The sequence below is a fragment of the Paenibacillus silvae genome (assembly GCF_014639235.1).
Taxonomy (GTDB): Bacteria; Bacillota; Bacilli; order Paenibacillales; family Paenibacillaceae; genus Paenibacillus; species Paenibacillus silvae.
Genome location: NZ_BMFU01000001.1, coordinates 1,264,900 through 1,322,570 on the forward strand (window position 1 = coordinate 1,264,900; position 57,671 = coordinate 1,322,570).

At 48.5% G+C, this 57,671-nt stretch carries 50 protein-coding genes and 2 pseudogenes (2 of these 52 only partly in view); 11 read left to right on the forward strand and 41 right to left on the reverse strand.

Features of this window, described 5'->3' with window-relative positions; genetic code table 11:
• Positions 1 to 6 carry the final stretch of an aminomethyl-transferring glycine dehydrogenase subunit GcvPA gene (gene gcvPA / locus IEW26_RS05675; RefSeq protein ID WP_188591580.1) on the forward strand. The gene continues 1,353 nt to the left of window position 1, outside the view, so 6 of the gene's 1,359 nt are visible here — the last part of the coding sequence; the start codon falls outside the window, past its left edge; it ends in the stop codon at positions 4 to 6.
• Between the two features lie 8 nt (positions 7 to 14).
• Complete coding sequence (gcvPB, locus tag IEW26_RS05680) at positions 15 to 1,619, forward strand: aminomethyl-transferring glycine dehydrogenase subunit GcvPB (protein WP_229729698.1); 1,605 nt, start codon at positions 15 to 17, stop codon at positions 1,617 to 1,619.
• A 258-nt stretch (positions 1,620 to 1,877) separates the two neighbouring features.
• On the opposite strand, the gene ptsP is transcribed toward gcvPB, so the two are convergent.
• From ptsP to IEW26_RS05735, 11 genes are all read right to left on the reverse strand, one after another.
• Complete coding sequence (gene ptsP, locus IEW26_RS05685) at positions 1,878 to 3,590, reverse strand: phosphoenolpyruvate--protein phosphotransferase (RefSeq protein ID WP_188591581.1); 1,713 nt, start codon at positions 3,588 to 3,590, stop codon at positions 1,878 to 1,880.
• Positions 3,583 to 3,858 carry an HPr family phosphocarrier protein gene (locus IEW26_RS05690; protein ID WP_036617010.1) on the reverse strand — a complete coding sequence of 92 codons (276 nt, stop codon included), beginning with the start codon at positions 3,856 to 3,858 and terminating at the stop codon, positions 3,583 to 3,585. Before IEW26_RS05690 ends, ptsP begins: the two co-directional genes overlap by 8 nt.
• 77 nt (positions 3,859 to 3,935) lie before the next feature.
• Positions 3,936 to 5,993, reverse strand: coding sequence for a glucose-specific PTS transporter subunit IIBC (gene ptsG, locus IEW26_RS05695; protein WP_188591582.1), 2,058 nt, complete (start codon positions 5,991 to 5,993; stop codon positions 3,936 to 3,938).
• A 287-nt stretch (positions 5,994 to 6,280) separates the two neighbouring features.
• Positions 6,281 to 7,135 (reverse strand): glucose PTS transporter transcription antiterminator GlcT, encoded by an 855-nt coding sequence (gene glcT / locus IEW26_RS05700; RefSeq protein ID WP_188591583.1) that lies wholly within the window; start codon positions 7,133 to 7,135, stop codon positions 6,281 to 6,283.
• 163 nt (positions 7,136 to 7,298) lie between these two features.
• On the reverse strand, positions 7,299 to 8,855 hold the full coding sequence (floT, locus tag IEW26_RS05705; RefSeq protein WP_188591584.1) for a flotillin lipid rafts scaffold protein FloT: 1,557 nt from the start codon (positions 8,853 to 8,855) through the stop codon (positions 7,299 to 7,301).
• Between the two features lie 86 nt (positions 8,856 to 8,941).
• Positions 8,942 to 9,478 carry an NfeD family membrane protein gene (locus tag IEW26_RS05710; protein WP_145406097.1) on the reverse strand — a complete coding sequence of 179 codons (537 nt, stop codon included), beginning with the start codon at positions 9,476 to 9,478 and terminating at the stop codon, positions 8,942 to 8,944.
• A 287-nt stretch (positions 9,479 to 9,765) separates the two neighbouring features.
• Positions 9,766 to 10,929, reverse strand: a complete 1,164-nt coding sequence (locus IEW26_RS05715) for an iron-containing alcohol dehydrogenase (protein WP_145406096.1) — start codon at positions 10,927 to 10,929, stop codon at positions 9,766 to 9,768.
• 92 nt (positions 10,930 to 11,021) lie between these two features.
• Positions 11,022 to 11,609 carry an MSMEG_1061 family FMN-dependent PPOX-type flavoprotein gene (locus tag IEW26_RS05720; protein ID WP_188591585.1) on the reverse strand — a complete coding sequence of 196 codons (588 nt, stop codon included), beginning with the start codon at positions 11,607 to 11,609 and terminating at the stop codon, positions 11,022 to 11,024.
• Between the two features lie 181 nt (positions 11,610 to 11,790).
• Positions 11,791 to 13,389, reverse strand: a complete 1,599-nt coding sequence (locus IEW26_RS05725) for a UDP-glucose--hexose-1-phosphate uridylyltransferase (protein WP_188591586.1) — start codon at positions 13,387 to 13,389, stop codon at positions 11,791 to 11,793.
• Positions 13,390 to 13,403: 14 nt separating this feature from the next.
• Positions 13,404 to 14,393 carry a UDP-glucose 4-epimerase GalE gene (gene galE, locus IEW26_RS05730; RefSeq protein WP_110896284.1) on the reverse strand — a complete coding sequence of 330 codons (990 nt, stop codon included), beginning with the start codon at positions 14,391 to 14,393 and terminating at the stop codon, positions 13,404 to 13,406.
• 1 nt (position 14,394) lies between these two features.
• Complete coding sequence (locus IEW26_RS05735; protein WP_188591587.1) at positions 14,395 to 15,576, reverse strand: galactokinase; 1,182 nt, start codon at positions 15,574 to 15,576, stop codon at positions 14,395 to 14,397.
• 166 nt (positions 15,577 to 15,742) lie between these two features.
• Between IEW26_RS05735 and IEW26_RS05740 the strand changes: the two genes are divergently transcribed.
• The gene (locus IEW26_RS05740; RefSeq protein WP_229729671.1) at positions 15,743 to 16,744 is read left to right on the forward strand and encodes an AraC family transcriptional regulator; all 1,002 of its coding nucleotides are present in this window, start codon (positions 15,743 to 15,745) and stop codon (positions 16,742 to 16,744) included.
• 146 nt (positions 16,745 to 16,890) lie between these two features.
• Here the strand turns inward: IEW26_RS05740 and mgrA are convergent, their stop codons facing one another.
• From mgrA to IEW26_RS05770, 6 genes are all read right to left on the reverse strand, one after another.
• Complete coding sequence (mgrA, locus tag IEW26_RS05745) at positions 16,891 to 17,907, reverse strand: L-glyceraldehyde 3-phosphate reductase (RefSeq protein ID WP_111270124.1); 1,017 nt, start codon at positions 17,905 to 17,907, stop codon at positions 16,891 to 16,893.
• 35 nt (positions 17,908 to 17,942) lie between these two features.
• Complete coding sequence (locus tag IEW26_RS05750; protein WP_188591588.1) at positions 17,943 to 18,683, reverse strand: NAD-dependent protein deacylase; 741 nt, start codon at positions 18,681 to 18,683, stop codon at positions 17,943 to 17,945.
• Positions 18,680 to 19,462 (reverse strand): HAD family hydrolase, encoded by a 783-nt coding sequence (locus tag IEW26_RS05755; protein WP_188591589.1) that lies wholly within the window; start codon positions 19,460 to 19,462, stop codon positions 18,680 to 18,682. The genes IEW26_RS05750 and IEW26_RS05755 overlap by 4 nt, the downstream gene beginning before the upstream one ends.
• Before the next feature lie 27 nt (positions 19,463 to 19,489).
• Entirely contained in the window at positions 19,490 to 20,254 is a 765-nt protein-coding gene (locus IEW26_RS05760; protein ID WP_184185780.1) for an alpha/beta fold hydrolase, read from the reverse strand.
• Positions 20,255 to 20,342: 88 nt separating this feature from the next.
• Positions 20,343 to 21,008 carry a bifunctional 2-keto-4-hydroxyglutarate aldolase/2-keto-3-deoxy-6-phosphogluconate aldolase gene (locus tag IEW26_RS05765; protein WP_145406089.1) on the reverse strand — a complete coding sequence of 222 codons (666 nt, stop codon included), beginning with the start codon at positions 21,006 to 21,008 and terminating at the stop codon, positions 20,343 to 20,345.
• Between the two features lie 89 nt (positions 21,009 to 21,097).
• Positions 21,098 to 22,063, reverse strand: coding sequence for a sugar kinase (locus IEW26_RS05770; RefSeq protein WP_188591590.1), 966 nt, complete (start codon positions 22,061 to 22,063; stop codon positions 21,098 to 21,100).
• A 218-nt stretch (positions 22,064 to 22,281) separates the two neighbouring features.
• Between IEW26_RS05770 and IEW26_RS05775 the strand changes: the two genes are divergently transcribed.
• From IEW26_RS05775 to ilvD, 3 genes and pseudogenes are all read left to right on the forward strand, one after another.
• Positions 22,282 to 23,322: an acyltransferase family protein gene (locus IEW26_RS05775; RefSeq protein WP_188591591.1), complete on the forward strand. Its 1,041-nt coding sequence runs from the start codon at positions 22,282 to 22,284 to the stop codon at positions 23,320 to 23,322.
• A 143-nt stretch (positions 23,323 to 23,465) separates the two neighbouring features.
• Positions 23,466 to 23,714 (forward strand): annotated as a pseudogene (locus IEW26_RS05780) (KGG domain-containing protein); the annotation flags it as partial.
• A 322-nt stretch (positions 23,715 to 24,036) separates the two neighbouring features.
• On the forward strand, positions 24,037 to 25,722 hold the full coding sequence (gene ilvD / locus IEW26_RS05785; RefSeq protein ID WP_111270131.1) for a dihydroxy-acid dehydratase: 1,686 nt from the start codon (positions 24,037 to 24,039) through the stop codon (positions 25,720 to 25,722).
• Positions 25,723 to 25,873: 151 nt separating this feature from the next.
• On the opposite strand, the gene IEW26_RS30715 is transcribed toward ilvD, so the two are convergent.
• Positions 25,874 to 26,740, reverse strand: a complete 867-nt coding sequence (locus IEW26_RS30715) for a YkoP family protein (RefSeq protein WP_373288433.1) — start codon at positions 26,738 to 26,740, stop codon at positions 25,874 to 25,876.
• Between the two features lie 114 nt (positions 26,741 to 26,854).
• Positions 26,855 to 27,277, reverse strand: a pseudogene (locus tag IEW26_RS30720) (polysaccharide deacetylase family protein); the annotation flags it as partial.
• Between the two features lie 172 nt (positions 27,278 to 27,449).
• Between IEW26_RS30720 and IEW26_RS05795 the strand changes: the two are divergent.
• A complete protein-coding gene (locus IEW26_RS05795) occupies positions 27,450 to 28,598 on the forward strand; it encodes an AI-2E family transporter (RefSeq protein ID WP_188591593.1) in 1,149 nt (382 codons plus the stop codon).
• Between the two features lie 21 nt (positions 28,599 to 28,619).
• Here IEW26_RS05795 and IEW26_RS05800 read toward each other — a convergent pair whose 3' ends face one another.
• The 15 genes from IEW26_RS05800 to IEW26_RS05870 all read right to left on the reverse strand — a co-directional run bounded on the left by IEW26_RS05800 (position 28,620) and on the right by IEW26_RS05870 (position 45,530).
• Positions 28,620 to 30,443 carry a peptidoglycan D,D-transpeptidase FtsI family protein gene (locus tag IEW26_RS05800; protein ID WP_308423444.1) on the reverse strand — a complete coding sequence of 608 codons (1,824 nt, stop codon included), beginning with the start codon at positions 30,441 to 30,443 and terminating at the stop codon, positions 28,620 to 28,622.
• 110 nt (positions 30,444 to 30,553) lie between these two features.
• On the reverse strand, positions 30,554 to 32,842 hold the full coding sequence (locus IEW26_RS05805) for a methyl-accepting chemotaxis protein (RefSeq protein ID WP_373288422.1): 2,289 nt from the start codon (positions 32,840 to 32,842) through the stop codon (positions 30,554 to 30,556).
• A gap of 322 nt (positions 32,843 to 33,164) precedes the next feature.
• Positions 33,165 to 33,836 carry a pentapeptide repeat-containing protein gene (locus tag IEW26_RS05810; RefSeq protein WP_188591705.1) on the reverse strand — a complete coding sequence of 224 codons (672 nt, stop codon included), beginning with the start codon at positions 33,834 to 33,836 and terminating at the stop codon, positions 33,165 to 33,167.
• 192 nt (positions 33,837 to 34,028) lie between these two features.
• On the reverse strand, positions 34,029 to 35,357 hold the full coding sequence (locus IEW26_RS05815; protein ID WP_111270135.1) for a peptidase U32 family protein: 1,329 nt from the start codon (positions 35,355 to 35,357) through the stop codon (positions 34,029 to 34,031).
• Positions 35,358 to 35,374: 17 nt separating this feature from the next.
• Positions 35,375 to 36,304, reverse strand: a complete 930-nt coding sequence (locus IEW26_RS05820) for a peptidase U32 family protein (protein ID WP_111270136.1) — start codon at positions 36,302 to 36,304, stop codon at positions 35,375 to 35,377.
• Between the two features lie 14 nt (positions 36,305 to 36,318).
• On the reverse strand, positions 36,319 to 37,359 hold the full coding sequence (gene mltG / locus IEW26_RS05825) for an endolytic transglycosylase MltG (RefSeq protein WP_229729672.1): 1,041 nt from the start codon (positions 37,357 to 37,359) through the stop codon (positions 36,319 to 36,321).
• 75 nt (positions 37,360 to 37,434) lie between these two features.
• Positions 37,435 to 37,749 carry a DUF1292 domain-containing protein gene (locus tag IEW26_RS05830; RefSeq protein ID WP_090915530.1) on the reverse strand — a complete coding sequence of 105 codons (315 nt, stop codon included), beginning with the start codon at positions 37,747 to 37,749 and terminating at the stop codon, positions 37,435 to 37,437.
• Positions 37,750 to 38,049, reverse strand: a complete 300-nt coding sequence (locus IEW26_RS05835) for a DUF1292 domain-containing protein (RefSeq protein WP_090915532.1) — start codon at positions 38,047 to 38,049, stop codon at positions 37,750 to 37,752.
• A gap of 12 nt (positions 38,050 to 38,061) precedes the next feature.
• The gene (gene ruvX, locus IEW26_RS05840; RefSeq protein WP_188591707.1) at positions 38,062 to 38,478 is read right to left on the reverse strand and encodes a Holliday junction resolvase RuvX; all 417 of its coding nucleotides are present in this window, start codon (positions 38,476 to 38,478) and stop codon (positions 38,062 to 38,064) included.
• A gap of 125 nt (positions 38,479 to 38,603) precedes the next feature.
• Complete coding sequence (locus IEW26_RS05845) at positions 38,604 to 38,864, reverse strand: IreB family regulatory phosphoprotein (protein ID WP_090915537.1); 261 nt, start codon at positions 38,862 to 38,864, stop codon at positions 38,604 to 38,606.
• A 129-nt stretch (positions 38,865 to 38,993) separates the two neighbouring features.
• Entirely contained in the window at positions 38,994 to 41,615 is a 2,622-nt protein-coding gene (gene alaS / locus IEW26_RS05850; protein WP_188591595.1) for an alanine--tRNA ligase, read from the reverse strand.
• A gap of 470 nt (positions 41,616 to 42,085) precedes the next feature.
• Entirely contained in the window at positions 42,086 to 43,153 is a 1,068-nt protein-coding gene (locus IEW26_RS05855) for an AI-2E family transporter (protein WP_111270138.1), read from the reverse strand.
• 319 nt (positions 43,154 to 43,472) lie between these two features.
• Positions 43,473 to 43,682, reverse strand: a complete 210-nt coding sequence (locus IEW26_RS05860; protein WP_090915543.1) for a YrzR-like zinc ribbon domain — start codon at positions 43,680 to 43,682, stop codon at positions 43,473 to 43,475.
• A 10-nt stretch (positions 43,683 to 43,692) separates the two neighbouring features.
• Complete coding sequence (locus IEW26_RS05865) at positions 43,693 to 44,214, reverse strand: PRC-barrel domain-containing protein (protein WP_111270139.1); 522 nt, start codon at positions 44,212 to 44,214, stop codon at positions 43,693 to 43,695.
• A gap of 164 nt (positions 44,215 to 44,378) precedes the next feature.
• Positions 44,379 to 45,530, reverse strand: coding sequence for a cysteine desulfurase family protein (locus tag IEW26_RS05870; RefSeq protein WP_188591596.1), 1,152 nt, complete (start codon positions 45,528 to 45,530; stop codon positions 44,379 to 44,381).
• Between the two features lie 147 nt (positions 45,531 to 45,677).
• On the opposite strand from IEW26_RS05870, the gene IEW26_RS05875 reads away from it, so the two are divergent.
• Positions 45,678 to 46,073, forward strand: coding sequence for a hypothetical protein (locus tag IEW26_RS05875; RefSeq protein ID WP_188591597.1), 396 nt, complete (start codon positions 45,678 to 45,680; stop codon positions 46,071 to 46,073).
• Between the two features lie 245 nt (positions 46,074 to 46,318).
• On the opposite strand, the gene cymR is transcribed toward IEW26_RS05875, so the two are convergent.
• Positions 46,319 to 46,738: a cysteine metabolism transcriptional regulator CymR gene (gene cymR / locus IEW26_RS05880; protein ID WP_111270142.1), complete on the reverse strand. Its 420-nt coding sequence runs from the start codon at positions 46,736 to 46,738 to the stop codon at positions 46,319 to 46,321.
• A 283-nt stretch (positions 46,739 to 47,021) separates the two neighbouring features.
• Between cymR and mnmA the strand changes: the two genes are divergently transcribed.
• Entirely contained in the window at positions 47,022 to 48,146 is a 1,125-nt protein-coding gene (gene mnmA / locus IEW26_RS05885) for a tRNA 2-thiouridine(34) synthase MnmA (RefSeq protein WP_188591598.1), read from the forward strand.
• Between the two features lie 156 nt (positions 48,147 to 48,302).
• Here mnmA and crcB (IEW26_RS05890) read toward each other — a convergent pair whose 3' ends face one another.
• The 4 genes from crcB (IEW26_RS05890) to IEW26_RS05905 all read right to left on the reverse strand — a co-directional run bounded on the left by crcB (IEW26_RS05890) (position 48,303) and on the right by IEW26_RS05905 (position 51,672).
• A complete protein-coding gene (crcB, locus tag IEW26_RS05890; protein WP_188591599.1) occupies positions 48,303 to 48,662 on the reverse strand; it encodes a fluoride efflux transporter CrcB in 360 nt (119 codons plus the stop codon).
• On the reverse strand, positions 48,659 to 49,060 hold the full coding sequence (gene crcB / locus IEW26_RS05895) for a fluoride efflux transporter CrcB (RefSeq protein ID WP_145406077.1): 402 nt from the start codon (positions 49,058 to 49,060) through the stop codon (positions 48,659 to 48,661). Before crcB (IEW26_RS05895) ends, crcB (IEW26_RS05890) begins: the two co-directional genes overlap by 4 nt.
• 139 nt (positions 49,061 to 49,199) lie before the next feature.
• Positions 49,200 to 50,507: a replication-associated recombination protein A gene (locus IEW26_RS05900; RefSeq protein WP_188591600.1), complete on the reverse strand. Its 1,308-nt coding sequence runs from the start codon at positions 50,505 to 50,507 to the stop codon at positions 49,200 to 49,202.
• Between the two features lie 271 nt (positions 50,508 to 50,778).
• Positions 50,779 to 51,672: a LysR family transcriptional regulator gene (locus IEW26_RS05905; RefSeq protein ID WP_188591601.1), complete on the reverse strand. Its 894-nt coding sequence runs from the start codon at positions 51,670 to 51,672 to the stop codon at positions 50,779 to 50,781.
• Between the two features lie 109 nt (positions 51,673 to 51,781).
• Between IEW26_RS05905 and IEW26_RS05910 the strand changes: the two genes are divergently transcribed.
• Together IEW26_RS05910 and IEW26_RS05915 are read left to right on the forward strand one after the other, a co-directional pair.
• Complete coding sequence (locus IEW26_RS05910) at positions 51,782 to 52,525, forward strand: SDR family NAD(P)-dependent oxidoreductase (protein ID WP_188591602.1); 744 nt, start codon at positions 51,782 to 51,784, stop codon at positions 52,523 to 52,525.
• Positions 52,522 to 53,430, forward strand: coding sequence for a DMT family transporter (locus IEW26_RS05915; RefSeq protein ID WP_188591603.1), 909 nt, complete (start codon positions 52,522 to 52,524; stop codon positions 53,428 to 53,430). Before IEW26_RS05910 ends, IEW26_RS05915 begins: the two co-directional genes overlap by 4 nt.
• Positions 53,431 to 53,535: 105 nt before the next feature.
• On the opposite strand, the gene IEW26_RS05920 is transcribed toward IEW26_RS05915, so the two are convergent.
• Entirely contained in the window at positions 53,536 to 55,722 is a 2,187-nt protein-coding gene (locus IEW26_RS05920) for a HelD family protein (protein WP_188591604.1), read from the reverse strand.
• 246 nt (positions 55,723 to 55,968) lie between these two features.
• On the reverse strand, positions 55,969 to 57,671 hold the 3' portion of the coding sequence (locus tag IEW26_RS05925; protein WP_188591605.1) for an ABC transporter ATP-binding protein. The gene runs 82 nt beyond the window's last position; only the last 1,703 of its 1,785 coding nucleotides appear in the window; its start codon lies off the right edge, out of view — the gene reads right to left on this strand; the stop codon is at positions 55,969 to 55,971.

A 57,671-nucleotide genomic window follows, 5' to 3' on the forward strand; every position in this document is an offset into this window, starting at 1 on the left:
CTGTGACTCAGGAAATGACAACAAAAGCGACCGCTTCAAGAGCATCATCGGAAGGTCAGACAAATTCACATTCTGATACAACTGGTGCGGTTCAACCTGCGAATCAGCAGTCCGAGACTGATGTGCAATCCGCAGCTGCCAATCTGCAAACTTCATCATCGGCTGCTCCCGAGCAAACATTGATCTTTGAATTGAGCAGCCCGGGCCGCGTAGCTTATTCCCTGCCGGAGTGTGATGTGCCCCGTCTGGAGGCCGATACGTTGATTCCCCGGGAAATGCTGCGCTCAGAAGCTGCAGCCTTGCCGGAAGTATTTGAAGTGGATGTCATTCGCCACTATACGGCATTATCCCGCCGCAACTTCGGGGTAGATAACGGATTTTACCCGCTTGGCTCCTGTACGATGAAATACAATCCGAAGATTAACGAGGATGTTGCCCGGTATAACGGGTTTGCCAAAATCCATCCTTACCAGCATGAATCAAGCCTTCAAGGTGCGCTGGAACTGCTGTATACGTTACAACAGGATCTGGCCGGGCTGACTGGCATGGATGCCGTAACCCTGCAGCCGGCTGCAGGTGCACATGGCGAATGGACCGGACTGATGATGATTCGCGCTTATCACGAAAGTCGCGGCGAGCTTCGTACCAAAGTTATCGTGCCCGACTCCTCTCACGGCACGAACCCGGCCAGCGCAACGGTGGCTGGATTCGAAACGGTCACTATTCCTTCCCGTACAGACGGTCTTGTTGATCTGGAGGCGCTGCGTGCGGCGGTTGGAACGGATACCGCTGCATTGATGCTGACAAATCCGAATACACTCGGCTTGTTTGAGAAGCACATTCAAGAGATTGCGGCGATCGTACACGAGGCTGGCGGCCTCCTTTATTACGACGGAGCCAATTCCAATGCCATCATGGGTATTACACGGCCAGGGGATATGGGCTTTGATGTGGTGCATCTGAACTTGCACAAAACGATGAGCACTCCGCATGGCGGCGGCGGCCCGGGTGCAGGTCCGGTCGGTGTGAAAAGCCGTCTGATCCCGTTCCTGCCCAAACCGATGGTTGTTCAGAATGATCAGGGTGTTTATGCACTGGATTATGAAGGAGATCAATCCATCGGCCGGGTAAAAGCCTACTATGGCAACTTTGGCATCCTGGTTCGTGCCTATGCTTACATTCGTACCTATGGCCCGGAAGGCCTGCGCCGTGTATCCGAATGTGCCGTGCTGAACGCCAACTATATGATGGCTCGTCTCGCACCTCACTATGAGATTCCTTATCCGGGTGTATGCAAGCATGAATTTGTGATGTCAGGACGCGGACTGAAGCAGTACGGTGTACGCACACTGGATGTGGCGAAGCGTCTGCTGGACTTTGGATATCACCCGCCAACGATCTACTTTCCGCTTAATGTTGAGGAATGTATCATGATTGAGCCAACCGAGACCGAAAGCAAAGAAACGCTCGACGGGTTTATTGATACGATGATTCGCATCGCCAAAGAGGCGGAAGAAACACCTGAAGTGGTGCTGAACGCACCCTATGGTACACCCGTCACGCGACTGGATGAAACGACCGCGGCACGTAAACCTGTATTGAATTGTGCCTGCAGCTGAGCATCGATTTATAACCGTTAATTTACTTGCTGCTGATTGACTGCATGTCATCCCCTTGTGCGGGTGGAGGTATTCCCTCGACTGTGCAAGGGGATTTTTTGGATTTATTTGTAGCGTGCATTGCGACTAATATTTCCAACGTGAAAACAAAAAAAGCCGGCACCCACTTGATTCGTGGACACCGGCGATATTGCTGCCCAAGGCAGCCCTTTAATTCGGAAAAAGAAAACCTCAAATCCGGAGGAAACTCCGGCAAAATTACGCTTGAATGCTTTGAACGAGTTCAACCACTTGTTCAGCGGTTTGCATTTCCAACGCTTTGGCTGCCAGTTCCTGCATGTCCGCACGGGACAGCTTGGTAATCTGGCTGCGAGCTGGCAGAATGGAAGTTGCGCTCATGCTGAACTCATCCAGTCCGAGACCCAGCAGCAATGGAATTGCTGTTTCGTCTCCTGCCATCTCACCGCACATGCCAGCCCATTTGCCTTCACGATGCGCTGCATCGATAACCATTTTAACCAAACGCAAAATGGCCGGGTTGTAAGGCTGGTACAGATAAGATACACGCTCGTTCATCCGGTCAGCAGCCATTGTGTACTGGATCAGATCGTTTGTACCGATACTGAAGAAGTCCACTTCTTTGGCGAATTGATCCGCCATTACAGCTGTTGATGGAATTTCGACCATGATACCGAGTTGAATGCTGTCGGAAACAGCAATCCCTTCAGCGACCAGCTTTTCCTTCTCTTCGAGCAGGACAGCTTTTGCTTCACGGAATTCACCCAGTGTTGCGATCATCGGGAACATGATACGCAGGTTTCCGTGTACACTTGCACGCAGCAACGCACGCAATTGTGTACGGAAGATATCCAGACGGTCCAGACACAGACGAACTGCGCGGAAGCCGAGGAATGGATTCATTTCTTTTGGCAGATCCAGATAAGGAAGCTCTTTGTCCCCACCGATGTCGAGTGTACGAACAACGACCGGTTTACCTTCCATTTTTTCAAGTACCGCTTTGTAAGCATTGTACTGAATGTCTTCGGAAGGAAGCTTGTCTCTGCCCATATACAAGAACTCGGTACGGTACAAACCTACGGCTTCGCCACCGTTCTCCAATACACCTGTTACATCATTCGGTGTACCGATGTTTGCAGCAAGCTCCACATGAACGTTGTCCACGGTAACTGTCGGTTCGTCACGCAGTTTTCTCCACTCCGCACGCTGTGCATCATACTGCTCCTGTTTGGCACGGTATTCAGCAACTACGTCGTCTGTAGGGTTAACCAGAACGTGGCCGTCCAGACCGTCAACAATGATCAGGTCGCCTTGTTTCGCTTGAGACAAAATGTCCTTCGTTCCGACTACAGCCGGAATTTCGAGCGAACGAGCCATGATTGCAGAGTGAGAAGTCCGTCCACCGATGTTCGTCGCAAAACCTTTAACATACTGGCGGTTCAATTGAGCTGTATCGGAAGGGGTCAAGTCCTCCGCTAGCACAATCACTTCTTCACTGATCTCAGCCGGGCTCATGAAGTCGATGCCAAGCAAGTGATTTAGCACACGCTTTGTCACGTCACGCATATCTGCTGCACGTTCCTGCAGGTATGCACTCTTCATATTTTCAAACATGGAGATGAACTGGGAAGCTGTTTCATTCAGTGCAAATTCAGCATTCACCATTTCATCCGCAATTTTGGCTTTTACCGGATCAATCAGTTCCGGGTCATCCAGAATGAGCAAATGCGATGCGAAAATTTCAGCTTTTTTCTCGCCAAGCTCTTGTAAAGTACGCTCTTTGATCGCTTCGAGCTCAGCCCGGGACTTGCCCAGAGCCGAGTCGAGTTTAGCGATCTCTGCGTCAACGTCGTTAATTTGGCGTTTTTCTACAGAGTAGTCAGGATGCTCCAAGATAAACGCCTTGGCGATAGCAATACCCGCCGAAGCCGCGATCCCGGAAACATTAAGCATTAATTTCGCCCAACCCTTCGTTAACCATAACGTCAGTCAAAGCTTGCAGAGCTTCTGCTTCGCCTTCACCTTCAACGATAATGCTGATGGTGTCACCTTGCTCCAGGCCGAGGGAAAGAACGCCCAGAATGGATTTCAATGTTACTTTTTTGCCGTTAGCTTCTGCAAAGGATTCTGCACCTTTGAATTTGTTTGCTGTATTAACCAGGGCAGTTGCCGGACGTGCGTGGATACCATCTTCGTCTGTAATTCTGAATGTTTGTTGCATTACAATCATCTCGCTTTCGGTAGTTTAGTTTAGGCATTGCGTATATTTACACTTGCTTGCCATCGTTGGAACAGTTCTTATTTTATCTCAATGATCGGCTGATCGCCAACTTTGAGCACGCCACTCTTCTTCAGTGTGACGGTGGAGCCTTCTGGCAGGTTGGTGAAAATCACCGGAGAGATGATGGACGGAGCATTTGCTTTGACGTACTCCAGATCCACTTCCATAATCGGCTGACCCGCAGATACCAGGTCACCTTCCTGAACCAGTACGTTGAAACCTTGACCTTTCAGTTTCACCGTATTGACACCTATGTGAACAAGCACTTCCTTGCCGCCATCGGACATAATGCCTACGGCATGTTTGCTTGGAAATACATTAAATACTTTACCATACACAGGTGAGGTAATCGTGCCATCATGTGGCAAAATAGCGAACCCGTCACCTGTCATCTTTTCGGCAAAGACCGGATCAGGTACGTTGGTTATATCAAGCAGCTCGCCATTAACCGGCATAACGATATCCTCTGGTACAATGCGTTCGCCCTGCTCTCCTTGCGCCTTCTCCTCTTCAGGAGTTGGTTTAACCTCTGCCGCCGGAGCTGGTGCAGGCGTACGTCCTGCAATGATATCCTGCATTTGGGATTTAATCGTATCGGAACGTGTTCCGAAGATGGCTTGAACATTATTACCCACTTCAAGCACACCAGATGCACCCAGTTGCTTCAAACGGTCTTTTTGCACATTCGATTTCTCATTAACTTCAATCCGCAAACGAGTGATACATGCATCCAGATGTTTGATATTTTCCTTACCGCCAAACGCTTCGAGAATGTTATGCGGCAGATCATCCGCAGAGCCTGAAGCACCACTGCTCGATGCAGCCTCAGCAGAAGCTTCCTCGCGTCCAGGCGTTTTGAGGTTGAACTTGCGAATAATGAATCGGAAACCGAAATAATAGATTACCGCAAGAATCAGACCAACGATAATAACGTCCCACCATGGCGTACGGTTTGGAATGATACCGAAGATCAGGAAGTCAATGAAACCACCTGAGAAGGTCATCCCGATTTTGACATTAAGCAGTTGCATCGTCATGAAGGACAAACCTGCAAAGATACAGTGTACAGCAAACAGAATCGGTGCTACAAACAGGAACGAGAACTCAAGCGGCTCTGTAATACCTGTCAGGAACGATGTCAGTGCAGCAGAACCCATGATACCTGCAACATATTTTTTATGCTCAGGTCTTGCTTCATGGTACATCGCAAGTGCGGCAGCTGGCAAACCGAACATCATGAACGGGAATTTACCAACCTGGAACGTTCCCGCTGTCAGCGCAACACCATCACGCAGCTGGCTGAAGAAAATCTTCTGGTCTCCGCGAATGACATCGCCGGCTTTGTTCACATACTCACCGAACTCAAACCAGAATGGGGAGTAGAAAATGTGATGCAGACCGAACGGAATCAGTGAGCGCTCCACAACACCGAAGATGAAAGCCGACAAGGTCGGACTGGTATCCACCATGAAGTGAGAAATCGCATTTAATCCGTTCTGAATCGGAGGCCAGATTACTACGAGCAGCAACCCGAGAATCAGGGAAACGACTGAAGTAACGATAGGGACAAAACGTTTACCCGCGAAGAATCCCAGGTAAGACGGCAGCTCTATTTTAAAGAACCGATTATAACACAGTGCTGCGGCGATACCGATAATGATACCTCCAAACACCCCTGTGCTTAATGTAGGAATCCCCAGGATACTTGCATAACCCGGCACCTTGCCAATCATGGAAGGCGTAACCCCTACAGCAGAACCTAAAGTTACATTCATGACCAGATAACCGATGATGGCTGCAAGTCCCGCAACACCTTCACCGCCAGCCAGTCCGACCGCTACACCGACCGCAAATAGCAATGCCAGATTATCAAATACGATCTGACCTGCGTTCATCATGATCGTTGCAATCGAGTTTACCCAAGGGGTATCGAGCGCAGTAACGTACTGCAAGAAATCAGGATTGACCAGCATGTTACCAATTCCGAGCAGCAAACCTGCCGCTGGCAGAATCGCTACTGGCAGCATGAGCGCCTTACCTACTCTTTGCAATACTCCAAAAAGCTTTTTAAACATCGCGTCGTATTCTTCCTTTCATGTGAGTGTATATGTCGTGATGCAAGCAAGGGAACACAAAAAAGGCATGAACTAATAAAAGTGAACTGTGCCTACCTTGGGGTATAGCATACCCTTAAAAAGGTAGAACAATCACACTCAAATTAACTCATGCCTGATCGAGTCAGTAACACGTCGCTTATGTTTATTCAGTTGCTTGATTACGGTCACCATTGTAGCATCACTCTGCACGTATTGCAAGCCTTTACAGAAAAAAACGTTATTCCTGTTTTATTTCAGAGCACACTTTACTGATTTTCTTCCTCTTTCCGCTGGTTCAGCCGCTGCAGATGTATGGTTAAGTATCCAACTTCTGCTGGATAAACAGGCAGCTTGAGTCGTTTTTCCATCACCTTGGTCAGCTTCCATGCAAGCGAGTACATTTCGGGATACTCCAATTTTAACAGCGAATCCAGCTTGTGAAGCTCCTCCACCTTATCTCCGCGGCGTATACGCTCAAGAGCAAACCGCAGATGGGTTAACAGACGGGAATAATCCAATGATTGCGTTTCAAACGAATAATCCAGCTGCTCGGCAACCAGATTCACCAGATCCGTAATTAACTGCGAATGCTCCCGCACCTGGGAGATGTTCTGGTTTGTCATCGCACTATAGATATGCAAAGCCACAAACCCGATCTCATCCTGGCCCAAGTCCACACCCATTTTTTCCTTGATCAAACGAATCGCATACTCGCCCATCCGATACTCATCGGGATATATCTCCCGTGTTTCGTATAAGAAAGGGTTCTGAATAACAATGCCCTGCTCTTTGCGTTTCAAGGCAAAAGAAATATGATCCGTTAAGGCAATATGAATATGTTCATTGAGCGGAACGTCTGTACGCTCTGCAATATACGTAATCACTTCATTAATAATCTCGATCAACGCTTCATCTACCTGTGGTAGAAGCTGCTTGTACTGCTCCTGCTCCTGCTGGTTTTTCAAAATAAACATTTTCTCCACAGCCGTCAGTGGAATGTCATCACTCGGCTTCCGATTAAAGCCGATGCCTTTACCAATGACCACGACTTCACCATGCTCGGGATGTCGTGCAATAATTACATTATTATTTAGCGCTTTATTTACATGCAGGCTGCTCATTTTTGCACCTCTTTTTTCACACCATCTTGGATGTGCCGCACACATCTTGTTACAGACAAAAAAACGACCGGAGCGGGCAAACCGCGCCGGACGTCTCGCTTAAAAAGTAACAAAAATTCGCCTTAAGGTCAATAGACAAGCCTTGTAATGCCGCTGCCAGTTCTTACTCCTTGCTCTCGCTTCTTTCCACAAGGCTCTCGATCACTGGTGAGGTCGCCTTCACAGGCTCACTCGATTGCACAGCGGTGGGTACAGCTGCTTTTGTTTTCGTCAAACCTTTAATCAGCTGCTCTACGTCGATGCCAGACACACTTTTCAACATTTCGGGTGCTGTAGCCATCAGTTCGGTTACATAATTGCTGACACGCGCAGCCCCTTCACCTTTGCCTGTATCTACGACTGTCAGCTTATCAATGGATGAGATCGGTTCAGCAATTTTACCAGCCAGCTCAGGCAGCATTTTGACAATGATATCGAGTACCGCTGCTTCGCCAAACTTCTGGAACGCCTCCGCCAGCTTCTCTTTCGCTTCCGCTTCGGCAAGACCGCGAAGACGAATAACCTCTGCATCCGCTGTACCTTTGGCGCGCTCTGCATCCGCAATCGCCTGACCTTCAAGCCGCTTTTGCTCGGCTGTTGCTTTGGCCTGCGTTTCGATCGAGTATTGTACCGCATCGGCTTCGCGCATGCGTTTTGCTTTGTCCGCTTCCGCAGCCTGTTCCACCGCGTAACGATCCGCTTCGGCTTTCTTTTTCACTTCGGCATCATACTGCTTCTCACGAACGGTAATTTCTTTTTCTTGCAAGTCAATCTCACGCTCTTTACGTACGAGTTCAACCTTCATCTGCTCTTCAACAACCGTCTGTCTTGCACGAGCTTCCTGAATGTGATAAGCCTGGTCCGCTTCCGCTTTGGCGGTATCCTGATCACGTTTAAATGCCGCTACTTTCAGTTCCTTCTCCTTGGCTGCCTCTGCGATGTTGGTATCACGAAGCAACTCGGCTTTTTGTCCCTGCTCTTCCGCATTTGCCTTCTGAATCCGTGCATCACGCATCGCTTCTGCTTCGGCAATCTCGGCATCACGCTTTACAGCTGCGATTCTTGGTTTACCAAGCGCATCGAGATATCCTTGTTTGTCACGAACATCCTTGATTGTAAAGGAAACGATCTGCAGACCCATCTTTTTCAAATCCCGAGCTGCCACGCCCTGTACCTCTTGAGCGAAACGGTCCCGGTTCCGATACACTTCTTCTACCGTCATCGTACCGAGAATGGCCCGCAAATGGCCCTCCAGCACTTCCTGCGCTTCGCCTCTAAGAGAGTCAACCGGTTTGCCGATAAATTGCTCTGCCGCCGTTGCAACGTCCTCTACAGCGCTTCCAACCTTGATGATCGCCACCCCGTCAGCTATAACCGGAACACCTTGTTCTGTGTACACTTCAGGTGTGGAGACATCGAGCTTGTGTGAAAGCAAGGAGATAAATTCAGATTGCTGGAACACAGGAAGAATAAACGCACCGCCGCCGCGAACAATTTTAATTTTGCGCCCGGAATCATCCTCGGATATATTTTTGCTGCCCAGGAATGAACCTGTCACAATCATCGCTTCATCCGGCCCAACCGTCTTGTATCTTGCCCAGAAGGCCAGACCCAGAATCAAAATAACCCCTATAACCACAACAGGAATCAATAACACATCCCAATCCAGATTAGCTGTCATTCACATCTCTCCCCTTATCTCGTAAGTATTTTAAAATGACTACCTGCATTGTGAGCCCCGTCCCGTATTCGGGATCACTCACTACCTCACAATTCTTTAAGTACATCCTCATCCCACTCGGATACCCTCAGCACGCCATCCACCACATCAACAACAACTACTCGCGCTCCCGCCGCAATGGGAAGCTGCTCGAAGCTGGATGCCGTCTGAATCGTACTTCCGGATGCAAAACGTATCATGACTTCACCGAATCCGTTTGCCGGTATCGGAATGGTAATCTCCCCGATTTTGCCCGCCAATTCCTTCATCGAAAAAGCAATTGAAACGTCACTGTTGCGCATCGGCTTGATATATGCGAAGAATACCAGCATGGCTGCAGCAATACCGATCAGCAGGGATAAGATCAGACTTGACATCACACTGAGCGAGCTGTACCGTGTCAGCAGGATGCCCGCTCCACCAAAAGCAGTAATGGACCCTGCCAGTACAACAGGTTTAAAAAAATCAACACCAGGCATTTCGAAGGCCCCATCCAGCAAGCCGTCAATCAAGTCACCCAGCACCAGGCTCACTATAGCAAAAACAGCGCCTCCGATAAGACATCCCCAATAAAGTGCTTCCATCCCCTCTTCCTCCTCTCTCTGCTGCAAATTCTCCCAACTGTGCATTCCACATGTAAATAAATACGTACATCCAGGCAAAATGTTTCAAAATCTTTCCTGAGATGTATTCAGAAGCCGCTAATGGGGATTACCATCACAATCTTCACGAATGCTCCAGTTCACTCGGATATTGCGGTTTCACAGCAGCACAGCAAAGAACGCAAGCCAATTAAGGCTTGCGTTCCGGGTTATTTATCTTTCATATATATGTCGTTATGTCTATATTCGGTTTGTATTCGTTGGCTTAATTACAAGGAAGCCTTGTAAATGGATACCACATCTTCACGCTGCAGTTTTTTGAAGTTACCGAACGGTCCAAACAGCATCGCTTTATCCGCCATAACTTCAATCTGGCTATCGTCAATATCATAATCCGCCAGACGGTTTGGAGCTCCAATCGACGTCCAGAATTGGCTGAGTGCATCAATGCCTTCTTCGGCAATCTGTCTATCCGATTTGCCCTCAGGATTCACATTAAATACATTGATCGCGAGACGTTTGAAACGCTCCACCTTCACATCGATATTATGTCTCATCCAGTGCGGGAACAAGATAGCAAGTCCCCCGCCATGCGGAATATCATAAACGGCAGATACCGCGTGTTCAATGTTATGGGTTGCCCAGTCTCCTGCAAGTCCCATGTTCAGCACACCATTCAGTGCCATCGTGCCGCAATACAGAATGGTTTCACGCAGCTCATAGTTCTCCAGATCTTCAACCAGACGAGGGGCCGCTTCCATTACGGTACGCAGAATCGTTTCGCAGAAGCCAAGTTGAACCGGTGTGTTCGGGTCCAGATGGAAGTAATGCTCCAGGACGTGAGACATCATATCCACCATACCGTATACCGTTTGATCCTTCGGTACCGTGTATGTATTCACCGGATCAAGAATGGAGAATGCAGGGAAAGAATACGCACTGCCCCAGCCCAGCTTCTCTTGTGTTTCCTGATTCGTAATAACAGAGCCCGAGTTCATCTCTGAACCGGTAGCTGCCATTGTCAGCACTGTGCCGAGCGGCAGAGCGTCCTGTGCAACAGCCTTACGCTGCGCAAAGTCCCACATGTCTCCATCGTACTTCGCACCAACAGCAATCGCTTTGGCACAATCAAGCACGCTGCCGCCGCCAACCGCCAAAATCAGCTCAATATTGTTCGTTTTGCAAAGGTCTACACCTTTGTGCACAGTCGACAGACGCGGGTTAGGCTCTACGCCTGCAAGTTCAGTGACTTCTGCTCCGATCTCCTTGAGCAAGCCAAGCACCTGATCATACAGCCCACTGCGTTTAATGCTTCCACCGCCATATACAAGCAGAACCCGTTTGCCGTATTTCGGCACTTCAGTTTTCAGTGCTTCAAGCTGTCCTTTACCGAAGATCAGACGAGTCGGGTTATAAAATTGAAAAGATCTCATGATCTATAATCGCCTCCAATGGAGTTAAGTTTTTAGTGCAACCTCAATTATAGTACCCTGTTTATAGAAAAACAAATCCATAGCCGCTCACTTTAGTTCAATCCGTTGATCTGCAGATGGGCACGAATCATTTCACTCATGGAAGGCAGATGTTCTGACTTTGCCCATGTCGCTGTATCCCATAGCCCCGCCTGATCAAAGGCCCTAGGACAATGCATAAAGCATTCCTCAACCTCCACAATGACGGCTGCTCCAATCGTTTTACCGCTCCAGTTCATGCCTGTAATGAACTCTTCATCCTTTGTAATTTTTGCTGTTCCGTTGATGCGGAGCACCTCATTTAATCCCGGTATCACAAACAGCATTCCCACACCCGGGTCTGATAAAATGTTTAACAAGGAATCAATCCGGCGATTGCCGGGTCGTTCCGGGTAAACCAGTCTATGAGGGTCCAGTACATGAACAAAGCCAGGGCTGTCTCCACGCGGAGATACATCGCTTTTCCCATCACGATCCGAGGTTGACAAAAAAAACAAAGGTGACATTGCTATAAACTTCTGCACATGGGAATCTACATAAGGAATCACTTTGTGGCGCACGCGCTCACTTGATTCGCCTACCATGCTTTTAAGTTCCTTTGCATCGGAAATGAACGGAATATGAAGCGGCGTTTTTTCCATTAACTCGTCCCCTTTTCGATTTGTTTTTGTTGATCACTGGGCTCTGCCTGGATGCTCCCTCCATTATACATAATCATGAACCATTCACACTTTGATTCATATCAAAAAAGCACCCGTTCACGGTTGAACGGATGCCTCTTGATATCTTTAAGCTTTTAACGCAATTGCTTTCGCGGCCTTCTTACTCGGTATATCCCATGCTGCTTACGAAGCGGCGGAAGGCCTGCCGTCCAGCCTCATCATGTTTGTACACACCAGCATGCTCCAGAATTTCAGAGAATTTCAGGCCTACTTGCTGCTGCACAAGGATAACGGCTTCTTCCTTCGTCAAACTGGAGCCATGGTTCTGTTTCAATTCTTCTGTCCACGGTAAATGTTTGTTCAGCTCGTGATCTGCTGCCTGGGCAGCTGCTTCAAGCTCGGTATTGCCTGCCAGAATATCGGCAATGCCGTCCAGCTCTTGCTTCAGACGTCCCGGTAGAATAGCCAGTCCCATGACTTCAATCAGACCGATGTTTTCTTTTTTCAGATGATGCATCTCGCGGTGCGGGTGGAAAATACCTTCCGGATGCTCATCATTTGTACGGTTGTTACGCAGAACGAGATCCATCTCATAACCACCATCCGCACTGCGGCGAACGATTGGTGTTACCGTATTATGAGGCACTTTCTCCCCGTCTACTTCGCTGAATGCTTCGATCTCTACTGCGGAGTCGCTGTACACTTTCCATGCTTCGTAAACGGCATTACCCGCTTCCAGCAGTTCCGCAGGATCATGTGAATGCAGACGCATCACGGACATCGGCCATTTGACAAGGCTAAGTGTCAGCCCTGGTGCATCCGCGTGACGGAAGACTGCCTCTGGCTGTGCGTTTTGAATCGCAAATGTATGACGTCCACCCTGGAAATGGTCATGTGTCAGAATGGAACCGCCCACGATCGGCAGATCGGCGTTAGACCCGATAAAGTAATGTGGATATTCCTGAACAAAGGCAAGCAGTCTGCGCAGGGTATCCTTCGTCAGCTTCATCGGCACATGATCATGATGGAAAATAATACAGTGCTCATTGTAGTACACGTACGGCGAGTATTGGAACAGCCACTTCTCGTTGTTCAGCTGCAATGGAATGACGCGCAAATTCTGACGAGCCGGATGATTGACCCGACCCGCATAACCTACATTTTCACGGCACAGCTGGCACTTTGGATAGACCGGCGGCGGAAGCAGCTTGGCCATGGCAATTTCCTTGGGACTTTTCTCCGGCTTGGACAGATTGATCGTGATCTCCATCTCGCCATAAGCGGTATCCTGCGTCCAATACACATTTTTTGAAACGCGGTCCATCCGAATATAGTTGGAGTTAATAGACAAGTCGTAAAATTGCGATGTTGCCGCCTCAATGCCTTCAGTCTGCTCCGTATGGCGGAAAGCACGTACGACCTCCGATGGACGCGCCATCAGGTGACCCATTATTTTCGCATCCAGCAAGTCACGAAATGTATCGCTGTTCTCGGGAATGAGCCCAATGGTATACCCGTAATCAATCAATGTATCCAGCATGGATTGTGGCCCGTCAGGTATCGTTGTATCCAGTTCACCGGCATACGGCTCGGAGAATCCGAACTGCTCCATCAGCAGATTGCGACTGTAATCATAGTCTGCTTCCTCAATCAGTTTTTTCTGTAAGGCAAATGCGACCAGACGCTCAATGGCATGCAGTGCTTCCTGCTGCTCGGGTGTACGCTCTGTGGCTTCTGCTCCAGGTTGAGTCTGTGACATAAGATGTTCGCCTCCTAGTTTTTTCCGTAGCCTTCTGGACGTGATTGATGCCAGTTCCAGGCACTTTGAATGACATCTTCAAGGTTGGTCCATTTCGGATTCCAGCCCAGAACCGATCTTGCTTTGGCAGAAGAAGCCACCAATACAGCCGGGTCACCCGCACGACGTGGTTCCTGAACAACCGGGATGTCGAGACCTGTTACCTTTTTCGCTGTTTCAATCACTTGTTTTACCGAGAAGCCTGTTCCGTTACCCAGATTAAACACGTTGCTGCTCTCACCCTTGCGCAAGTAATCTACTGCACGCAGATGGGCATCAGCCAGATCGCTAACATGGATGTAATCACGGATACATGTGCCATCTTCTGTTGCGTAGTCATCACCGAATACGGCGATATGTGAACGCTGCTTCAGCGCTGTTTGCAATACGAGTGGAATCAGGTGGCTTTCCGGCTGGTGATCTTCACCGATTTTGCCGCTTTCATGTGCTCCGGCTGCATTGAAGTAACGCAGAGACACATATTTGATATCCTGTACTTTATCGAACCAGGACATCATGCGCTCCATCATTAGTTTGGTTTCACCATATACGTTGGTTGGTTCAGTACGGTCGCTTTCTTCGATTGGCACCTTCTCAGGCTCACCGTAGGTTGCTGCTGTAGAAGAGAAGACGATGCGGCGTACGTTCGCTGCATTCATCGCTTCCAGCAGACACAATGTACCGAATACGTTGTTGTCGTAGTATTTCGCCGGCTCTTTCATACTCTCGCCAACCAGTGAGTTCGCAGCAAAGTGAATGACGGCATCAATTGAATTTTCCGCAAACAGCTTTGTCAAAATCTCCTTGTCACGCAGGTCCCCTTCATACAGCTTGCCACCAAGCAACGCCTCGCGATGTCCTGTTTGCAAGTTATCCAGTACAACAACCTCTTCACCGCGCTCAAGCAACGCTGCCACTGTATGAGAACCAATATATCCTGCTCCACCTGTCACCAAAATTGCCATTTTACTTCGCCTCCTTGAGTTCGTTAACGCCTTCACCTACACCACATACGTAGAAATCACCTTGGAGACCGGTACGCGCCTCATACGCTGCACCCACTTCACTCACAAAGCGTTCAACATCATTTTCATGCACCAGAGATACTGTACATCCACCAAAGCCTGCACCGGTCATGCGCGCACCTAAGGTGCCCGGAATCCGCCGAGCTTCTTCTACCATAACATCCAGCTCAGTGCAGCTGACTTCGTAGAGATCACGCAGCGAATCATGAGAAGCATTCATCAACTGGCCGAACGCTTCCAGATCATTGTTTCGCAGCGCTTCAACAGAAGCCAGCACCCGTGCGTTCTCTTGCACAACGTGCTCGGCACGCTGTCTGACTTTCTCATCCTTGATCTGATCCTGTAAAGTTACGAATTGCTCCGGCTTTAATTGAGCCAGGTGATTCAGTGAAGGCAGCTGTTCCTTCAAAATGGCAAGTGCCTGCTCGCATTGAGAGCGCCGCTCATTGTAAGCCGAATCAACCAGACCGCGGCGTTTGTTTGTGTTGCCAATGATCAGCTTGTACGCACCGGTACGGAAAGGAACCTTCTCGTATTCCAGCGTATCGCACATCAGCAAGATGGCATGATCCTTAGCTCCATTCGCTACAGCAAACTGATCCATGATGCCGCAGTTGACACCAACAAACTCATTTTCTGCTTTCTGGGACAAAAGCGCAAGCTCAACTGTATCGATCTCCGATATCCCTTCCATCGCTTGAACCGCATAACCGGTGAGTACCTCCAGAGATGCGGACGAGGAAAGTCCTGCCCCGTTCGGAATCTCGCCGTGGTACAGAAAATCATATCCTTTGGTCACCTTCACGCCTTTGCCTTCCAGCTCTACCATGACGCCAACCGGATAATCTGTCCATTCTCCCGTTTTCTCCTGACCGATAGAGGCAGTGTCCAGTGTTGCCTCGTACGTCATGTTCGTGGAAGCCAGATTCAGCTTGTGATCCGTACGTTCGCGAATAAGCAAGGTCGTTCCGAATTCAAGTGCGGCCGGAAGTACGTAACCACCATTATAGTCGATATGCTCACCGATCAGATTCACACGTCCAGGGGCATGAAATACGCGGATGTCCGCTCCACTTTCTCCGTACCTCTCAATAAACTTTTGTTGCAATTCAGTTGCCTTCAAAGCTGATGCACCTCGCCTCTTTGTTGTGGTTTTCTTAATGCTATTATATAAGACAGCGATCTCACTTGAAATGAAACCATGTGTGATTCATATGGATAAATGTGACCTTCCATTTTATAATAATGGTAACAAGTGAATACGGAAACTTAGGAAAGAAGGAACAGCTATGAAGGACTCAAACATAAATTCGGCAGAAACATCTCCTAACACTGCAGAGGTGCCCACTCCCCGGTCCGTACAGGAATCCACTTCCGGCAAGAGTGGCGCGCTCAGTTACTCGGTTGCTTCCAATCCGGTCTATTATGACGGAGGTGCTCTGCATGTCCTGTTTGCCGGAGCCAGTCAGACGCTGCCCGGACATGCCTTGGGGCCAAAGCTGTATGATTATTATCTGTTGCATTATGTAGAAAAGGGGGCCGGTACGTTTCGTACCGAGCTGCACACCTACGATCTCTACGCAGGTGACTGTTTTCTTATACATCCGGGCCAGCTGGTCAGCTATCAATCGCATCCCCGTAATCCATGGCAGTATCGCTGGATCGCCTTTACCGGCAGTCAGGCACCCCAGCATGCGGAAGAGGCTGGCTTCCGCCCGGAAAAGTCTGTTTTTCATGCCGGAACCTCCTGTGATATCTCGAGCTGGCTGGCGGTCATGCAGGATGCTTTTGCCGAGCGTAAAGAGAGCGCCCACTTTACTTCTCTTGGCACGTTATACATGATTTTGGCAGAAGCCCAGAATCAGCTGTCCGAAGGACCCACATTGACTGCAGGCGAATCCTCCATTAGTCGAACGGTCAAACAGATGATTCAATACATGTCTACCCAGTACGCTTACCCTGTGTCCATCGAGCAAATGTCTGCAAGTCTGGGATATAACCGGGCTTATCTTTCCCGTATTTTCAAGCAGGAGACTGGCCTCACACCGGTTACCTATTTGCTGAAGCTGCGGATTGACAAGTCGCGTCAGTTGCTGCGCGAGCGTCCCGATCTATCCATTGAGCAGGTATCAGCCTCGGTGGGCATGCCGGACGCATTGTATTTCTCGAAACAGTTCAAACGTTTCCACGGAGAAGCGCCCAGTCTTTATCGGGAGAAACTGCTCGCGCGTCCGTCAAAAGCAAAAACAGAGCAATCCACTCCGTTAAAAAAGAAGAATAGCCCTCGCTGATTAGAATGATTCAGCACCGGTTCACGCATATCTGGACATATATCAATATGCCAAACAAAAAAAGTGCACCTCAGCCTTTATGGCTAAGATGCACTTTTTGGGCATGATTTATTTGTAATGCTTGCCCTTTAGCAAAGGTTCTGATGTTAATCCTTGTTTTTGTTCGCAGGCTCGGGACGAAGAATGGATTCGATTCGCTCCAGTTCCTCGGAGGAGAACTCAAGCTGGCTAAGTGCAGCTACATTCTCTTCAATCTGGGAAGGACGACTTGCGCCAATCAACGCAGACGTCACTCGTCCATTGCGCAGTACCCATGCCAGTGCAAACTGGGCCAGACTTTGACCGCGTGCTGCAGCCATCTGATTCAGTGCACGTACCTTGCGAAGTGTTTCTGGCGATATATTGTTCTCATTCAGAAATACAGAAGGACCCTTGGCGCGTGAATCCTCAGGAATGCCATTCAGGTATTTGTTCGTGAGCACTCCCTGCTCCAGCGGGCAGAATGCAATGCTGCCGGCGCCGTACTCGTCGAGAACATCCTGAAGCCCGTCTTCAATCCAGCGATCCAGCATGGAATATCTTGGCTGATGAATCAGGAGCGGTGTACCCAGGCTTTTCAAAATTTCGGCAGCCTGTTTCGTTTGCTCAGCAGGGTAATTGGAAATGCCCACATAAAGCGCTTTGCCGGAACGCACAATCTGGTCGAGTGCCATCATGGTTTCTTCCAGCGGTGTGTCCGGATCATAGCGATGGGAATAGAAGATATCAACATAATCCAGCCCCATTCGGTTCAAGCTCTGATTCAGGCTGGAGATCAGATATTTGCGAGAGCCCCACTCGCCATAAGGCCCCGGCCACATGTGATATCCCGCTTTGGTGGAGATAATCAGTTCGTCACGATAAGGCTTCAGATCCTGAGCAAGCACCTGCCCAAACAGCTGCTCTGCAGAACCTGGCGGCGGACCATAATTATTGGCCAGATCAAAATGTGTAATCCCGAGATCAAACGCACGGGTAATCATGCTGCGCCCATTTTCCAAACTGTTTATCCCGCCAAAATTATGCCACAGTCCAAGTGAAATTGCGGGCAGCTTGAGCCCCGAACGTCCAACACGGTTATACTTCATTGTTTCATAACGCGCTTCAGCAGCTACATAGACCATCATGAATCCCTTCTTTCCACAGAATTAGCCAGGAATTAACCCAGGAGCCTATCCACTTCCTGCATGACCGCTCCGATCGGCTCGGTAATCAATATATCTGCCCGGTGGTCATACGCAGTTGGTGTGGCGTTAAGCAGCACGGTATGTTTCCCTTGAAAATACATAATCAACTGAGCTGCCGGATACACCGTCAGTGAGGTTCCACCTACGAGCAGCAGATCAGCTGATGACAAGGCATCAATGGAATGATACAGCGTTGCCTGATCCAGCTCTTCTTCATAGAGCACCACATCGGGTTTGACTACCCCTCCGCAAGACGCACAGCGAGGTACGATGTCCTTTGAATCTATAACGTATTGCAAGGAATAGAACTGCTTGCAGTCCATGCAGGCATTGCGATGAACCGAGCCGTGAAGCTCCAGCACGTTGCTGCTACCTGCCTTTTGATGAAGACCATCGATATTTTGTGTAACGACAGCGTGCAGCTTTCCCTCCTGCTCCAGTCTTGCAAGCAAACGATGGCAGCCGTTAGGCTCCGCATCAGGATGAAGCATTTTTCCCCGGTAGAAGTCATAAAAAATATCCGCATGCTGATCAAAAAAATGGCGACTCAATAGTTCTTCTGGCGGATAAGGAGAGTGCTGCTCTGTCTGATATAATCCCGCAGCCGAGCGGAAGTCGGGAATACCGCTTTCCGTAGACGTACCGGCTCCTCCAAAAAAAACAATGCGCGAACTTTCCTTAATCCAGGCAGCCAGCTGCTCTGTCGCGTTCATTCTCTCTCCTCCTTTAACCCGATGCCCAGTTCATCATAGTGACGAATGACGGCATCTGCCTCATGCAGATAGGAACTCTGATCGAGCTGCGGACAATATCCCAGCGTAAAGGCTGCTCCCGCATGACGCCCCATCTGCATATCACCGTTGCTGTCTCCAATGACCATAGCCTCATGTGCCTCAACGGATAACTCCCGGCAAGCCAGCAGGAACGATTCAGCATCAGGTTTGCCGCGCGTTACCCGGTCACAGCCGACGATGGAAGTGAAAAAAGAACGAATTCCCATCCACTCCAGATGTGTTTCAGCCGCGGCTGTGCTGTCCGATGTGACCACGGCAAGTGAAAGCCCGGCTTCCTTGCAGCGCCGCAGCAAGTCAAGCAGGCCAGGCAACGGTTCAGCAGATTTTCGCTCCCGCACAGATTTCATTGCAGCACTGGAAAACCCGCGAATGATCGTAATCGCTTCATTCCAGGGTGTCCCGGCAGCATAGAGCTGACCTGCGAGCCATCCGTTACACTCATCTACCGTTGCAATCGCCAGCGGTCCCTGAACGTCGTATCCGTTAATACGACCTTGTGAATCGTGAAGAGTACCCAGTACATGCTCCAGCTCTACGGTGAAGGAGGCCCCTCGTTCCTGCATCCAGACCTGCAGCTGTGAGAGCATACTTTCAGCCCACGGGCCCCATAATTGCAGAAAATCCAGCAAGGTTCCATCTTTATCAAATAACATGGCCTTGCAGGCAATACTTTTTCCCTGAATCTCCAGCACAGCCACTTGGGATCACCTCCACTGCGAATGTGACTACTTAATGGTATTTAACCAGGACAGTACTGTTTTGACCGTCTGCTTTAGCTGATCCTCTGCACTGACTGTCGGCTCACCGTCCCCCTTTTGATGACCATAGTCACCAAACTGGGAATGGTTCCCGCCTTCAATCGTGTAATACACCGTATCTGGTGGCAAGTACATCCGTCCGTTCTGATACTTGCTCATATTAACGACTCCATCGTTGGTGCCGAGAATGGACAAAGCAGGAATGTCCAGCTTCTGCACACTTCCTTTTTCATCCGGATAGGATGCGAGGAAAAATATGCCTTTAAGCGCCTCGGGATGTGCCGCTATATACCGTGAAGCCATGGAGCCACCCAGAGAGTGACCGCCCATAACAAACTGCTCATCCGGGTATGCAGCCAAAATATCGTCCGCGAGATTCGGCTTGATTACAGCCAGATTAACCGGCATCTTGGCAATAATTGTATGATGTCCAGCCGCTGCAAGCTCATGAGCAAGAGGAGCATAACTTTCCGGTTTAACTAGACCGCCGGGATAAAACAGCACACTTTTACCAGCTGGCTTATCAGGCTTGAAATCAATCCAGTTCTCCTGCTCACTGACCGTCACCCCACCGGATGTTTCCATCGCCGCTTGAGCTGCCTCCTGAGGTCCATAAGGCGTGAACAGCTTCCATGCCACATATCCACATCCAATAACAATGAGCGCCAGAAGTACGAGCAGAAACTTGCCAATGCCCCTCTTCTTGCGCCCGGTATTATAACGATTTCTCAATATCAATCACCTTTCTGTGCTTCCGCAACTGCCGCAGCTTATGGAAGCGGGAGCCTGCTTACCGCAGGCTCCCTTCCATGTTGACGTTCTATTCAGCCTTGGCTTTACGATAAGCTTCCATATATTGTTCCGCTTTGCGGCGAACATGACTCAGATCTCCTGTTTTGACAGCCTCTGATGTCAGATCAGAACCGATTCCAACAGCTACTGCTCCACCCTTGATCCATTCACCCAGGTTGGACAGGGACACCCCGCCTGTCGGCATAAAATTAGCCTGCGGCATAGGGCCTTTCATTGTTTTAATGATGGACGGATCGTACAGATTTCCAGGGAACAGCTTGATTATATCCACGCCAAGCTCAAGCGCACGCTGCACATCAGCAATTGTCATGACACCTGGCAGAATAGGCACACGATACAGATTACACATTTGTACGGTTTCAGGGTTAAGAGACGGCCCGACAACAAACTCGGCACCTGACATAATCGCTGCTCTCGCCGTTTGAGCCTCAAGCACGGTTCCTGCTCCAATAATTGCAAACTTCTCCGGGTCCTGCGTATTCCAGTGATATACACGGCTCAGCTTTTCGATCGCTTTAAGCGCACCCGGTACGGTCATCGTAATTTCGATAACCTTGATGCCGCCCGCAATTGCCTGCTCGGCCATCGCAATAACCTGGTCAGCAGAATCTGCGCGCAGAACCGCCACCACACCACTTTCCGTCATTTTTTGCAACAGTTGAAGCTTCTTCATTTCATTCTCTCCCTTGTCAATGTGGTGGTTGTGAATACAAGCTTTACATTTGGAAAACGAAGATGAGTCATCCTGATTTTAACGGAAATTTAACGCTCGACGTGAGCAACGTTATTCAGCTTGGCCTCGACCTGTGCCCAGGTTGGAAGTGCTTCCCAGTCACCAACTGCCTGTATAACCATCGAACCGGTCAGATTGCCAAGTCGTGTCGCTTCCTGCGGGGTGTATCCTTTCAACAACCCAGCCAGGAAGCCAGCACAGAATCCGTCCCCGGCTCCTACGGTGTCGAGAACCTGATCTGCTTTGAAGTACGGAACTTCCGCTAGGGTACCATCCGCGAGTACATAGGTCAAATCAGGCCCACCTTTAACGATGCACACGGCGTCCATCGCTGCCAATCGTTCAAGCACCTTCTGATCACTATCTTCGTTATATAAAAGTTTCATCTCATCCAGACCCGGCAAAAAGTAGTCGGCCTGTTCAGCCAAACGCAGCAGTACAGGGCGAGCCTGATCCGCTGACCACAGCTTGAGGCGCAGGTTCGGATCAAAGCTCACCTTCACACCTGCCTGCTTGGCGATATGTATAGCGGCTTCAACCGTGGCGAGTCCCGATTCGCTGATGGCTGCAGTTATACCAGTGACATGCAAAATCTTCGCACCGGCGATATATTCAGGGTCCAGATCATCCGGCGTTATTGCACTTGCGGCAGACAACTTCCTATAATAATGCACCGAGGCTTTCCCGGAAGCGTTCTCACGAATCATTAGCCCAGTTGGCTCGTGATCACTTAATTTCGCTCGGGAGACATCCACGCCTTCGCCGCGAATGGCTTTCAGAATCATGTTTCCAATCGGATCATTGCCGAGACGTCCAAACCAGCCGCTGGTATGTCCAAGTCGTGCCACGCCAATGGCCAGATTGCTCTCTGCTCCTCCAAATGTCTTGTCCAGTGTAGCTGCATATTCAAGCCCTCTCGTATCTCTGGCCGTCAGCAACCCCATACTTTCCCCGAATGTAATAATATCAGGGCTTGGAAAGGGACTCGTTGACATGTTGCCTTCCTCCTTAATATTGACTACCTCATCTTCTTCCTCCATTGTCATGCCGCACGCAAGCGTTGTCAATCCCGAAGCCTTCTTTTTGTTGTCACATGTTTGAAAAAAGATAACGCTTACTAATGTGAATTAAATCACAATCATTCCGTTGAATTCATATTACCCTTGATACAGATATATAACTTTTGAATGAGGTTTTAATAGGGGGCAGCATCATGAGAAACCGGATACTGATTCAGAATGATCAGGAATCTTTCTTTTACAATCTTCGCTTCATGCTCATCGTCTGCGTACTGGCTGCGAACGCACTGGAACCGCTCATTACACGCTTCGCAGGGGCAGAGGCTTTGTTTATGTGGATCTATACCTTCCATATGCCGCTTTTTGTCTGGGTTACAGGATACTTCGCCAGATCCTCCATTCGAGGGACTGCAGCACGCAACGTGCTGAAACAGATCGCCATTCAATATGTTCTGTTTCAAACGCTGTACGCCCTGATGGATGCAACTGTGTTCCATACGCCCCATATGCGGCTTTCCTTTTTTGCACCTTATCTGCTGTTATGGTTCCTCGCCAGTCATTTCTGCTGGAGACTGCTCGTTTGGTTAACGATGAACTGGAAGCCGCATCAACGATTAATCGCCTCCATTGCTCTAGGGGTTATTGTCGGTTACATGCCTGTTGACGGATTCTGGCTAAGCTTCAGCCGCACCCTTGTTTTCCTGCCATTTTTTGTACTTGGATACGATTACGGTGCCGTGATTCGCTCATACCTTGTTCCAGGCTGGGGCCGGAGAGCAGCTGCTGTTCTCTCTGCTGCCCTGCTGATCTACATCGCTTTCGGCGGCTTGAATATTTCGGCGGGCTGGCTGCTTGGGAGCAAAACGTTTGCCGAACTGGGTCATCATGAATGGTATGCCGGAGCGCTTCGTCTAGGGGTGTATTTGCTGGAGATTGTCTCCGCATTGCTTTTCCTGGCCTGGGTGCCTAATCTGACTTCCAAAATAACCGATCTGGGCAAGCGTACTCTATACGTTTTCCTGCTGCACGGCTTCCTTGTACGGCTGGCGATCTGGTCAGGCATCTACAGTTATATGGGAAGTGCACTGTTTGTGCCAATCATCCTTGTCGCTGCTGTGCTGTTTGCCATTACGCTGGCTCATCCGCTTGTGCGCCGTACCTTCAAGGCACTGATTGAACCGGACATTACGCGAATTTCCTTGCATCGGCCTGGTGCTTTCAAACGTTCAGCCTGATACCTTGAGATTCTCTTCCTTAACTCGGACCAAAGCCCTAATATCCATAAAAACCCATCCTTTTTGTTTCAGGCTGGAAGTGATGTGGTAATTCAGGATACACACTGCAAAAAACAACTTATAATCATAAGGAGTGATTTGTAATGGCACGAGGGCATACATCAGATCGCAAGATGAGCAGAGAGGAAGCTGGACGGCTTGGCGGCAGAGCCACCTCAAGAAACCATGACCGAAGCTTCTACCAGATGATTGGTAAAAAAGGTGGTGAAGCCACCTCTGATGCTCATGATGCAGATTTCTATAAGGAAATCGGACGCAAGGGTGGCGAAGCGACTTCCGAGAACCACAATACAGAATTCTATCGTGAAATCGGTCGTAAAGGCGGAAGCAGCTGACTGTACCTTGAAGCGGACTGCTTTTAAAATAAACATCACTTTCCCCACTATTTCAGAAGCCAAACCCATGAAAATGGAATCTGGCTTCTTTTCTATTGTCTATTGATTGTAGAAATATGACGAGGGTTGTGATAGACTCTATAGAAAAACCGGGTGTTCACGGGTTTAAAGCAACAGAGAATGCACAAACTACGGAAGTCCTGGAACCGGAATAACCGGTCTGTTTTTTTAGAGTACGGATGAAATTAAACGACAGATGCACTGCCATTTATTTTTCCATTCATGCTGCTCAATATTATATATTTGGGGGGAATACACCATGTCAGCCAATAAGATGCGATCCGATATGATCAAAAAAGGTTTTGACCGCGCACCACACCGGAGTTTGCTCCGTGCAGCGGGCGTTAAAGAAGAGGATTTCGGCAAGCCGTTTATTGCGGTATGTAACTCTTACATTGATATTGTGCCTGGTCACGTGCACCTGCAGGAATTCGGTAAAATTGTTAAAGATGCCATTCGCGAAGCCGGCGGCGTTCCGTTTGAGTTCAACACCATCGGGGTAGATGACGGGATTGCGATGGGCCACATCGGTATGCGTTACTCCCTGCCAAGCCGTGACATCATCGCGGATTCGGTAGAGACGGTTGTGTCTGCACACTGGTTCGATGGCATGGTTTGTATCCCGAACTGTGACAAAATCACTCCTGGTATGATGATGGGCGCACTGCGCTGCAACATCCCTACCGTATTTGTAAGTGGTGGCCCGATGAAGGCAGGCCGTGACAGCAACGGTAAAGCCCTCTCCCTCACGTCCGTATTCGAAGGCGTAGGTGCATTCCAGGCTGGTAAAATTGATGATAAAAGCTTGCTTGAGCTTGAGCAATTTGGTTGTCCGACTTGCGGCTCCTGCTCCGGTATGTTTACAGCTAACTCCATGAACTGCCTCGCAGAAGCGATGGGCCTGGCGTTGCCGGGTAACGGAACAATTTTGGCTGTTGCTCCAGAGCGCCGTGATTTTGTTAGACAATCCGCTAAGCAATTAATGGAATTGATCAAGCTGGATCTGAAACCACGTGATATCGTAACTGTAGAAGCGATCGACAATGCGTTTGCACTGGATATGGCGATGGGCGGTTCTACAAATACTGTACTGCACACGCTGGCTCTTGCTCATGAAGCTGGCATCGAATATCCAATCGAGCGGATCAATGAAGTCGCTAACCGTGTTCCGCATCTGGCAAAACTTGCTCCTGCTTCCGACCTGCACATCGAGGACGTTCACAATGCAGGTGGCGTAAGCGCAGTACTCAACGAGTTGCTCAAGAAACCAGGTGCAATTCATGCAGACTGTATTACGGTTACAGGTAAAACCATCCGTGAGAACGTGGAAGGCCAGGAAATCAAAGACACCAACGTAATCCACAAACTGGACAATCCTCACTCCGAAAAAGGCGGACTGGCTGTACTGTTCGGTAACCTTGCACCAGAGGGCGCGATCATCAAGGTAGGTGCGGTTGATCCTTCTGTTGGCGGATACCACAAAGGTCCTGCGATCTGCTTTGACTCCCAGGAGCAAGCACTTGAGGGCATTGCTAACGGCAAAGTAAAAGAAGGACATGTTGTCGTCATTCGTTATGAAGGGCCAAAAGGCGGTCCAGGTATGCCTGAAATGCTCGCCCCGACTTCACAGATCGTAGGAATGGGTCTCGGTGCAAAAGTAGGTCTGATCACTGATGGACGTTTCTCCGGCGCATCCCGCGGCATCAGTATCGGTCATATCTCTCCCGAAGCTGCGGAAGGCGGTCCGATTGCCTTTGTTGAAGAAGGAGATATCATCGAGCTGGATCTCAACAATCGAATCATCGAGCTGCACGTCAGCGATGAGGAGTTTGAACGTCGCCGCGCGAACTGGAAAGGCTTCGAGCCAAAAGTAAAAACCGGCTTGCTCGCTCGCTACTCCAAGCTTGTAACCAACGCAAGCAACGGTGGCGTACTGAAAATTTAATCTGCAATCATACAAACACTAAATATAACTTGAAATACAAAAAGGATGCGCTCAGCCAGTGTGGCAGAGCGCATCCTTTTTGTACCACAGCATAATAAGTCCTTGGCCTGTATTTTAAATAATTTCGTGTGATTTCATTTCAGTTCGTTGCCTAGTTTCGTTCTGGCAAAATTTCATTTTCGAGCAGAATGGACTCGTCTCGCCTATCCTCAGTCGAAGCAGCAGCAAGTTTATGGTGCTGTCCGTAGCGCCTCAGCAGTTCCTCCACCGGCATTACAATCATTTTAGGCACCAATTGATCTGTACGCTGCTTCAAGCGCTCTGTGCCTGCCGGATGAATAACACTAAGCAGCAGCTTCAGATATAACCTGGAGGCCATGCTGAATGGCCCTGGGGGCAGTTCCTGAATCGTAAATCCAAACTTCTCGGGTCCACGATTAATCATACTCACACCGTAGATGGCTTTCGCTGAGCGCAGCTCAGGATCGGCTGCAACAAGCTCAGCCAGATCAGGCAGCTGCTGTTCCATCGTACGAATCATACGAATCGCCAGATGCATGCTTGAACGTGAGGTTACTCCGAGCTCATATAATTTCTGATTATCAAAATGCAGCTCAATCATCGGATCTCCGTTCTGCATAACATATCCTTGCCCCATCTCTACCCTTGCACCGTGGTATACCCTGGAACGGAAATGCAGCATTGGATCTTCCGGGGAAGCCGTTCTCAGATGGTATACCCAGTGAAACAGCTTCTCCCAACCTAACCATAAAGCAACCACAGCACGTTTCCACAGCTTTAGTTTGATTTGTGTCTCGTTTTGACTTACAAGGGCAGCTGCTCGGTCACCATACATCAGCGTATCCACTCGAACACTGGTTAACCCGCGGCGCTTCGCTTCCTGAAGCACGGTTGCCAGCGCTCCAAGCATCTGCTCTGGCGCTTCTGCATCTGCTCCCAATGTTGTGCCCCGATCATGCAGCAGAAATACCTCTCCGCCCTTCAACTTCCGAAGCATGCGTTCCGTCAACCTCTCAGCACCTACGTTGCATTTCCAGTCCTCAAACATGGCGGACCACAGAATGATTTTACGATCCTTTTTGCTGAAAAAATCAAACAGGTTCATAATGCCCCATGGCGGACGATAATAGCAGGTTCTCTCACCTGTAATCTCTTCAATAATCTGACCCGTTCTTTCGATCTGATCCCGTACCGTTCGCGGACGCATCAACCAGTTAGTTTTATGAATATAATTATGAATACCGATGAGATGACCTTCTGCATGTATACGTCTGATCAATTCCGGGTGACTCTCCGCATGCTCTCCCACAACAAAAAAGGTGGCCTTGACGTCATGCTCTCGCAGCAAATCAAGCAAACGAGGTGTATATTGCGGATCTGGTCCGTCATCAAATGTTAAAGCATAGGCTGTATCGCTATTTCCCCTTCTAAATACACGAAAACCAAAAAGTCTGCTAATCAGACTTGGAATAAAAGCGTAAAAAGAGGACAGATACAATAACCACAGTAAAATACTCTGAAGCATCGTTGTCATGATGTTGATTCCCCACTTCTCCTGCTATTTTACGGCCCATAGGCACTATCTAAAATAAACCGCCTTTAATTTTATCATAATTATCAAATTACATAAATGCTGTTTCCCCAAAACAGCGCTATCATGTACAATAAATACAGTCTAATTTCTACCTGTAAAGGAGTCTATGTCCATGCTGCCGCTGTATAAAAAATACGGGCGTACCGTTTTTGATATCGCTCTGCTCGTGTTAACCGTGTACGTTATCATGTTCACTTTTAGTAAATTGTATCACATCGCTGCACCCGTTTTCCTTTCCTTTATTGTATTCTGGATGATTGAACCATTAGCCCGTTTTTTGCATCGCAAAGGGCTGCCCAAAGTGCTGGGCACGACTATTTCTCTCTTGTTATTTCTCGGACTGATCACTGCCGGCTTCTTTGGCGTTGGTTTCTTCATCGTCTCGCAAATTTCCGATCTTCAGGTCAACTTCCCGGGATATGTTGAGTTAATCCAGCGTGAATTCACCAATCTGGTACTGCTTATACAGGACAAGTCAGATGCCCTTCCTGAGGGCATACTGGATAAAATCAATGAATATTTCGCTACCCTGTCCGGTTTTCTGTCCAAATGGGTTACGAGCGGAGCACAGTTTATCATCGGTTTTCTCAGCTCATTCTCTTCCTTTATAACCAACTTCGGGATTGCGATCATTCTCGCCTTTTTTCTCAGCATCGAGATTGAATCCTGGCGCAAGTTCGCTCGTGCCAAAATGCCAAAGACATTAAAAACGGCTAACGATTTTATGCGCACCCATGTGTTCAAGACCATTCGTTCCTACATCAAAGCACAGATCATTATGATGCTTATTACATTCGTATTGATATATGCAGGACTGCTGATCCTGGGAACCTCCAACGCTTTTACAATCGCAGCCGTCTGTGCCATCTTTGACCTGGTACCGCTGCTCGGTGTGCCTGTCATATTCATTCCATGGATTATTTATTTACTTATTGTGGGTGACAGCGTGCTTGCCATCGGTCTGATTGTCATTCTGGCCGTAACGATGCTGACTCGCCAATTGCTTGAGCCTAAAATTTCGGGCAATTCGATTGGTGTCTCTTCTGCTTACCTGATGCTTTCCTTTATGCTGATTTCTCTCTCGATCTTTGGACTGGCAGGGGTTGTACTTTCTCCTGTGCTTCTGATTTTATTAAAAGAACTGCTTCAGCAAGGTTACTTGCAAAAATGGATTCATCTGCCGCAGGACGAATTCGACTCCTCACCTCTCGTGATGGACTCGCCTGAGCCGGTCTCTTCCAGGAAAACGGGTGAAGAGTAAACTCAAGCAGGAGTCCCCGGCTCACTTCGGGCTTGCCAAGTAGTCCATCACCTTGCCGAATAAAGCTGTGGCCTGATGAGAACTGCTTGGAGAGACGTTCTGCACGAGCACGGCAACAGCATATTTAGGCTCTTCGATGGGGCCGTATCCGATAAACCATTGATGGTTTTTAGGTGCACCCTTCTGCATTACCTGAGCCGTACCTGACTTCCCTGCAACATGCCATCTTGCGTGCTGCAGGGATTTTCCTGTGCCTTGACGGACAACGGTATGCATCCAGCTTACTAATTGATGTGCGGTAGCCGGAGATATTTTTCCTGCTGCCGATGGAGATACATGTAATGGCATCTCCAGCATTGTGCCTCCGTCCGCATACCGGATACGCTGTACAAGTCGGGGAGCAGTCACTTGACCCTCATGCAGCAGTGTCACCACCAGGTTTGCCGCCTGCAATGGAGTAACCAGAACGTCCCGCTGTCCAATGGCTGTCTGAATTCTGGCTCCTTCATCGTCAGACTTGACAGCGGGTGTTCGAATACGCCCCGGCTCTTCGTGGTCAAAATGTTTTAACACAGGCATGCCCGCAACATGCTGCTCCTGCCAGCCTACAGCACGTGCAAGACCCAGGCGGTCCGCAGTCTGTTCCAACTGCTCCATTTGCAGTCTGCGGGCCGTTTCAGCAAAAACAATGTTGCAGGACTCGGCAAAGCCCTGCTCCAGATTCAGTTCCCCATGTCCATGCTGCTTCCAGCAGGAAAGACCATATTTTCCGTAATTGCCTTCACAGTGGAACTGTTCATTCCGGGAAACAACTCGATTCTCCAGTGCGGCGGCTGCAGTTACTATTTTGAAAATAGAGCCCGGTACTGCTGCCTGGATAGCTCGATTTCCCCAGGAGGACGAGTTCTCGGGGTCCACATGCTGTGGATCGTAAAAAGGGCGTGAGACCATGGCACGTACATCTGCGTTCATTGCATCCAGCACAACGACTGCACCTTCCTGCATCCCGGAAGACTGCGTAAGGTCCTCAATGGCTTGCTGTACCCCGGCATCGATTGTCGTTTCCACCATTAAAGGATAGTATTTATTTGCAGGTGCGATAACTCGTGGCTGCATTTCCGAAATAATCTGCCCATTTCCCCCTACCATCCGCGATACCAAAGTCGGACCGATCCCCCTTAATAAAGGCTCCAGCGTTCTCTCCAGCCCGGCAGCTCCAGATTTCATTGCATATGGCTGCTTCACCTCATCCCGGTGGCTATCTGACCCTCCGGATACGGCTGGTTGTTCATTCAAGTATCCCAACCATTGACTGCCGCTTGCTTTGTGGGGGTACCTCACCATAACCGGATAGACATCAATTCCATCGATCTGCAGCTCATGTATGCGTTCCCGCTGCATTTCATTTAGCCGAATGGGCTCTGACCCGCCTCCAGTCCAGAAATGAGGAGTCTGCTCCCGCTGCCACTCCGCTTTGAGTGAATCTGTCTGGCTATTTAGTATTGACGCCAATTGTTCAAGCTTGAACTGCCTCTTATGTTTGTCCGCCTTCGAATTCGAGTCCAATTTGTGCTGTTCTGGAAAAAAAACAAGCCCCCATTCAAGTCTGCCGGTTAATGCGCGTCCATGATGATCCGTAAACTGCCCTCGGCCCGAATCAAGCATCACACCTCGTTCACGCTGCAGCACAGACATCTCACGGAGCGTTCGTTGATATCCTGGCATCACCCGGTTCACCTGCACCATCTGAATCCACCCAAGTCTTAGTGCGAGCATTGTAAAAATGAGTGTCAAGCCCGCGCAAAGAATCGCGATGCGGCGCTTCCATCCAAGCTGCAATTGCACGTGTATATTCCACCCTTGCCGTTTTCAACTATTATCCGTTAACCTGGTTGGAATTATCCGGAAAAATAAAAGAAAACCTGTCCCGATCAGGGACAGGTCCGATAAACATTTTATATGGTGAAACGTGACAATGTCTCTTTCAATTCATTGGATACACTTTCCAGCTTGCCAGACAGGCTTACTAGCTGGTTACTGATATTTTGCTGTTCACTGCTCAATGAAGCAACTTCCTCAGAAGTGGCCGAGGACTCTTCAGCAACCGCGCTGACATTACTCATCGCTTCAGACAATGTAGCCTGAGATTTACTCAGTTCTCCAATGGAGCCTGTAACCATACCAAGACGTTCGACGAATGCACCCATCTGCTCCTGTACAGAAGCAAAGATCACATTGGTATCCTTCACCGCATCCATCTGTTCCTTGAATAACGGGTAGGCATCAGACAGGGCCGAAACCGTTTCATTCATCTCTGTCATAATTTTGTCCGTAATCTCGCCGACCATATCAATGGACTGTCTGGATTGGGCTGCAAGCTGACGAACTTCATCCGCTACAACCATGAATCCACGACCTGCTGCTCCTGCACGTGCCGCTTCAATGGTTGCATTCAGAGACAAAATGTTCGTTTGTTTCGTAATATTTTGCATAACATCCAGCACTTTCAGGACAGAGGATGTGCTTTCTTTCAGGGAATCCACTTTCCTCATCAATGAACCGATCATTTCCTCGGTTTTCTGTGTTTTGGTCATCAGCTGATTCAAATGTTGTGTTCCCGTCTGACTGGACTTCTCCACATGGCGAGCTGAATCGCCCATTTCCTCATTGGCAGCAATGACACTTTCCATCTGGCGAGAAATGTTGTCCGTCAATTCATTGCCTCTCTCTGCTTCTGTCGCCAGACTGCCTGCACCACCCGCAATTTCTTCTGTCGCTACAGCGATCTCAGATGCAGATACCGCTGTTTTCTTGGATGCGTTGCTCAGTTCTGCGGCTGTATCCAGCACTTCCTGCGCAGTACGATTGGTTTGCTCTACCAGATTCGTAATCTGCTCCATCATCGTATTAAATGCAGCGGATAACTGCCCAATCTCGTCTTTGGAAGCGAATGGGGTCCTTACTTTCAGATTACCCTTCGCACCCTCCTGCATCAAATCTTTCAATTTGCTGAGTGGACGTGCAATCATGCGAACCATCCATACACCAATTAATACGGCAATAGCAGCATCTACAAGTGCCATCCACAGGGTCAGTGTCAAAATACCCTTTGCGTCCTTAACCAGCATGGAAGTCGGAATCAAACCGATGAGCTTCCAGGCGGATGTATCCATCGTACTGTATACAGCCAGCATGTTGGTTGCTTTACCATCTACATCATATTCGGCATTCGTACTTCCGGCTGTTTCCGTTAAATCTTTGACAAAGGTTAGATCCGTCTCTTTACCAGTATGATCCGCAACGGTGGAAGCGACCACCCGATTATCAGGAGCAATTAATTGAAGGACTGCACCAGGTCCCAGATCCAATGATTTCAATTGCTCCTCCAGTACCTCCAGCTTCAGCTCAATGATCAGCACGTAGGACTGCGTCGTACCTTGCAGGTTCTTCATGGAACGTGCAATTCGGAAAGTTGGTGATGATCCGTCTGTCTTCTGCTCTGTAGGCAGCCAACGGTATCCGCCTTGCGAAATAAGATCACTGTACCAGGGTTCCTGACGTATGCTTCCCATGGAAGAACTGCTATTCCCTGTGCCCATCACCGATTTGGATTCATCTGTAGGCACAAGATAAATCGCTTCCATGGATTTATTTGTAAATGCAACATTTGATAACTGTTTATTGATTGAGCTCGTATTCACAAAGGTATCATAGGCAGTCAGATTTGGATCTGACATTTTTTGAAGCAGACTTTGCATTTCTGGATCAAAGAAAATCTGAGTAGACGTATCCACAAATCTCTCCAGAATGATATCAAGCTTCTGTTTGGTTTGATCAATGGTTTCCTGATTTGCTCTGGATGCATTGGCCTCAATCGTATTTTTAGCTTTCGAATAGGACAATAGACCTAAACTCACAACCACAATCATAATTGCTGCAAAAAAGATCAAAAATAGCTTAACCCCTACAGACTTGGCTGGATTCACCTTTCTGATCTGTCTAAACGAAGTTCCTCCGAGCCCTTTCCAATCCCGATTTTTCAGCTGTTTTTTCACCCAATCTGTCTTAAGCCGATTAAGCCGGATTTTACTAAAATCAATCTTGAAAGGCTTTTTATTGCCTCCTTCTTTTTTGATTTTGACCGGTTTAGCTTTCTTTACCTTCTGTGTCTTATCAGGCTTAGCCTGTTCGGGCTGTGTAAACTGTTCCCCACTGTCTTTATCCTTCTTTTGAACCAATCCCATTCACCTGCCACTAATTTTCTTGTTAGATTTTTTATCTCTCCCCTATAAATATGTAGTATTCGACAGCATTCCCTCTTTCCCTCCAATTCCTCGGAAATATATTACAACTTTTTTCCTATTTTTCTATAAAAAAATGAGACCCATTTACCGATATAGGGAGGTTTATTTTCAAAAAAAGCATCTCCTTCACCTTTATTGCGGTGATTGGGAGATGCCTTTTTGTGATCCTTTAGTACTGTAGGTGGATTAATGGGTACATTTATCTACTTGCCGCAAACGTTCATTCAGCCATCCAGTGCAATCGGTTAGCATTCATTCTTTCTTAAGACGAAGCTTCCCCTACCCCCAGACTACTGAAAAATCGCTCAACAAAAAACTCACCATATATTTTCTTCATATACGCCGTGTTAAACATGTATTGTTCCATAGAGTCAAGCTTGCGCAAGCTTCGACTCAGTATTTTGCGATCGTCGTCAGACAGTATAAGGTCATCTTCGATCTCCTTCAAAGCCTTTTTGACACGTGCGGATATCTTGGCGATTAGTTTTTGTCTGCCGTTTCCCTCAAACGTAATATCCACCAGCTTGCCAGTAAAGGAACAATTGACGATTTTCGCCACTTGTAAAATCCGATCATTGAATCTGCATTTAACAAAAGAACAGTCGATAAAGGTAGCATTTTCTAAGGTCATGCCTCTCATATCACAGGAGGAGAATTCACAGTTGGTGAAAACAGCTTCGTCTTTGGCCATGCCAACAGAGCGCAAGTCGGAACGAATAAATGTACAATGATCCATTGTACAACCGTCAAAAAATCTCGCATTCGTAAGATCACAGGTATCAAACACAAGCTGATGCAGGTTACAGCCCCAAAATATCGGTGAACCAACATTCGAGTTTGTAATCGTCGTCCCGCTAATCGTTTCGTGTTCATATCTGACCATATCCGAAAATAACCCGTTGTCTACGGACATTCCAGACTCCAGACTTCTCATTCCGATCACCCAATCCACTCCGATGACAGAACAACCTTCCAATCGCTGTAATCCCCAGATTTTTTCGATTCCCTTTTGCTAAAGGAAAAATCCGGTGATAAAGGCGACCGCTCCGCTTTTTCAGGTTTTTTCCGTCCTCTCCGTTCACGTGTAAATGAACAGTTCAACTTATACAAGAAGCAGGTATATAATTTACTTCTTTTTTCTCATCATATCAAAGTAAGACACTGGCTGATCCACTTTCATTTTCACCAGCTGTAACGGATGGCGAGCAGCATCGAGCACATTGCCCTCTTCATCCTGAATTTCGCCAACCACCTGTTTGAAAAACGTACCGTTTGGACCGAAAAATTCAATCTCCTGTCCCGGTTTGAAGTGGTTCCGCTGTTGAATCGTTGCCATGCCTGTAGCTGCATCATAATCCATAACGAGACCGGCAAAGTCGTAAGGCACGGCTTTCTCTTCCGGCTCATAGATGTGATCTTCGTGATCAGGCGTGTCGTAGAAGAATCCGGTATTCAGCGGACGGTTCGCCGCCTTATTCATCTCTTCCACCCACTCGGGTTTCAGCACATAATTTTCAGGATCGGCCATATATGAATCAATAGCCTGACGATATACATTGACCACTGTTGCAACATAGTGAATGGATTTCATGCGGCCTTCAATCTTGAAGCTGTCAACACCGACATCAATCAATTCAGGAATGTGCCCGATCATGCACAGGTCCTTCGAACCCATAGAGAAGGCGTTATCTTGCTCCTGGAATAGAGGCAACTGATTTTCACCCAGCTTGAACGGTGCGGGAGCCTTCATCTGCATGTCCTCTTCACTTACCCAGACCGTACCCTCTCTTGCGTCCTCGAAGAGATCATATTTCCAGCGGCAGGACTGGCAGCAGCCTCCGCGGTTGGAATCCCGGTCTGTAAAATGGTTCGACAACACACAGCGTCCTGAATACGAGGAACACATCGCACCATGAATGAAAGCTTCGATCTCGATATCCACATGATTTTTGATCTCTTCAATCTCTTCAAAGCTTGTTTCACGGCCCAGCACCACACGTGGCAGTCCTTCGTCCTTCCAGAACTTCACAGCCTGCCAGTTCAATGTAGACTGCTGTGTGCTAAGGTGCACTTCAAGACCTGGTACGGCACGCAATGCTACCTCGATAATCGCCGGATCAGCAACGATAACAGCGGAGATGCCTGCATCATACAGGTTCTGCAGGTACGCTTCAATGCCTGCCACATCTTCGTTATGGGCATAAATATTCGTTGCGACGAACACTTTGGCACCATACTTTTTCGCAAACTCCACACCTTCACGCATTTCTTCAAAGCTGAAGTTGTCCGCATTGGAACGAAGTCCATACGCCTGTCCGCCGATATATACAGCATCTGCACCATAGTGAATCGCGAATTTTAATTTTTCCAGATTTCCCGCCGGAGCCAGCAGCTCCGGTTTATCCAGACGGTTACGTTTACCGGAGAACTTCCGCTTGACCGCCACTGTTTCCATCTTGTTCACCTCTTCGATTAATACACTTGTTCTTTGTAGAAAAATCCAAACGACAATTCCCGCTCAGGATCCTGCAGTTCACGAACTTCCTTCAGCCACCGCTCGTCATATTCATACGATTCCGGGTCAGCTTCATACATGTCGATAGCCTTACGATACGCTCTAACCACGGCTTCATTATAAGCAAGAGGTTTCAGCAGCCCCTCAACCTTGAAGCTGTGCACACCTGCCTCCATCATCAGATGAAGATCCTCCAGAATGCAGATATCCTCAGAGCTCATAATATGGGTTCCGTTCATATCCTCATAAATCGGGAATTTCTCATCCCGCCGCTCCGCTTCAATCAGAAACAAGCCACGTTCCTTGCCGAGATGCCCTTCTACCGGACGCCCCTGGTGAGCCATGTAACTTTGCACCAGACTGCGCTTGGAGTGATAAATATTGGTCATCCCATGAACCTGCACCTGCGCTTCCACGTTTAAAAATGGAACCATCTCCGTGATCTCGTCCATATTCAGCTCACGGGCAAGCACAACCCGGCTAGCCCCTTTGGTTCCCCAATAATTTGCTGTGGCATAGTTCGTGGACGTCATCTCTGCGTTCCAGTGCAAACGGATATGCGGAGCATGCTCCTTGATCGCAGCCAGTACGGACGGGTCATTAAACTCAACTGCGTGCACGCCAATCTGGCCCAAAGCCTGCACATATTCAGGCAATTCTTTCAGCAGTTCATTGGACATCAGATTGTTCATAGACACAATAACCTGAGCATTATGCTTCGCAGCCAAAGCTGCGACCTCTGCGGTTTCTTCCATACTGAAGCTGCCCGGCAGGCGCATGCCAAAGCGGTCATCTCCAATTAACAAAGCGTCTGCTCCGGCCTGAAGCAGCGCTTCTGCCTCTTTTACATTAGCCGCCGTCACAAGCAACTCATGTTTCTTACTCATCTAATCCCCTCCGCTTATTGCGCAGCCTTACTTTTGGCTATATTTTGCTGATGTTCCTTGTATGTCTTGGCAAAGAGATGCCCTGAGGTACCATCCTTTTTCGTTACATAGAACAGATATTCCGAAGCTTCCGGGTTCAACGCGGCGTTGATGGACGCAAGACTCGGACTGGCAATCGGACCTGGCGGCAAACCTTTGTTCAAATACGTATTATACGGACTTTGCACCTTCAGATCCTTGAACAGCAGCCTTGCCTTCGGTTTATCCAGCAAATACTGCACCGTTGCATCAATCTCCAGCTTCATGTCGTCTTTAATCCGATTATAGATTACGCCTGATACCAATGCCCGCTCTTTGTCTACAACAACTTCTCGTTCCACAAGCGATGCAATAGTCAACAATTCATGCAGTGAAAGCTTTTTCTCCTCAAGCTTGGCCTGCAAATCAGGAATAGAGTTAACTCTCGTCTCGAATTCTTCCAGCATTCGCTGCATCACATCATGCGTTGTGCTGCCTTTTTTCATTTCGTACGTTTCCGGGAACAAGTAACCTTCGAGTGCATATCGCAGTTCCTCGTCTACTGGTATGCTTTTCATGATCTCCCCATCAAAGGCGGATGGTTCATTCGCCAGCTTGAGGAATTCCTTTTTATCCACAATGCCCTCTGCCGAAAGCTTGTCCGCCATCTGCAAAACGGTGTATCCTTCCGGTATGGTGAACTTCACCATCTCCTCGGGAACGACATCACCGCTGTTCAATTTATGAATAATTTCATCATACGTTACGCCTGGATTCATGGAGTACTTTCCGGCCATAAATTTACCGCCAAGTTTGTTCCACTTCAAATATCCTTTAAATACCAGACTGTTTCGTATTAGTCCTTCTTGCTGAAGCTGATCCGCAATCCGGGAAGTTCCCGATCCGCTTTTGATCTCAAACACGACAGGCTGGGAAGAAGCTTCGACCGGACGCATCATGCTCCATATAAATCCGGCAGCTCCCGCGGCCAGAATCAGCAACACCAACAGCAGTCTCCATATGACTTTGCCTTTCAACAGAGATGCAACTCCTTTACACAACCAAAAAGAGCGGACTGCTCCGCCCTTCCGGTTTTCTCAATTTGAAGCTGATTAATCCTCGTCAATCGGGAGAGTGCACTCGTCATAAAGCTCCGAGATGCTCTCCCACTCGTCGTCATCATCAATCGTAACTAATTCCGGCATGATCTGGTCTTCACTGCCAGGTACAACCCGCAGCAGCTCAACTTCGTCATACGGACGCAATGAACTGCGGAGCACCGCGTACTGCTGCCCATGTACTTCAAATTCAGCGAGCAGTTCATACGGATGTGATTTACCGTTCTCTTCCTCGAGCTCCACATGAGCACCGAATGCCAGACGCAGCGAATCTGTCCATTTCAGGTCTTTGCGATTATATTCCGTCATTTAGTTCGCTTCCTCTTCATCTTCAGCAAGAAATGTATTAAAGGTCTCCTCGACAATATCCCACTCGGCATCATCTTGGATCACGAAAAGTTTGATATCGTCGCCGTCTTCCTCATAACGGAATGCATATACATCCGTCTCGCCATCTTCAGGTTCAACCGGAGCAACCATCATATACTTGGCCTCCGAACCGTCTACTTCGAATTTCATGATGACTTCAAATTCCTCTTCATTACCTTCATCATCTGCAATGTAAATGATCTCGGCTTCTTCTTCCATACCCAGTTGATCTTCAGCCATTGTTGATCCCCCTCACCTTGTACTATTGGCATCCAAATAATTTTGCAAAATCAGGCTGGCGGCCATTTTGTCCACAACCTGTTTGCGTTTTTTGCGGCTGACATCCGCTTCGATCAGCGTACGTTCGGCTGCCATCGTTGTCAGCCGTTCATCCCAAAGGTGAACAGGTAAATTCAGCTCGCCCCGTAGGCGGTCAGCAAACGCAATGCATAGTTCACCGCGCGGTCCTACGGTACCGTTCATGTTCTTGGGGAGTCCAACTACAATCTCGCTGATTTCGTGCTCTTGCACCAATTCAGCAATTCGCGCGAACTCACCTTCATCCCGGCGGCGTTCAAGTACTTCCAATCCCTGGGCAGTCCAACCGAAGGCGTCACTCACGGCAACTCCGATTCTGCGGTCCCCGTAGTCCAAACCTAATTTTTTCATCATGCTCTCCCATCCTAAGGCCTGTGCAAAGCGATAGCTCATCGCCTGCTCAGACTTCAGTCTGTCTTCTGTCGGTTCATTGTTCGTTGTTCTGCATGGCTGCAGATCAACGAAAGCGGCGTATATTACCGGTGATTGGCCAGATAGGAACGTACCAGCTCTTCAATCAGCTCGTCGCGCTCCTTTTTCCGGACCAGACTGCGTGCGTTGTTGTGACGCGGAATGTACGCGGGGTCGCCAGATATCAAATATCCAACGATCTGGTTAATGGGATTATACTCTTTATCGACCAGCGCGTCATATACCGTGAGAAGAATCTCTTGTGAAGATGCCTCCTGCTCATCACCTTTCACATTAAATTTAACCGTCTTATCCATGGAGTCCATTGATGACACCTCGCTCCTGCATGAACATGGGGACCATGTCCTGCCGAATTGATTTCTGTTTATATAATAACATATTCTGACTGCCACAAGTACACAAAGGATAAGGCAATTGTGTTTTTTGCTTGTCCTTTACTGGCTAACGATCGAAACGGCCAGTTTCAGCGCTTCATCCAGCTTACTTGCGTCCTTGCCTCCGGCCTGTGCCATATCGGGACGTCCACCGCCACCGCCGCCGCATACAGCCGCAACTTCCTTGACAATTTTGCCCGCATGCAGACCTTGTTTCACCTGCTCGGCAGGCACCGCAACAACAAAATTCACTTTACCGTCTGCTGGCGCACCCAATACAAGCACAGCATCAGGCAATTTTACTTTCAGTTCATCGGCAACGGTACGCAGTGCATCCATATTCGGTGCATCCACGCGTGCTGCCAGCACTTGTGTATTACCTGCTTGTACGACTTGATCCGTAAGCTGACCCGCTTCCATTGCACTGAGTTTGCTTTGCAAAGATTCAGTCTCTCTTGCCGCTTCTTTCAGCTGCTGATTCAGACCTTCAATCCGCTTAGGCACATCAGTTACATTCGCTTTAAGCAGCGCTGCGGACTGCTTGAGCAGTTCAAGCTGACTTTCCACATACAGATAAGCACCTCGACCTGTTACAGCTTCAATCCGGCGTACGCCAGAGCCTATTCCGCTCTCGCTCACCAGTTTGAAGATTCCGATCTCTGAAGTATTATTTACGTGACAGCCGCCACAAAGTTCCAAACTGTAATCTCCAATCTGAACAACGCGCACGATATCACCGTATTTTTCTCCAAACAGGGCCATAGCGCCCATAGCCTTCGCTTCATCAATGCCTTTCAGCTCGATGTTCACGTTCAGGCGATTCCAGATCTGCTCGTTTACTTGACGCTCGATCTCCGTCAGCTCTTCCGGCGTAATGCTGCCGAAGTGAGAGAAGTCAAAACGCAGACGCTGCGGTTCCACCAGGGAACCAGCCTGATTCACATGCGTGCCCAGCACATCTTTCAACGCTTTATGCAGCAAGTGGGTTGCCGTATGGTTTTTGATAATGTCGCCGCGTTTGGTTGCATCCACTTCGGCTTGAATAACATCCCCCACACAAAGCTCACCAGACTCAATCGTTACCATGTGCACATGCTGCCCTTGCGGAGCTTTAAACAGACCTTGAACCTTTGCTACAGCACTTGCACTGCGAAGCAAGCCCTGGTCACTGACTTGACCGCCGCTTTCCGCATAGAAAGGTGTTCTGTCCAGAATAACCTGAGCGGTTTGTCCCTCGCCTACAGCGTCTGCAAAAGCATCTCCCGCAACAATGGCTACCACTTTTGCTTCCGTCAACAGGTCAGTATATCCAACAAACTCGCTTTTAACCTCCAGGTCGGCCAGAGGTCCGCCCTGAACCTTCATGCTTTCGTTCTCCTGGCGTCCTGCACGCGCACGATCGCGCTGCTCCTGCATCGATGCATCAAAGCCTTCGCGATCTACCGTCAGACCATGTTCAGCTGCATAATCTTCTGTCAGGTCAAACGGGAATCCATACGTATCATAAAGCTTGAACGCTTCTGGTCCACTAATCACCGTACGCCCTTCGGATTTTGCTGTCTCGCTGATATCAGCCAGAATTGCAAGTCCATCGGACAACGTTTCATGGAAACGCTCTTCCTCGGTTTTGATCACTTTGGCAATAAACTCCTGCTTGTCCACCACTTCCGGATAGTACATGCCCATGACTTCACCAACGGTTGTTGTCAGTTCATACAGGAACGGACGATCCAGCCCCAGCACTTTACCGTAACGAACAGCTCGGCGCAGCAAACGGCGGATAACGTACCCACGGCCTTCATTGCTTGGCAGTACGCCATCACCTACAGCAAACGCCACCGTACGAATATGATCGGCAATCACTTTGAGTGCAACGTCAATCTCGACACTATCGTTATATTTTACACCTGCAAGCGCAGCTGTTTTTTGAATCATCGGTTGGAACAGGTCTGTATCAAAGTTGGAATCTACATTTTGCAGAATGGAAGCAAAGCGCTCCAAGCCCGCGCCTGTATCAATGTTTTTGTTCGGAAGCGGTGTATAGCTGCCGTCCTTGTTATGATTAAATTGCGAGAATACAAGGTTCCACACTTCCAGGTAACGCTCGTTTTCTCCACCCGGATACATCTCTGGATCATTCATGTCACTACCGTAGGCTTCGCCGCGGTCATAGAAGATTTCGGTACAAGGTCCGCATGGGCCTTCGCCGATATCCCAGAAGTTTTCATCCAGCTTGATGATCCGTTCTGCAGGCAATCCGATTTTTTCATTCCACAGCTTGAATGCTTCCTCATCTTCCGGATAAACGGTAACGGACAGACGATCCGGATCAAATCCGATCCATTCTTTGCTCGTTAGAAATTCCCAAGCCCAGGTAATCGTTTCTTCCTTGAAATAATCTCCAATGGAGAAGTTACCAAGCATTTCGAAAAACGTATGGTGACGACGTGTTTTGCCGACATTTTCGATATCGTTTGTACGAATACATTTTTGAGAGTTGGCCAGGCGTGGATTCTCCGGCTTCTCCCGTCCGTCAAAGTACGGCTTGAGCGGCGCCATACCTGCATTGATCCACAGCAACGAAGGATCGTTGTGCGGCACAAGCGATGCACTTGGTTCAATTTTGTGACCTTTACTTGCAAAAAACTCAATCCATTTGGAACGAATTTCACTAGCTTTCATACTGGTTGCCCCCATCAAATTATAAGTTCCGCAGCGGTTTCGCTTCGGTTGGTTAACATGAATTCCGGATAACACATGTGTAAAAATAAACACAAAAAACGCCCCTGAATAAATCAGGGACGATGTTATCGCGGTACCACCCTGGTTATTGTTCTTGACCCATTCTAGGCGGGTGAATGAACAATCTCCTCGTTAATGCGAATAACGGTCGCGCCCGGCAGGGTTGTCCTGCACTCCGAAATCAGCTTTCTGCCGCTTCAACTTTCAAGACTTTTCCAGCCAGCGAACTCAGAACATGTCTGAATTCAAAGAAGTCTATTCTCTGAGAAAAGGAACCCTCGGCATACTTCATTTCATCATCGATTTTATTTTGTAAACATACACCCTCATTATATCGACAGAGTCAGCCAGTGTCAACGCGCCGGATAGACGAATCGCAGACATTTCACTCGTTCTGCCATCCTCTGAGCTCATTCCGTTTTCCGTTTAATATAATAAGCGAAAAAGTGCTGCACAATGACCTTGAGTACGGCAAAAACAGGCACTGCCAATATGAGTCCCACAATGCCCGCCAGCTCGCCCCCAACCAGCAGGGCAAAAATAATGGACAGCGGGTGCAGATGCAGGGTACGGCCCACCACCTGGGGCGAAACAACGTTGCTTTCCAGCACTTGGCAGAGTGTATTCACGCCAATAACCAGCAGGACCATTTTGAAAGAAACCGTTGAAGCCATCACCACCGCAGGTGCTGCCCCCAGAAAAGGTCCCAGGTAAGGCACGATGTTGAACACAGCCACGATGCTTGCCAGAAGCAGAGCATAGGGCATATCAATCACAATATATCCGATGTACGCAAAGATGCCAACGATTATACAAACGATAAATTGGCCCCGAATATAGTTGCCGAGAGCGGTATCGATTTCCTTCATAACCGAAACAATCGCCTTACGGCGAGAACGCGGCAGATAAGCCACGATCGTGCGTTCAAACACATCAAAATCTTTTAACATATAGAAAATAAGAAATGGCACAATAAAGACGTTAAAAAGCACATTAATGGTCGCTCCGATATTGTCCATCAGCACGGTAATGCCTTGAGTGAGCCGATCCTCCATCTGAAAAAACCAGCTGTTCATGCCTGAGCGTATGCTCGGCGGCATTAATTTGTGGTCCATGCTATTCATCAGGCTTTGAGCGCGCATCGATAATTCCGGCATGTGCTCGTTTAATTCCTCAAGCTGCTCGATCAGCACAGGGATGACGTTCATTAGAATAACCCCGATGCAGGTGAGGAAAAAAGCATAGATTAACAGCACCGCGATCGAGCGTGGGACCTTGCGTCCACCCAGCATGCTGACAATTGGATTCAGCACATAAGATATAATCAGGGCTACGATGAACGGGGCAAGCACCGTTTTGATGAACCCGTAGATATGTAAAAACAAAGGACGCAGCAGCCAGATAAAATACAAAATAATCAATCCGAGCAGGAGCCAGATCGCATAACGAAACATTTTGTTTTTGGTTAATTGCTCCACCTTAATCTCTCCCCTTGACTGACTCTTTTATCCGGTTGTTGGACTGGCTCTAGAAGTCAGTATATGTAGGAAAGAGATTCTTTATTAACCTAAATCCGGGAAGCGGGTGAGCCAGGCGCATAGAAATTTATTTACGAAAACAAAAAAACGCCCCTTCATTAAAGAATGAGCGCATTTTGCAAAAATGTACAGCATATCATTATACATGTCCCGTATGAGCATATGTAACTGCATCTATATCCATCTGCCGCCGAATTGCGACAGCTTTTATTGACATGTGTTGTCAAAAAACCGCATATAGAGGAAGTTATGCCGCGATTTAAGAAGAAGCATGGATGTGAGGGAAGTCTTGCGGCAGCTCTTCTCCAAAGAAAAGATCATCCAGGGAGCTTAACGTGCCGTCCTCTTCCACCTGATAAACCGACATTTTCTCACCGTTTACCGTTAATTCAATAAAGCATCCCCAGCAATAAAACTGATGGGAGCCAATTTTTCCGATATCTTTTGAACTACAATTTGGACATTTCATATTCATTCACCTATCCGTTAACAGAATGAATGGCATTTTCCAAGCGCTGCTCACTCAGCGGCGGCACCATAATGGCACTTTCTCCGATAGACATATCACTTGTACATGGCAGCCATTTACGGCCCTCGATCAGATCGGACACAAAACCGTCCGTAATTTCAATCCCTATTATTGTATTTCCCAACTCCTGGTCAAAATAAACATCAGAGACTCGTCCGAGCAGCAAACCTTCTTCGGTGAGCACGGACATCTCCTTCAGCTTCGAACGACCAAGGAGGTACGTGTACTTTATGTCGTCGGCCCCCGTCTTGCGGACGGCCTGTTGATTACGGATCATGACGGCATCTTCGCCATAGGCAACGATGTCTTCCCATCGCACCATTTTGACATGATTGGTAAACAGGCCTTTGTTTTCAAGTTCAATGCCTTCAATCTCCCAATCATCATTCACAATGAAATCCTGGATTTTACCGACCTGCTTCCCGTCCTCGACATCAAAAACGGCAAGTCCGATCATTTCCTGAAGCTTCATCGCTGGGTCCCCCTCATCTTCTTCACATTGTATAGGCGCGGCGTTACTGCTAGGTATGCCCAAAGTTGATGAGTGGCAATCAGACGCCGATCATCACACCGCTTCTATGCAACCGATGAAAATGGAACTTCTCCCCTCCTTCTGTTCCAAGTATATAGAGCCCCTTAGGGTCTATTACGCAGGCGTTCGAGAATGGTTCCAATTTTTTCGGCGGTTATGATGATTTCTTTTGTAGTATTACCCAAACCCCAGCTAAATCGAATCGCAGACTGTAAAAATGCCTCCGGCAAATTCATCGCTTGCAGCACATGAGATACTTCCAGCGAGCCAGAAGTACAGGCCGAGCCGCTTGCCACGGCAATATCCTCCATATCCAGATTCATCAGCATCGTCTCGGTAGTTACCTCGGGGAAGCTGATATTGAGAATGTTGGGAAGAACGTGCTCTGCATGGCCGTTTACATGAAAATGTTCAGTTCCAACATGAAGCGCAAGCTGATCGAGCAACAGCGTTCTCAGTTCCAGATCATGCTGAAGATGCGCATCCGCTTCCTCCGTTATAATCTTGAGCGCTTCTGCAAATCCTGCGATACCTGCAATATTCTCCGTACCTGCACGACGTTTGCGTTCTTGCAATCCTCCGTGCGATCTTGCCTCCAGGGTAACCCCGCGTCTGACATACAAGGCACCGACACCTTGAGGCCCGTTAATTTTGTGTGCCGAGAAGCTCATCAGATCTACAGGCAAGTCTCGGCAGGAGATCGGCTGGCTGCCCAGTGCCTGAACCGCATCGGTATGAAACAAAACTCCATGCTCGCGTGCGATTTCCCCAACCTCACGAATGGGCTGAATGGTGCCAACTTCATTGTTAGCATACATCATTGTAATCAACACCGTGTCTGGACGAATCGCTTCCCGCAGCTCCTCCAGACTTATGCGGCCGTATTCATCTACACCCAGATAAGTCACATCGAACCCCTGGCGCTCCAGCTCCTTGCAGGAATGCAGCACGGCATGATGTTCAATCACGGTAGTAATTACATGTTTTCCTTGATCCGCTCGTGCAGCTACCGCACCGAAAATTGCCAGATTGTCACTCTCCGTGCCGCCACCTGTGAAAACAAGCTCGTCCGGATAGCAGCCCAAGGATGCCGCGATCACATCTCTCGCTCCACTGACAGTCCGTTTGGCTTCCCGTCCAAAAGCATGAATACTGGATGCATTACCATACTGCCCGGTCATAACCTTCATCATCGCTTCAGCGACTCGTGGATGCATAGGGGTCGATGCGGCGTGATCCAAATAAATACGTTGCATTGCTGTCACCTCACTGGTTGTTAAAGTTCATTATGTCATTGCATTTCTTTGTCTGGTATAACAAGTCCGATTGACAAATTAATCAAATGTGAACCTGTCGCATCATCGTGTATAATGTAAAATATAACTTTGAAAGGAGAGATTAGCATGAGTGATGCGATCCTTAATCAAATTCTGAATCAGCTGCAGCAGATGGACAAACGTTTTGATCAGGTCGACAAGCAGTTCGATAAGTTTGATAAACGTTTGGATCATATGGAGCAACGGCTCGACAAAATGGATCAACGACTTGACAATATGGATGAACGACTTGATTCGTTTGATCAAAGGCTTAGTACCATCGAAGAGCACACCAAGAACATCCCATTACTTCAGCAAGCTGTTCTGGAAACGCTCGATATCACCAAACGCCTGGAGACTTCTCAAATGACGTTTGAACGTAAAGTAACCTCCGAATTAAACACCCACCAGCACAGTATAGATATACTAAACCGCCGTCAGTTGCGTATGGAAGCAGATATTGAGGCATTGAAAAGCCGTTAGACAAATGCACAGCCTGGCACTCTAACATTGATCAAGTTGCATGTGATCTGGCGGCTTTTCCTTGTTTCATTTAATGCTGATGTACATATAATATTTCATCCAAGATTCACATAAAGATTCAATTAACAAGGCTGATACCACACCAGAGCAATCACGGAATACTTTAATCTCTGTTGGCACGGCTAAAGCCCCCATGTTGTTGGGGGCTTTAGTGTGTCGTCTGGATGATCAACTCATATCGCGGTCTAGATGTAGAACATGTAGCTATCTTTTTTATCCTGATCCTCGAAGCTGATTAAATCTTTCAACGTTGTTGAATCAAGCACATCTGCAATGCTGTCACGAATGCGAAGCCAAAGATCACGCTTTGCCGGGTCATCTTCTTCTGTAAAGTCTACCGGAGAGATTGGTCCTTCAAGTACACGAATAACATCTCCCGCAGTTACTGTTGCAGCATCACCTGCCAAAATATAACCGCCGTATGCGCCGCGGATGCTCTTGACCAATCCGGCATTGCGCAATGGTGCGATCAATTGCTCCAGATAATGCTCCGAGAGCTGGTTGCGCTCGGCAATGCTTTTAAGTGATGTAGGGCCTTCGCCAGTTCTGGCAGCCAGCTCCATCATAATTGTGAGGCCGTAACGGCCTTTTGTCGATATTTTCAAAGGAGTCACCTCTTTCAATTTTCAGAAAAATCATCTAACCCATAAGTCCGCCTGGCAGGAACACAGGAAACAGGTCCTTCTGTTCTAATTCACCGTATTCCGATCATAACCCTCAAGTAATGTTAACATAATTGCATGCGTTATGGAAAAGAAAGATTGACGATTTTACAAAATGTGCGCCTGGAGTGGACACTATCCAAAATTGGCCGGGTGTATCGTAAGTTGAGCCGGGTTATGCTAGAATAGAAACGAAACACATTTATATATAGAAATGGTGATAACGATGTCCAAAGCAAATGAAAATACACGGGTCGTCGTTGGCATGTCCGGAGGTGTAGATTCATCTGTAACCGCATTGCTTCTCAAAGAGCAGGGTTACGATGTCATCGGCATTTTCATGAAAAACTGGGATGATACGGACGAGTTCGGCCACTGTACCGCTGAAGAGGATTCAGAGGACGTGCGCCGGGTCTGCGAGCAGATCGGCATTCCATATTACACTGTCAACTTCGAGAAAGAATACTTTGATAAAGTATTTACCTATTTCCTTGATGAATATAAGTCAGGTCGTACGCCGAATCCGGATGTCATGTGTAATCGTGAGATCAAGTTCGGTGAATTTCTGAACAAAGCGCTGGATCTCGGTGCAGATTATGTAGCTACAGGCCACTATGCACGCCTCATTGAAGAGGATGGCGCTTTCAAGCTGCTGCGTGGTGTTGACAACAACAAGGATCAGACCTACTTCCTGAACGCTCTTAATCAAAAGCAGCTATCCAAAGCCATGTTCCCGATTGGTCACCTGCCTAAACCGGAAGTACGCAAAATTGCTGAAGCTGCCGGTCTGTACACAGCCAAGAAAAAAGACAGCACGGGTGTATGCTTCATCGGCGAACGCAATTTCAAGGAGTTTCTAAGTAACTATCTGCCAGCCAAAGGCGGAGACATGGTTGATATCGTAACTGGTGAAGTTAAAGGGCGTCACGACGGTCTGATGTACTACACCCTTGGTCAACGTCAAGGACTTGGCATTGGCGGTTCCGGCAACGGCGAGCCTTGGTTTGTCGCAGACAAGGACCTGGAGAAAAATCAACTGCTCGTGGTGCAAGGTGATGCTCATGCCAGCTTATACTCCACCGGCTTGACAGCAACAGGCGTTAACTGGATCGCAGGTGCTGAGCACACACCAAACGTTCCATTCCGCTGCACAGCCAAATTCCGTTATCGTCAGCCAGACCAAGGCGTGACATTGACTTGGCAGGAGGACGGCAGTGTGGATGTGCAGTTTGATCAGCAGCAAAAAGCGATCACACCAGGACAAGCTGTTGTTTTCTATGACGGCGAAGTGTGTCTCGGCGGCGGTACCATTGATCAGGTGCAGAAAGTACCCGTTCTGGCCATGCAATAACATGCCGGACATACTATGACGGATTGACTGTTATCATTATGCACAGCATGAGCGAGTCAATCCCATGTAATCCTACAAAAAAAGCCGTCTTTCATGTAATACCATGAAGGATGGCTTTTTTCCTGCTTTTTTTGCAAAAAAATTAAAATGTACTCTTTATGCAGTGAGCGAGACACCTGCCAGACAACCTGATACACCCAGCACAACAGAGCTTGCCACATACAGCAACGCTTTACCGTATCGTTCCCGTCCCATCAGCGTTAAGGTTTCATAACCAAAGGTAGAGAAGGTGGTGTATGCTCCGCAGAAGCCCGTGCCCCATACAACCCACATTTCATCAGGTAACCTCCCTGCTTGATGACTGCCATATAACAGACCCAGAAGCAGAGAACCACTAACGTTGATCAGCCAGGTTCCCCAAGGGAATGCGGTTCCGAGTTTACCTGAAATCACCTTGCCCAGGCTGTAACGAAGCAGCGCTCCCAGCACCCCGGCCAGTCCAATCCATATGATCATCGGATATTCCCCTCTTGTTTGGAAGATGCAAGCATATGATTTCCCAGCTTGATGCCAAGGGTGCAGAGCAGAAGTCCCGCCGCAATGCTAAGAAAAAGATAAGCCGTAGCTTTAATCCATTCTCCACCCTCGGATAACCGAACGATATCCAGTGTAAATGTGGAGAACGTAGTGAGCGCTCCAGTAAATCCTGTGCCGATGGCCAGGCGAAGCTTCGGTGTGATTTTTTCAGGTATAGCGATGGTAAAAAACCACCCCAGGAACAGACAGCCTGCCACATTAATGAGCAGCACTGCCCATGGAAAACCCGTATTGGCAGCAGGTATCGCAAGTTGAATGGCATATCTCGTCAATGTGCCTATAAAGCCGCCTGCCCCGATATATGCTAACTCTCTCATCTGTGTACATCTCCCGGATCAAGCTTTGGAATCAATCGTTGGTTAACCTCTAATAATCGAAATAGCTACCGGACCGAATTTGCCTGATTGAACTTACATGATCCAGATTGGCAATTTTAGCTTGAAACTGCAAGCGAGATTATAACTCTCTGCGCCGCTGCTGATTCAGCCTGATCTTCGACTCATTCCCCTGCTCTGTCGCTTCATAAAATACTCGGCGAGATAGCTGCTTTGGCAAATACTCCTGCTTCACATAATGACCCGGATAGTTATGCGGATATTGATATCCCTCATGCCCCAGCTTGGTGGCTCCCGAATAATGTGTATCTCTCAGATGCAAGGGCACTTCAGCCGATTTCACCTCATCAATCGCACTCATCGCTTTGGATATCGCAGTGTACACCGCATTGGACTTCGGACTTTCAACTGCAAACAGAATCGCTTGCGCAATATTCAGCTTGGCCTCAGGCCAGCCGTTATTACGGTAAGCATCCAGTGCACCAATCGCCTGTGTCATCGCCTGCGGATTGGCCAGTCCAATGTCCTCACTGCTCGCGGCAATCAGGCGGCGAATAAACGTCATCGGGTCCATACCCAGCCTCTCCACCGCATACAGAAACCAGAACAGTGCTGCATCGCTCGAACCGCGAATGCTTTTGTGAAAAGCAGACAGCACGTCATACTGTGTAGACTCATCTGCCTTGACAATGGGACGGCGAATGGACTCTTCCGCAACCGCAAGGGTAATGTGAACCGTTCCGTCCGGCTCAGGCGGTGTAGTGAGCGCAGCCAGCTCCAGTGCGTTCAAGGCACGGCGAATATCGCCGTTGGCCATCGTTGCAATGTGCTCCAGCGCTTCATCGTCAGCTCGCAGCTCCATAAAGCCAAGCCCCTTATCCGCATTACTTAATGCTCTGCGCATCGCCACCATAGAGTGCTCCTTGGTCAGCGATTCCAGCTGAAACAGAGTGGAACGACTCATCAAGGCTCCGTTTACATAATGAAAAGGATTCTCCGTCGTTGCGCCGATAAAAATAATCGTGCCCTTCTCCACTGCTGGCAGGAGCGCGTCTTGACGTGAACTGTTGAAGCGATGCACCTCGTCAAGAAATAGTATTGTCTTGCTTCCGTACAGCTGTTTGTTGGTCTGCGCCTGCTCAATCACTTCGCGTACATCCTTGACCGAAGCATCCACGGCATTCAACCGAACGAATTGTCCCTGCGTGTGCTGAGAGATAATGTGGGCAAGGGTGGTTTTGCCGCAGCCTGGCGGACCATACAGCAGAATGGATGAAATCTGATCGGCCTCAATGGCTCGGCGCAGCAGTTTGCCAGGGCCAATAATATGCTCCTGACCAATATATTCATCCAAATGCTCAGGCCGCATACGATCGGCTAACAGTCTCGACTGCGGCTGTGTATCCTGTTGAAACGAAAATAAATCCATGTATAGTTCACTTCCTTAACGGATTGCCAATTTTAATGCTGCATCTATATAAGTTGAACTATTCATTTACACGTGAACGGAGAGGACAGAAAAAACCTGAAAAAGCGGAGCTAAAAGCTTTCTGCAAGAAAGCTACATCGTAAGCATAAGCTTCGCCTTTATCACCGGATTTTCCCCTTTGTAAAAGGGAATCGGAAAAATCTGGGGATAACCGCTACTCTCCAGGTTGTTCTGTCATCGAAGTGGATTGTGTAAACATTTTTAGTTCAACTTATTTATTATCGACCAATGAATCTCCACTCACTATCATATCACATCTCTGAGGCAGCATGGCTATAAACGCTCCAAGCGCGCTGCTGACAAACGCATCCTTGCGTGTAATAAAACGTGTCATCATGCGATTCATTCCTTCAGGAAGAGCATGCTTGCGCAGCGTGCCATTTTGAAGATGTTGGTGGATAACAATTTCGGGCAGCAAGGAGATCCCCATGCCTGAAGCTACGCCGCTTATAATGGCCTCCAGTGTCCCGAATTCCATAATGACAGGGCGGTGAACACCGCTCAGAAGCATCCAGTCCTCCAGAATTTTACGGTAAGAGCAGCCCATACTGTACACCAATATCGGCTTCCGTATCAGCTCCTCCTCGGGCAAAGGACGTGAAGAAACAACATACAGCTCCTCATCAAATACATCCACAGATTTAATATCAGGATGGTCACAGGAGCAGCCGATAAAAGCTCCTTCCAATTCATATCCGATCACCTGATCAATCAGCATCTGGGAATGACCCGTCGCCAGTGCCAGTGAAACGTCAGGGTACTGGCTATAATATTGTGCCAGCAGACGCGGCAACCTTACCGCAGCAGCTGTCTGGATAGAACCGATCTGCAAAGGACCAGAAGGTGTATTGGTAGCCTGAAGGGCTCTGGAAGCATCATTTAGAAGCCCGATAATTTTATCCGCATAGGTGAGCAGTGTCTCGCCTGCTGGTGACAAGGTCATTCCACGATTGTGGCGGATGAACAATGGCGTGCCTACCTCAGACTCCAGATGCCGGATGCGCGCCGTAACGTTGGATTGCACATACCCCATCTTGGCAGCAGCCCGGGTCAGATTACCTTCTTGTGCCACACATTGAAATATTCGCAGGTCTCCGCTCTCCATCCATCATCCCTCCACTCTGACATCATTCAAAATGATGTCCAGTTCATTAGTAATCATTATACTCCATACACAAAGCACACTACAATGAATTCAGAAAGGAGTGTTCAACATGTCATACTGGACAGATCGAATCGTTTTGATTACAGGGGGAGGTACAGGCATTGGCCGGGCTGTCGCTATAATGCTTGCGGAAAGAGGAGCAACGGTTGTCCTGAATTATTCTCGCTCCAAGCTGGATGCAGAAGAAGCAGTACAGCACATCCATAATCAAGGTGGACAAGCCTTAGCTATTCAAGCCAATGTTGCAAGGGACAAAGAAGTACGCCGAATGGTTAGGGAGATCGCTGAAACGGTTGGACCCGTTACGGATCTGGTGAACAGCGCCGGAATGACCTATCATATCCCTTTAGAAGACCTCGAAATGGTGACGGATGAGGTTTGGAACGAGCTCCTTGATGTGAATGTGAAAGGCATGTTTCACTGCGCTCGTGCTGTAACCGAAGGCATGATTCATGCTGGTGGAGGGGCCATCGTTAATCTGGGCAGCATTGCAGGCAGCACTGGCAAGGGCTCATCACTTCCGTATGCTGTATCCAAAGCAGCAGTTCATGGCCTGACTTTATCTCTGGCCCACGCCCTCTCCCCTCATATTCGGGTAAATGCGATCATTCCCGGAGCGGTCGCAACACGCTGGTGGGCCGGCAATGAGGAACGAATGCATCAGCTCGGCGGACAATTACTGCTCAAGCGAATCGCTTCGCCCGAGGATATCGCCCATATGATCTGTGCCGCCCTTGAGCAGCCATCGATGACAGGACAGCTCATTACAGTAGATGGCGGACAAACGTTATGAGCAGCATAAACCGCAATTCAACCGTAGCGGCCCGGGAACCCTCTTTTCTCAACCCGGTAAAATATACTCTATTGATTATCATAACCACACTTATCATGGGAACTTCTTTTCCTGTGGGGAAAATAGGTATGGCGTATGCACCACCATTTCTTCTCATGGGACTGCGCTACATTCTGGCGGGTGGTTTGATGGCCCTGGTGCTGCGCAAGCGTCCTTTACCGCGGAGGTGGCAGGCATGGGTTAAAATCATGCTTATCGGACTGTTTCAATCAGCCGGAGTGATGGGCTGTGCCTATTACAGCATGAACTGGATTTCCTCCAGTGAATCAGCCATCATTACGTTTACGAATCCACTCATCGTCATTGTTTTCAGTGCATTGCTGTATGGCATCACCTATCGCTTAAGCCAATGGATCGGTGTGATTGCGGGGTTTGCTGGCATTTTACTTACTTTTGGCTTGCATATGAGCTTCACCCCTGGAACGTGGATCGGTTTGGGCGGTGCAATATCCTTTGCTGTATCCACACTGCTGATTAAACGTTGGGGCATACATTTTGATACATTTGTGCTTACGGCATATCAGATGCTCGCGGGAGGGCTCGTTTTACTTCTGCTGAGTCTGTGGGTGGAGCAGCCTCATTTTACAGTTACGGCCGTTTCTATCCTGTCTCTGTTCTATCTGACGCTGATCTGCTCCGTCGTGCAGTTTTCTCTCTGGTTTTATTTATTGCAGAACAGTGATCCTGCCCAAACCAGTTCCTATCTGTTTCTCGCCCCGTTTTTCGGCGTACTATCGAGCTGGTTGATGTTAGGGGAACACATTCAATGGTTTGTCTGGGCTGGAGGTATACTGATTGGGGTCGGCATTTATTTGGTAAACCGTCACTCTCCGTCATCGTTGTAATCCTTTTTATATTAAAAAAAGCAAAAAAGGCATGCGTTCGGGACAAATCCCTGCACGTCATGCCTTTTGATCTATACATTATACGAACTGTGGCAGCCCCTAATGCTAGGATGCATCTTCGTCCGGCCAACCCTGGATCGTAACCTGCTCTCCTTCGGGATTATGCGTTGCCGCCGCATATTCAGGCATATTTCCATCATGGAATAACCATAGCTCATGCAACGCCCGTGTACAGCCGACGTAAAGCAGTTTGGCATCACCGGCACCCGGCATATAATGCTGCTGATCTACATCAGCGACAATGGCTGCATCGAATTCCAGACCTTTGGACAGATATACTGGCAAAATGGAATGACCGCCGCTATACTGCTTTTTGCCACCGTCAATCAGATTCAACTCCCAGCCCGCCGATTGCAGCTCCCGATGAAGCTCTTCAGCTTCATGCAATGTTCTCGTCAGAATAGAAACCGTGCGATAGTCTTTGGTCGTCAGCATCTTCAGAGCACGCTCCAGACTGCGTGTCCGTCCTTCGCTTCCATAAGCAAGTGTGCGCACCGGATCACCGCTCCGGAACACCGGGATGGCCGTAATGCCACTCTTCACACCCTGCTCCAGAATCGTATTGGCATAATCGATGATTTCCATCGTGGAACGATAGCTTCGGGTTAAAGCAAAATAGGCGTTTTGTTCCTCTGGAAACAATGAACTCATCTCTTCCCATGCGTGCACACCGCGATACTCATGAATGCCCTGAGACAGATCGCCCAGAATGGTAAAGGAATGCCCTTTCACAAACTGATCCAGTAATGCCACATGAAATGGTGAAAAATCCTGTGCCTCATCGATGACAACATGGTCAAATCGCTGTGACCCTTCAATATCATTCACCAGTGTATGAATATATACGAGTGCAGGCAGATCCTCTTCCCGGATGACGTCCTGTTTCAGGTCGGCTCCCGTCTGTTTCATCACGGCTTTCGGAATCAATGCACTCAGCGTCGCAGGCACAGCCCCGCCTTTCACGGTCTTGAACAGCTGTTTGTACAGCGTCAGCGGATTGTACTCAGGCCATTTTTTAGCGTATGCCTTCTCGCGAGTCGCTGCTTTTTTCTTGCGTTCTTTACGCACTGTTTCAGACATCGGCTTTTTCAATTCCATCTCAATCCAGCGATGAATACGTGCCATTACCCGCTCTTTGCGCTTCGCTAGTGGATAATGCTTGTATTCCGTGCCAAACCAGTTCTCGATCTCCTGTTTGCTGAGCACAGCGCCTTCCCACGGACTGAAATCAACATCCGGCACGGATTCTGCTTCCATCCCTGATAACCATTCCCGAATAAGTTCCATGAAACGAATCGAACCTTTGAAACGTCCCGGAACCTCATCATTCAGTTCAGGTCGTGCGGCAGGCGTTTCAAACCACGTATGCAGCGTCTCTGACGTATCCTCAAGCGGCATATCCAGTCCGAGCAGATTCATCGCCCAATCCGGAAAGGTGCGCTGCTGAATATCACCTACACCGAGCTCTGGCAGTACATCCGAGATGTAATCGAGGAACATATGGTTGGGTGCAAAAATAACCATTTTCTCGGCCGATACCTGCTCTTTATACTGGTACAGCAAAAAAGCAAGACGATGCAGGGCAACCGTGGTTTTCCCTGATCCGGCAACCCCCTGGATGATCAACGCGGTGTTTCTCGCCGCCCGAATGATCTGATCCTGCTCGGCCTGAATCGTGGACACGATATCCCGTAGCTTGTTATCCTTGTTTTCGCCAAGGCGGTATACAAGGAATTCGTCAGATACCGCAGGCTGGTCGCTGTCACGGTTATATGTATCTGCTACCCGTTCCAGTATGCGCTGACGAATCACCACATTTCGCTTCAAATACACCAGACCTTCGATCAGGCCTTCCGGGGCTTCATACGTTGCGGAGGCCTCGCCTCCTGTGAAGGAGTAAAACAAACTTGCAACCGGAGCCCGCCAATCGATGACGAGCGGATGCTCTCCCACCTCTTCGCGATCCACACCGATTTTGCCAATGTATAGCGGTTTTCGTGCCCCGCTGCCCTGCTCTTCGAAATCCAAGCGTCCGAAATAGGGTTGCTGCGCACTCTTGGACAAGGCTTGACGGCGTTCTTCGCGTCCGGCTTCCAGCACTTGTTCCGTGAAGTCGTGGCCGGTATACACCGGAAAATTCCGCAGCCGTTCCAGCTGGCGATCCACTTCTTCCATCGTTTGCTCTAACCTGTACTCTTCTTCTTGATAGGCACTTTGAAAGCTGTCTTTCATGTTTCAGTTACCTCCTAAGAAATATATGTTTTGTTCTACATCGCCAATCTCTGACAACGCAAAAGGAAACCTACTATATCACATAAAAAGGGAAAAAGCTACAGTAACATCACTTAACAAGAAAAACCGTGTCCCCGCCTATGCAAAATGAATGCACGAGCGAAAGATCAACGGTTTCTCGATGAGAAGCTTGCTGCTTGATTATTATTGAGATCTATAATAATCAGGCTCAGTCCAATCCATATGCTAATTTTCTCCATCCTGTGCCACAAACTGCTTCTGCGCCAGTTCACGATAGACTGGATGCGTGCTGATCAGCTCTGTGTGAGTTCCTGTCCCGGTAACATGTCCGTGCTCCAGCACGACAATCTGATCGGAGTCCACCACCGTAGATAATCGATGTGCAATAACAATGGTCGTTCTGCCTTCCATCAGATTGGACAATGCCTGCTGCACTTCGTACTCCGAGGTGCTATCCAGGCTGGAGGTCGCTTCATCCAGCATCAGAATGTCCGGGCTGCGCAGCAGCGCACGAGCAATAGCAATTCGCTGACGCTGCCCGCCGGATAACTTGATGCCGCGCTCGCCCACTTCCGTATCATAGCCTTGCGGCAGCTTGTCAATAAAGTCCGCTGAATATGCCATTTCTGCCGCTCTTCTGATCTCGTCCATCGTCACCTCACGGCCTAAACCATAGGTGATGTTGTCTTTGATCGTGCCTGCCATCAGCGGACTTTCTTGCGATACATACCCGATCTTGTTACGCCAGGAAGCGAGGGAATACTCGCTGATCGCTTCTCCCCCATAGGAGATGTAGCCCGAATCTGGCAGATAGAACTGCTCCACCAGCGAAAAAAGCGTGGATTTGCCACTGCCGCTCGGACCAACAATCGCTGTCACCTTCCGGGTCGGAACGGTCAAGTTTATACCGTGCAGCACCTCTTCCCCTATAACATAAGAGAAATGTACATTGTGAAATATGATTGTATCATTCCCGCGAGGAGCTTGCTTGGTACTGTGATCCGGTTCTACGTCATCCGCAAGTATAGCTTGAATACGCTCAGTGGCACCGACTACTTTTTGCAAACGTGAATATAAGGTTGTGAACTGTCCCATCGGCATAATGACCTGGAAAAGCAGCAGAATGAATGCAACCAATTCCCCTGGCGACAGCAGGCCGGAAGCTACACGCATCCCCCCAACACCAAGGATGACAACCAACACAGCCGTCATGACAAAAGTAAACAAAGGACCAATCAGCGCCAGAATACGCGCTTCCTGTAACCCGAACGCAAACATTTTGCGAATGCGGGAATCTCCCGCCTCTGCTTCCTGCTTCTCGGTTCCATACGCTTTGACCAGTCTAATTTCACTAATGACCTGACTCAACACGGAGGTAAGTCCGGCCATCTCATCCTGCTGTTTTTTGGAGATTTTGTACATTTTCCGGCCCACGGGCATGAGAATCAGCATGGTCAACGGCACCAGGCTCAGAATGATGAGTGACATCACCCAATCCAGATAAAATAGAAGCGCCACACCACCGATGACAGCAACGATGTTGGAAACAAATGAAACCAGGTAATCCGCTATCAGCGTCATAATCTGGCTTGTATCATTCGTAATCCGGCTCATCGTGTCCCCGGTACGGTTGCGGTCAAAATAAGGCATACGCAGCGATAACACTTTGTTCCACAGCTTGGTGCGAAGCGTAGCTACAACGCGCTGACCCGCATAATTCAACATGTAGATGCTGATACCGGAAGCGATGGCTTGAATGACAAAAGCCCCGAGCAACAGAAAAATAACCGTTTTATTCAGCGCTGATGTGGTCAGCCCATCAATGAGACCTTTGGTCATCAAGGGAACGATTAATCCTGCTGTCGTTTGAATCAATGTCAGGATGAGAGCCACAATTAGAACCAGTTTCGGTGGATTCGTGGAAGCGA

What these genes read in the sequence shown, in the direction of transcription:
- gcvPB (WP_229729698.1), top strand. Translation starts at nt 15, where the DNA reads ATGACAACAAAAGCGACCGCTTCAAGAGCATCATCGGAAGGTCAGACA.
- ptsP (WP_188591581.1), bottom strand. Translation starts at nt 3,590, where the DNA reads ATGCTTAATGTTTCCGGGATCGCGGCTTCGGCGGGTATTGCTATCGCC.
- IEW26_RS05690 (WP_036617010.1), bottom strand. Translation starts at nt 3,858, where the DNA reads ATGCAACAAACATTCAGAATTACAGACGAAGATGGTATCCACGCACGT.
- ptsG (WP_188591582.1), bottom strand. Translation starts at nt 5,993, where the DNA reads ATGTTTAAAAAGCTTTTTGGAGTATTGCAAAGAGTAGGTAAGGCGCTC.
- glcT (WP_188591583.1), bottom strand. Translation starts at nt 7,135, where the DNA reads ATGAGCAGCCTGCATGTAAATAAAGCGCTAAATAATAATGTAATTATT.
- floT (WP_188591584.1), bottom strand. Translation starts at nt 8,855, where the DNA reads ATGACAGCTAATCTGGATTGGGATGTGTTATTGATTCCTGTTGTGGTT.
- IEW26_RS05710 (WP_145406097.1), bottom strand. Translation starts at nt 9,478, where the DNA reads ATGGAAGCACTTTATTGGGGATGTCTTATCGGAGGCGCTGTTTTTGCT.
- IEW26_RS05715 (WP_145406096.1), bottom strand. Translation starts at nt 10,929, where the DNA reads ATGAGATCTTTTCAATTTTATAACCCGACTCGTCTGATCTTCGGTAAA.
- IEW26_RS05720 (WP_188591585.1), bottom strand. Translation starts at nt 11,609, where the DNA reads ATGGAAAAAACGCCGCTTCATATTCCGTTCATTTCCGATGCAAAGGAA.
- IEW26_RS05725 (WP_188591586.1), bottom strand. Translation starts at nt 13,389, where the DNA reads ATGTCACAGACTCAACCTGGAGCAGAAGCCACAGAGCGTACACCCGAG.
- galE (WP_110896284.1), bottom strand. Translation starts at nt 14,393, where the DNA reads ATGGCAATTTTGGTGACAGGTGGAGCAGGATATATTGGTTCTCATACA.
- IEW26_RS05740 (WP_229729671.1), top strand. Translation starts at nt 15,743, where the DNA reads ATGAAGGACTCAAACATAAATTCGGCAGAAACATCTCCTAACACTGCA.
- mgrA (WP_111270124.1), bottom strand. Translation starts at nt 17,907, where the DNA reads ATGGTCTATGTAGCTGCTGAAGCGCGTTATGAAACAATGAAGTATAAC.
- IEW26_RS05750 (WP_188591588.1), bottom strand. Translation starts at nt 18,683, where the DNA reads ATGAACGCGACAGAGCAGCTGGCTGCCTGGATTAAGGAAAGTTCGCGC.
- IEW26_RS05765 (WP_145406089.1), bottom strand. Translation starts at nt 21,008, where the DNA reads ATGAAGAAGCTTCAACTGTTGCAAAAAATGACGGAAAGTGGTGTGGTG.
- IEW26_RS05770 (WP_188591590.1), bottom strand. Translation starts at nt 22,063, where the DNA reads ATGTCAACGAGTCCCTTTCCAAGCCCTGATATTATTACATTCGGGGAA.
- IEW26_RS05775 (WP_188591591.1), top strand. Translation starts at nt 22,282, where the DNA reads ATGAGAAACCGGATACTGATTCAGAATGATCAGGAATCTTTCTTTTAC.
- ilvD (WP_111270131.1), top strand. Translation starts at nt 24,037, where the DNA reads ATGTCAGCCAATAAGATGCGATCCGATATGATCAAAAAAGGTTTTGAC.
- IEW26_RS30715 (WP_373288433.1), bottom strand. Translation starts at nt 26,740, where the DNA reads ATGCTTCGGAAGTTGAAGGGCGGAGAGGTATTTCTGCTGCATGATCGG.
- IEW26_RS05795 (WP_188591593.1), top strand. Translation starts at nt 27,450, where the DNA reads ATGCTGCCGCTGTATAAAAAATACGGGCGTACCGTTTTTGATATCGCT.
- IEW26_RS05805 (WP_373288422.1), bottom strand. Translation starts at nt 32,842, where the DNA reads ATGGGATTGGTTCAAAAGAAGGATAAAGACAGTGGGGAACAGTTTACA.
- IEW26_RS05810 (WP_188591705.1), bottom strand. Translation starts at nt 33,836, where the DNA reads ATGAGAAGTCTGGAGTCTGGAATGTCCGTAGACAACGGGTTATTTTCG.
- IEW26_RS05815 (WP_111270135.1), bottom strand. Translation starts at nt 35,357, where the DNA reads ATGGAAACAGTGGCGGTCAAGCGGAAGTTCTCCGGTAAACGTAACCGT.
- IEW26_RS05820 (WP_111270136.1), bottom strand. Translation starts at nt 36,304, where the DNA reads ATGAGTAAGAAACATGAGTTGCTTGTGACGGCGGCTAATGTAAAAGAG.
- IEW26_RS05830 (WP_090915530.1), bottom strand. Translation starts at nt 37,749, where the DNA reads ATGACGGAATATAATCGCAAAGACCTGAAATGGACAGATTCGCTGCGT.
- IEW26_RS05835 (WP_090915532.1), bottom strand. Translation starts at nt 38,049, where the DNA reads ATGGCTGAAGATCAACTGGGTATGGAAGAAGAAGCCGAGATCATTTAC.
- ruvX (WP_188591707.1), bottom strand. Translation starts at nt 38,478, where the DNA reads ATGAAAAAATTAGGTTTGGACTACGGGGACCGCAGAATCGGAGTTGCC.
- IEW26_RS05845 (WP_090915537.1), bottom strand. Translation starts at nt 38,864, where the DNA reads ATGGACTCCATGGATAAGACGGTTAAATTTAATGTGAAAGGTGATGAG.
- alaS (WP_188591595.1), bottom strand. Translation starts at nt 41,615, where the DNA reads ATGAAAGCTAGTGAAATTCGTTCCAAATGGATTGAGTTTTTTGCAAGT.
- IEW26_RS05860 (WP_090915543.1), bottom strand. Translation starts at nt 43,682, where the DNA reads ATGAAATGTCCAAATTGTAGTTCAAAAGATATCGGAAAAATTGGCTCC.
- IEW26_RS05865 (WP_111270139.1), bottom strand. Translation starts at nt 44,214, where the DNA reads ATGAAGCTTCAGGAAATGATCGGACTTGCCGTTTTTGATGTCGAGGAC.
- IEW26_RS05870 (WP_188591596.1), bottom strand. Translation starts at nt 45,530, where the DNA reads ATGCAACGTATTTATTTGGATCACGCCGCATCGACCCCTATGCATCCA.
- IEW26_RS05875 (WP_188591597.1), top strand. Translation starts at nt 45,678, where the DNA reads ATGAGTGATGCGATCCTTAATCAAATTCTGAATCAGCTGCAGCAGATG.
- mnmA (WP_188591598.1), top strand. Translation starts at nt 47,022, where the DNA reads ATGTCCAAAGCAAATGAAAATACACGGGTCGTCGTTGGCATGTCCGGA.
- crcB (WP_188591599.1), bottom strand. Translation starts at nt 48,662, where the DNA reads ATGATCATATGGATTGGACTGGCCGGGGTGCTGGGAGCGCTGCTTCGT.
- crcB (WP_145406077.1), bottom strand. Translation starts at nt 49,060, where the DNA reads ATGAGAGAGTTAGCATATATCGGGGCAGGCGGCTTTATAGGCACATTG.
- IEW26_RS05900 (WP_188591600.1), bottom strand. Translation starts at nt 50,507, where the DNA reads ATGGATTTATTTTCGTTTCAACAGGATACACAGCCGCAGTCGAGACTG.
- IEW26_RS05905 (WP_188591601.1), bottom strand. Translation starts at nt 51,672, where the DNA reads ATGGAGAGCGGAGACCTGCGAATATTTCAATGTGTGGCACAAGAAGGT.
- IEW26_RS05910 (WP_188591602.1), top strand. Translation starts at nt 51,782, where the DNA reads ATGTCATACTGGACAGATCGAATCGTTTTGATTACAGGGGGAGGTACA.
- IEW26_RS05915 (WP_188591603.1), top strand. Translation starts at nt 52,522, where the DNA reads ATGAGCAGCATAAACCGCAATTCAACCGTAGCGGCCCGGGAACCCTCT.
- IEW26_RS05920 (WP_188591604.1), bottom strand. Translation starts at nt 55,722, where the DNA reads ATGAAAGACAGCTTTCAAAGTGCCTATCAAGAAGAAGAGTACAGGTTA.